We start from the raw sequence: 56,112 nt of genomic DNA on the forward strand, positions 1-56,112 counted from the left end.
CTGCAACGCGCGGATTCGCTCGGCGTGTTCCAGGTCGAAAGCCGCGCGCAGATGACCATGCTGCCGCGGCTGAAGCCGAAGACGTTCTACGATCTCGTCATCGAAGTGGCGATCGTCCGTCCCGGCCCGATCCAGGGCGACATGGTGCATCCTTATCTGCGGCGGCGGCAGGGCCTCGAAACCGTCACCTATCCGTCGAAGGAACTGGAAGCGGTGCTGGCGAAAACGCTCGGCGTGCCGCTGTTCCAGGAGCAGGCGATGAAGATCGCCATCGTCGCCGGCGGCTTCACGCCGGGCGAAGCCGACAAGCTGCGCCGCGCCATGGCCACCTTCAAGCGCACCGGCACCATCGGCACCTTCCGCGACAAGATGGTGAAGGGTATGCTCGAGCGCGGCTATCCGCGCGAATTTGCCGAGCGCTGCTTCGGCCAGATCGAGGGCTTCGGCGAATACGGCTTTCCGGAAAGTCACGCCGCGAGCTTCGCGCTGTTGGTTTATGCTTCGGCCTGGTTCAAGTGCCATTATCCCGACGTGTTCGCCGCGGCGCTGCTCAACGCCCAGCCGATGGGTTTCTATGCGCCGGCGCAGATCGTGCGCGACGCCCGCGAGCACGGCGTCGAGGTGCGCGCGCCGGACATCAATCATTCCGACTGGGATTCGACATTGGAGCCGGGCGCCGGCGCCGCCCGGCATCTGCACGCCTTGCATCAGGACATGCGCGGCGACATCCGCACCACGCATGCCATCCGTCTCGGCCTGCGCGAGATCAAGGGCCTGAGCGAGGAAGATGCGCGGCTGATCGTGGCGCGCCGCGCCGTGAATTACGACTCGGTGCGCGATCTGTGGCTGCGCACCGGCCTGTCGCCGCGCGTGCTGGAGCGGCTGGCCGATGCCGACGCTTTTGCCTCGCTCGGCCTGCCGCGCCGCGATGCCTTATGGGCCACCAAGGCGCTCGGCCGCGTCGGCGATGCGAACGACGATCTGCCGCTGTTTGCGTCTTCACCGTCCCCATTGTGGGGAGAAGCGGCGGCCGAAGGCAGCCCGGGTGGGGATTCTATCATCACGACTTCCCTCCCCGGGCACACTGTAGCGCATGAACCCGAAATCGCGCTGCCGCCGATGCCGCTGGGCGAAGAGGTCGTCAACGACTACCGCTTCTTGCGGATGTCGCTGCGCGCGCATCCGGCGCAGTTCCTGCGCGCCGATCTCGCCGCGCGCAAAATCGTCCGCAACGACACGCTGCGCACGATCGCCAGCGGCACGCGCGTCACCATCTCCGGCCTCGTCACCTGCCGGCAGCGGCCGGGCTCGGCCAACGGCGTCGTGTTCATGACGCTGGAGGACGAAGGCAGCGTCGCCAATGTCATCGTCTGGCCCAAAGTGTTCGAACGCGTGCGGCCGATCGTGCTCGGCGCGCGCTATGTGTCGGTGAGCGGCCGCGTGCAATCGGAGTCGGGCGTCATCCATGTCGTCGCCGAGAAGCTCGACGACCTCACGTTCCTGCTCGGCCGGCTGGCCGACCAGGGCGCCGACATCGACGCGCTGGCGCGCGCCGACGAAGTCCGCCGTCCGGTCGAGGAGATGCGCGAGGCGAGGCTCGATGGCGGCCGCGAAAGCCGCCTCGCCCGCCTGCTTCGCGACATGCCGGAGCTCGCCGACGACCTCGGCGTGCATGCGCCCGGCTCGGCGCATATCCCGCTGCGCAAGGCGCGGGCGCATTGACGGTCAGCGCGGTATCACGCCATCGCGGCCGACATTGATGCGGTCGGCGCCGAGCGAGCCGTCGAGCTTGCGCTTCACCACCGGCACCATGACATGCGCGCCGGTTTTCAGTTCGCTCCGGTCGCCCGACACGTAATCGAGGATGACGACATCCGGCGGCACCACGATCTTCTGCTCGCCGCCTTTATACTTCACCGTCAGCGTCCGTCCGTCGACGCCGGCCACCGTGGTGTCGATGGTGGCGTTGGTCATGGTGGTGCCCGGCGCCCGGTCCCACGGCCGGAAACCCTCGCCTAGCCCGCGCTGGCTTTCCGCGAACACGGTGATCTGCATGGCGCGCTGGCTGCCATCCGCCTGCGGCATGGCTCCGACGCCAATGAAAGCGCCCTGCTTGAGATCGGCCAGTTTCCCCGGAGCGACGCCATAGACGGCAAGCTTCTTGTCCAGCGCGATCTCGAACAGGCCGCCGCCCTCATAGGGCCGCACCCAGATGGTGTCGCCTTCGACCTTTTCGATGGTGCCGGGAAGCCGCAGCGGCGGCTCGACCTGCGCCAGAGCGGCGCCGCAGCTCAAAGCGACACCGACGATTGCGGCTAAAACCGCCCGAGCCGCGCCAAATCCACGTTCCATATCGTCGTTCTCCAGAGGCGCCCCTCTCAAAGAACACCGCCGCGGCTCAAATCATCCCGGCATTTTCGGCGGGCGGGGCGCTTTCGGAACCTTGATCTTTGGCTTGTCTTTCGCCTTGTCCTTCGCCGCCTTGGCTGCCTTTGCCTTGGCCTCGGCCGTCGCCTCCAGGCCTTCGGCGATGAGATCGTCCTCAATCAGCTTGCGCAGTTCCGGCGTCACCTCCGGCTTGACGCCGAACCATAGCTCGAAGCCGCGCACCGCCTGGTGCAGCAGCATGCCGAGGCCATCGGCCGTGCGCAGGCCCTTGTCGCGCGCGGCGGCGAGCAGATCGGTTTGCAACGGCACATAGACGAGATCGGCCACCACCATCGACGGCTGACAGCGCAGGTTGATCTCCATCTTCGGCAAGCCGACCATGCCCAGCGAGGTGGTGTTGACGAGCAATCCGGCGCCGCCGAGCAGACCGGTCATCTCGCCCCACTGCGCGACGCGCACGCGCGCTCCGAACTGCTCGCGCAGGGCTTCGGCCCGCTCCGGCGAACGGTTGACGACATGAATGTGCTGCACATCGCGCTGAAGCAGCGCGAACACCACGGCGCGGGCGCCGCCGCCGGCACCCAGCACCACCGCGCTTTCAAGGCCGCGATCCCAGCCCGGCGTCATCTGATCGAGATTGGCGAGAAAACCCTCGACATCGGTATTGGTCGAACGCAGCTTATCGCCGTCGAACCACAACGTGTTGGCGGCGCCGACCGCGCGCGCCCGGTCGTCGGCCATCGTCAATTCCATCGCCGCCTGCTTGTGCGGCACGGTGACGTTGCAACCGACATAGCCGCGCTCGCGCAGATGACCGATGAAGTCGGCGAACTGATCGGGCGGAATCGCCTCTTTGCGATACTCCGCATCGATATTGTACTTGTGCATCCAGTATTGGTGAATGAGCGGCGAGCGCGAGTGACTCGCCGGCCAGCCGACCACGCAGGCAGCCTTGCGACTGTCACTCATGCTTAATGCCGCCACGCCAAACGAGGAACATACCAAAATCCTCAACTAAACAGTCGAAAATCATGTCCGCCCGCCCCCGGTCGGCATGTTTCGCTTGCGTCCGGCGCTATGCTATAGGCGTCCGCGCCGCCGCATTTATTCTTTGCTTGGGCGGCCGTCAACGCCGTATCCTCGCCGTCACCCCCCACCGTGGTTCACCCGATGAAATCGATATTCTTCGACTGCAACGATCAGCTTGGCCCGGTCTGGGAACAGGTCCTGCGCCCGGACGATCCGCCGATCGACGTCAACATGACGCCGTTCAAGCGCGAGGAATTGCCGCTCGTCATCGCCGGCTACGATATCGTCATCGACGACCATTCCTACATGCCGACCGACCTGGTCGAGCGATGCAAACAGCTCAAACATGTCGTCTTCCTCGGCACCGGCGCGGCAAGTTACATGAACGTCGCCGAACTGAACGAGCGCGGCATCAAGGTGCATACCATCAAGGGCTATGGCGACACCGCGGTTGCCGAGCACACGATGGCGCTGCTGTTTGCCTGCGCCCGCGATATCGCGTGCATGGACCGCGAAGTGCGCGGCGGAATCTGGAAGCCGAAGGAAGGCATGCAACTCCTCGGCAAGACCATCGGCCTCATCGGGCTCGGCGGCATCGGCAGCGAAATGGCGCGGATGTGCAAGGGCATCGGCATGAACGTCATCGCCTACAGCCGCACCCCGAAGCCGGAGCTGGGCATCAAGCAGGTCGATATCGAGACCCTTCTCAAGCAGTCCGACGTCGTGTCGATGCATCTGACGCTCGGCGACGAAACGCGCGGCTTCCTGTCAGCCGAACGCATCGCCATGATGAAGCACGGCGCCCTGCTGGTGAACACGGCCCGCGGCGCATTGGTCGATGAGCAGGCGCTGATCGATGCTCTCAAGAGCGGCATTATCCGTCACGCCGGCCTCGACGTGTTTCATTCCGAGCCGCTCGATGCAAAATCGCCGCTGGCGCAATTGCCGAATGTGACGCTGACATCGCACGCCGCCTTCCGCACCATCGAGGCATCGCAGACGCTGCTGCGCCGCGCCATCGACATCGTCAAATCGATCACCGGCTGACGTCGTCCGAGGCGCGTGCCGCGATCTAGCCGATCGCGGCATTAACCTTCGGCAACACCTTCTCCGCCAGGAGGATCATCGAGCGGCGGCCGAGGTCGCGGTCCGCCCAGTCCTTGCCGGCATAGAGCAGCGTGCCGAAGTCGCCGACACTGTCGCGAAACTTCAGCAGTTCGTCGGCCACCTTGTCCGGCGTGCCATAGGTGATCAGCGTATTGCAGACGTTTTCGAACGTCACTTCGTCATCCGGCTGGTCGCGCCGGGTCTTGAACAGTTCGAGCCGCCCACCGCGCTTCACCTTCGCGAAGAGCTGTTTGTAGTAATAGATGTATGGCCCGTCCGGATCCATGGCGTAGTCCCGCGCCGTCTTCTCGTCGTCGGCAACGAAGATCGAGCGTGCGACGCGCCAGTTCGCCGCCTCGACCGGCCGGCCGACGCGCTCGCAGCCTTCGACATATTTCGGCCAGTGGCTCTTGACCCATTGCGGCATCAGAAAGTTGGCCGAGACCGGGTCCCAGCCGCGCGCCGCGGCTTCGGTGATGCCTTTGGAAAACGGCGCCGTCGCCATGACGACGATCGGCGGGTGCGGCCGCTGCAACGGCTTGGCGATGAAGCCCTGGCCGATCTCCGGCACGAACTGCCGCTCGACACTGATATTCCAGTACTTGCCGGTCAGATTATAAGGCGGCTCGCCGGCCCAGATGGCGAGCACCTGGTTGATCGCTTCGAGAAACATGGCGTTGCGGTCTGCATCGAGATTGCCGAACACCTCGGCGTCGGACAGAAGCCCGCCAGGGCTGATGCCGAACAGCAGCCGGCCATCGAGCATGTGATCGAGCATGGCGAGTTGCGCCGCCACCATGGCCGGATGCGCATTCGGCATGTTGATCGTGCCGGTGCCAAGCTTCATGCGCTTGACGCTGTCGGCCAGGCTGGCGAGGAAGACGACGCAGGAGGTGATATTCTCGGCGCGGTCGGTGACGTGCTCGCCACAATAGGCCTCGGCGAAGCCCAGTTCGTCGGCGAGGATGAAAGCCTCGCGATCCTCGCGCAGCGATTGCCGCCAGTCCTTGTCGAGCGGGTGGATCGGCATCGTGAAAAAGCCGAGCTGCATATTTCCCCCGGGTCCGTTCTTGTTGGGCGCCGGCGACGATAGGCGATCGGGCGGTTGCGCGGAAGTCGTTTGCCGCGATGGCGCGACGCCTGCCGAGATGACAAGATGAAGCGAAATCGGAGCGGAGCAGGCATGGCACGGAAGACAAAGGCGGCACCGGCAAAGCGGCGCGGCCGGCCGGCGAAAGCGGCAAAGGGTTCCAAGGGCACCGTCGGTGTCGTGGGTCTCGGCATCATGGGCGGCGCCTTCGCCCGCCTCCTCAAGAAGGCGGGATGGCGCGTCGTCGGCTACGACATCAGCGCCGCGCGGCGGCTCGCTGCCAAGGACCGCGGCATCACCATCCTCCGTAACGCCACGGAGGTGGCGAAGCAGGCCGCCGTCCTGCTCACCAGTCTGCCCTCGCCCAAGGCGCTCGAATCCGTGGTGCACGAACTCGTCACCGCGAAACTGCCGCCGATCACCCTCGTCGAATTGAGCACGTTCGCGATCGCCGACAAGCAAAAGGCCGAACGCCGGCTGCGCAAGGCCAAGCACACCATGCTGGACGTGCCGGTGAGCGGCACCGGTGCCCAGGCGGCTCGCGGCGACGCCGTGTTTTACGCCAGCGGCGACAGCAAGACGATCAAACGGCTCAAGCCCATGTTCGCCGACTGCGGCCGCGCCGTATTCGACGTCGGCGCCTTCGGCAACGGCAGCAAGATGAAGTACGTCGCCAACCTGATGGTCGCCATTCACAACGTCGCCAGCGCCGAGGCCATGGTGCTCGGCATGAAAGCCGGCCTGCCTCCGCAGGCGATTCTCGACCTGGTGTCGGCGGGCGCCGGACAATCGCGCATCTTCGACCTGCGCGGACCGATGATGGTGAAGAACGACTACGATGCGGTGACGGCGACGATCGATATGTTCGACAAGGATATCAAGCTGATCGGCGACTTCATCCGCGCCAACCGCGTGCCCACGCCATTATTCGATGCGTCCCTGCCGGTCTACGACAAGGCGATCAAATCCGGCCTCGGCGCCAAGGATGCCGCCGCGGTTTGCAGCGTGCTGGAGAAGATGGCGCGTCTCAAGCGCGACAAGACCGTCGCGGCCAAGGCGCGCGGCGCTCAGGCGTAGAGGAAATCGAGCGTCGCGGTTTCCTTGATCACCGCGGCGTCGGTGGCGTGGCGATCCGCCCGCTCCTTCTCGGCTTGCGTCTGCGTCGCCTGCAGATAGGCGCCGAGATGGCGCGCCCATTCGATGATGCGGCGGTTCTCGCCGAGCCGCGCGGCCTCGAATGTGTTGAGCGCCGTGCCCACATCGTCATGCGCTGACAGCGCCTTGGCCAAGGCCGCCGCGTCGTCCGCAGCTTTCGACACACCGGCACCGACATGCGGCCGCGCCACGAAAGCTGCATCGCCGATCACCGCCACCCGGCCGAACGCCATGCGCGGCGACGCCAGATCGTAGATCGGCTGCAGCAGCGGCTCGTCGATGCGACGAACCAGCGCACGGAACGGCGGCGCCAGCAGCCGCTCGGCCGCATCGCGCATCTCGGCAATCGCCTCGGCGCGGATCAGGCCCGGCGGAATGGAAATATCGTGCACGCGCCCCTGCGCGTCGGTCAGCAGCCATTTGAGTTTGTCGCCTGCATCGGCCGGACGGTACCAGATGACATTGGTGCGGCGGTGCCCTTCGCGCAGGTCGTTATCCGGCCCGGCTACCGGATAGCTGAGAAACTGCTCGGCCGGCGGCAGGCCGAACGACATGATGTCGAAGATCGCCGCATGCGTGTCTCGCGGAATGCGCTCTTCGGCGATCAAGGCGCGCCAGGCGACATAGCCGGCATAGAGCGGCGTGACCTCCGGCGCGAGGTGCTGACGCACCGTGGAGCGGATACCGTCGGCGCCGACCAGCAGGTCGGCGGTCACGATCTCACCGTCGATGAAATGCGCGGTGACGCTGCCGGCCTCCTGCGAGAAGCCTTTGAGCACCTTGCCGCGATGATATTGCGCATCGGGAAACGCCGCCCGCAGCAGCCGGAAGACACGCTCCCACGCCGTCGCCACCTGGGCACAGGCGAGTTCATCGGTGATCTCGCCGCCGGCATTCAGGATCTGCCGCCGCGCGATACGCACGCCGAGATCGTCGGTCCGCAAACCCAGGCCATTGAGGCGGGCGATCAACTCCGGCTGCGCGACAATACCGGCGCCGCGGCCCGACAATTCCTCGCCGACGCGCTCATAGACATCGACGCGCCAGCCGCTGCGCTGCAGCAACAGCGCGCTCAGCAGCCCGCTCATCGAGCCGCCGATGATGACGGCGCGCCGTTCCTTGCCCACCACGGCCTCCTCCCAGCGTCTTCTTGTTCCAAGACGTTTGCCCTATACTACGCACAAACCGATAGCGGAGGAATGTCATGGCCCTCAGCAGCGCAGCGCTGACGATGCTCGACAAGGCACCCGAGACCAAGACCACCTTGCAATGGACTCCGGACATCGCCGCCGAGTTCGAAGAAGAAGCCGCAACGCCCAATCCCTGCGTCGGTTCGACGCTGCTGTCGGAAAATGCGCGCACGCGCGTCTGGATCATCCGGCTCGCGCCGGGCGAGCGCTTCGGTTTTCACCGCCACGTGCTCGATTATTTCTGGACCTCTATCAGCGGGGGGCGCGGTCGTCAGCACGTGAGCGACGGCACGACGGTGGAGTACACCTATGAGCCGGGCGAGACGCGGCACGAGAGCTACGCCAAGGGCGCCTACAAGGTGCACGACCTGCAGAATATCGGCGACGAGGATATGATCTTCATGACCGTCGAATTCAAAGACTCGGCCAATGCGCCGCTGCCGTTGCCGGAGGGCCTTCGCCCACAGGCCGCGGCCTGACGCAGCGACCGCTACGGTGGGCGGGGCGGCGCGACATTGCATCGCGACGCGGGGAAAGCATTGCCCTGCCCGATCAATAGGCTAGCCAAGCCGCCGGGGTTCCTGCACACTGCCTCTCAAGGACGGACGTCAGGCCTCAGGACCTCGCGCACCGCCCGAAAAAAAGACCGCGAGGTAACGACCTTCGCGACGCAAGAAACCTGGGGAGGTTAAATGCCGGCTCATCGCAGCCCTTCGTTGCAGGAACGGAGCCCGCGCGCCGAAAACGGCGCGGCGCATGGCCGCATCTAGCGCCGCCGCGATGAACGACCGCTCCCGTCCGTTGGCGTTTCCATGCAATTCGATCTCCTGATCAATGCCATCATCGCCGGCTTGATGCTCGGCGCTTTCTATGCCGCGGTGACGGCCGGCATTTCGATCTCGTTCGGCATGCTCGATATCGTCAATATCGCGCATCCGGGCTTCATCGTCCTCGGCTCCTACATCGCCTATATCGTCAACGCGCAGTTCGGCATCGACCCGATCGTGATCGCCATCCTGGCTTTGCCGGTGTTCTACGCCTTCGGCGCGCTCATATACGGCATCTACTTCCAGTCGTTCGAAAAACGCGGCCAGGACTCGATGCGCGGCCTCGCCTTCTTCTTCGGGCTCCTGTTCGTCACCGAAGTGGGCCTGATCGTCGCCTTCGGCGTCGACTACCGCTCGGTCACCACGTCCTATGTCGGCGGCAGCGTCAATATCGGGCCGATGGAATTCCCGCTGCGCATGCTGGTGCCGGCCATCGTGTCGCTGGCGATGTTCGCGGCGCTGCAATTGTTCATGACGCGGACCTTCATCGGCCGCGCCGTCATGGCCGTGTCGCAGGATCCGCAGGCGCTCGAACTGATGGCGGTCGATCCGACACGCATCAAGCGCATCGCTTTCTCCCTGTCGATGGCGACCTGCGCCATGGCCGGCGCTTTCCTGATCGTCATCCAGCCGGTGTTGCCGTCGTCGGGCCGCGAATATATCGGCCGCGTCTTCGCCGTCTGCGTCCTCGGCGGACTGGGCAGCCTTCCGGGCACGCTCATCGCGGCTCTGCTCATCGGCGTCATCGAAAGCATCGTTACGACCTTCTACGGTCCGTCCTGGGCGCCGGCGGTGTCCTTCGGGCTGCTGTTGCTCACCCTGGCCGTACGGCCCTCCGGATTGCTGGGTCGCTGAATGCGCACGCCCCTGTTCACCCTCGTCATGCTGGCGGTCGCGGCGGCGCTTTACCTGTCATTCCGCTTCGTCGGCAACGACTACCTGTTCTTCCTCGGCTACGTCGTGCTGCAATATGTCGTCATCGCCACCGCCTGGAACATCCTCGGCGGCTATTGCGGCTATGTGAATTTCGGCAGCGCCGGCTTCTTCGCCATCGGCGTCTATTCGACCATCTTCTTTTACAATATCGGCCAGGCGCCGGAGGAGGTGTTTCCGGAATTCCTGCTGACGCCGATGAAGTGGATCTTCCCCCTGCCGTTGCCGGTGCTGATCGTGCTCGGCGGGGTTTTCGCCGGCCTGATTGGGCTCGGTATGGGCTATCTCACTTTGCGGCTGCGCGGCGTGTTCTTCGCCATCGCCACGCTGGCGCTCGCCGTCGTGCTGGAGACCTTCATCGTCAACTGGTCCTTCGTCGGCGGCTCGCGCGGCGCCTATGTCATTCCGCCGGAGAACATTCCGGTGTTCGGTCCCTTCATCCAGTACTTGTTCGTGCTGATGCTGCTCCTGGCCGTCGCCTCGGTGGTCGCCGCCCGCCTGATCGAGCGCTCGCGCCTCGGCATCGGTTTCGCCACCATTCGCGACGATGAGCTGGCGGCGGAGACCTCCGGCGTGCCGACCTTGCGGCTCAAGCTGATTGCCACCGTGCTGTCCGGCGCCCTGTTCGGCATGGCCGGCGCGCCGTTCCCGTTCTACATCGGCTATGTCGAGCCGAATTCGGCCTTCAACCTGTCTTATGCGGTGAATGCGATCGCGATGCCGATGATCGGCGGCACGACCTCTTGGGTCGGACCGATGATCGGCGCGCTGATCCTGTCGACGCTGCAACAGGTCGTCACCGTCACCATCTCGTCGGCAGTCAATCTGCTGATCACCGGCCTGCTGCTGATCGGTTTCGTCATTCTGGCGCCGAACGGCCTGATCGGCTTGTGGCACGACTGGACCGGGCGAAGGAGCAAGTCATGAGCCAGATCATGGGCCAGCCGGTGACCGAAGTCGTTGACGACGATATCGCCGCGCCGCTGCTCGGCATCGATCAGCTCGGCAAGCGCTTCGGCGGCTTCGTCGCTCTCGACACCGTCGATCTTTCGGTGCCGACGGGCCAGCGCCTCGGCCTCATCGGACCCAACGGCTCGGGCAAGAGCACGCTGGTCAATTGCATCAGCGGCACGCTGCAGAATGAAACCGGCAGCGTCCGCTTCAACGGCCAGCGTGTCGATGGCATGCCGCCGCATCAGCGCGCACGGCTCGGCCTCGCCCGCAGCTTCCAGTTGCCGCGGCCGTTCCGCAGCATGACGGTTGCCGAAAACATCCGCGTGCCCCTGCTCTACACCGTCGGCGCCCGCCACGGCGTCCATCTGACGCAAAGCGAACTGGAAGACCGCTGCCTCGAAGTCTTGAGCCTGGTCGCCCTGCAGGACAAGGCGCGCAAAAGCCCGCTCGACCTCACCCAGGTCGAGATGCGAAAGCTCGAACTCGCCCGCGCCATGGCCGCCGAGCCCAAGCTGCTGATCGCCGATGAATCGATGGCCGGCCTGTCGCACTCCGAAGTGGAGGACATCGTGGCGCTGCTGATCCGGCTCAATCAACGGGGCATCACCATCATCATGATCGAGCACATCATGCGCGCCGTGATGGCCTTCTCGCAGCGCCTGGTCGTGCTGGTCTCCGGCCGCAAGGTCGCCGACGGCGCGCCCGAGGACGTGATCAAGGACAAGGATGTCGTGGGAGCCTACCTTGGCACCTGATCTGGCACCGGCTCTGGCCCACGACGCCAACAGCATCGCGATCGAAGGCATCGATGCCGGCTACGGCCTCGTGCGGGTGCTGGAGGATGTCTCGCTTAAGGTGCGCTCCGGCGAAACCGTGGCGCTGCTCGGCACCAACGGCAACGGCAAGAGCACCCTGATGAAATGCATCATGGGCTGGGTGCGGCCGACTAAGGGCCGCATCGTCGCAGAAATCGATGGCGAGCGGCATGACCTCACCCAACTGACGACGACGCAGATCGTCGATCTCGGCATTGCGCTGGTGCCGGAGGGCCGCCGCCTGTTCCCGCGCCAGACCGTCGAGGAAAACCTGTTGCTCGGTGCCAGCCGCCCCAAGGCGCGCGCGCACATCAAGACCAATCTCGATTTCTGTTTCGAGACCTTCCCGCGGCTGGCCGAGCGCCGCCACCAACTGGCGGGCTCGATGTCCGGCGGCGAGCAGCAGATGCTGGCGCTGGCGCGCGCCCTGATGATCAATCCGCGCATTCTTCTGGTCGACGAGCCGTCGGTCGGGCTGTCGCCGCTGCTGGTCGGCCGCACCATCGACGCCATCAAGACGCTGAAGGAGCACTTCAAGCTGACGGTGCTGATGGCCGAACAGAATTTCACGCAGGCCTTGCGCATTGCCGACCGCGGCTATGTCATCGTCCACGGCCGCATCGAGTTCGAGGGCAATTCGGCGGACGAACTCAACAACAACGACCTGATCCGGCAGTTTTATCTCGGGGTGTGAGAACGCTCCGAGGCGATGAATGAAAAAACGCCGCGGATTTCTCCGCGGCGTTTTCATCGGCAACCGGACGAACCGGCGATTACTTCGTCATCGCCTTGTCGTACGGGTAGATCAGCTTGCCGGTGGCCAGATTCGGCGGATCGATCACGGTCTGGTAGCTCATGCCGCGCCAGGTATCGAGGTTCGCCGCGTCGGTGATGCCGTGATACTGTACGGTCATCATGCGATCCTCGGCCCATTCGCCCTTGTTGCCGAACTTAATCGGACCCATCACGGTCTTGATCGTCGACTTCTTCAGGAAGTCGGCGATCTTGTTATCGTCGAGGCTCTTGGAACCCTTGACGCCGGCTTCGAGCACCTGCATCTGGGCAAAGCCCCAGCCGCCGAGATAGTAGCCGAGAGGATCGACGCCAGCGGCGCCGGCCTTGGCCTGATAGTCCTTGAAGAAGGCTTCGGTGCCGTCATACATCTGCTTCTTATCCGGCACCCACGTCTCGTAGTTGACGATGCCGTTGAGCTTGCCTTTCAGCTTGTCCTTGAACACCGTCGCCTGCAGGCCGACCATCGCGCCGCCCATCATCTTCGGCGTCAAACCGACCTCGTGCGCGGCCAGCACCATGCCGATCGAGTCGAGCGGATAGGAGCAGATCATCACCAGGTCCGGACTCTCCGCCTTCACGGCGCGGACGATCGGCGCGAAGTCGGTGGTCTTCGGCGGCGGCGGATAAGCCTTGTCGTAAACGATCTTGAGGCCGAGCTTCTTGGCCGTGTTGCGCGCGCCGTCGCAGGCGTTCTGCGAGAATTCCGCGTCGGCATAGGTCAGCGCGATCGTTTGCGGCTTCGGCGACTGCTTCATCGCCGCGTTGAAGTAGCCCTGGGTGAAGGAGCCCTTGGTGTCCTGCCCCGTCGGGATGATCGCGAAATATTTTCCGTACTTGAACTTGTCGTTGATATCGAGACCGAACAGGCTGACGAAGGTCTTGCCTTTGCGGATCACGACCGGCATGGCCGGCGCGATCTGGTTCGAGGCGTAGCCCGACACCACGAGATCGACCTTATCGACGTCGAGCAGCTTGGTGTAGATGCCCGGCACTTCGGAGGCCTGGCTCTTGTCGTCGTAGTATTTCAGCTCGACTTTCTTGCCGAGCAGGCCGCCGGCTTTGTTGACCTGATCGGCCCAGATTTCCATGCCCAGCAACGCCTGTTTGCCGTTCGGCGCCAGGAAGCCGGTGAGCGATTGTGAGAACCCGATCTTGATGGTGTCTTGCGCGTTCGCTGGCGACGCGCTGAGCGTAGCCGCCGCGGCGAGCGTGAGGCTCACACCCGCGATCAAGGCAAGCTTCCGCGATTTGAGGCTTTGCAGCATCCATATCCCTCCCGATTGATATTGGTTTTATTAGGTCGCCCGATAATGCCAGCGACCGGCGTTACGGTCCACTGTGGTTTGCAAGACCATGTATGCGCGCCTGGTGGGCAGATGCCCGCATTCCGATGTTGCACCGCACGCTGCGTGCGGCGAGAGTTGCGCCCGGCGGCCCCGTCTTCAATGATGGCCGCCCTCGCAAGAAGGATGGAGTGCGCTCGGTATGCCGCGTCAGGTCATCGATATTTCAGTGCCGCTGGAAAACGACGTGGCCGCCGATCCGCCGGGCTACGGGCCGAAGATCGAATACCTCGATCATCAGGCGACCGCCGCCGACATTCTCAAGTTCTTCCCCGGCCTCAAGAAGGAAGACCTGCCAGACGGCGAAGGCTGGGGCTTCGAGTGGGTTCGGTTGTCCACCCACTGCACGACACATCTCGACGCGCCCTATCATTTTGCTTCGACCATGAGCCACGGCCAGCGGGCCCTGACCATCGACGAGGTGCCGCTCGACTGGTGCTTCCAGCAAGGCGTCAAGCTCGACTTCCGCCATTTTGCCGATGGCTACGTGGCGACGGCCGCCGACGTTGAAGCCGAACTCGAACGCATCGGCCACAAATTGTCCCCGCTCGACATCGTCGTGGTGAACACCTCCGCCGGCGCGGCCTACGGTCAGCCGGACTACGTCATGAAGGGCTGCGGCATGGGCCGCGAGGCCACGATGTATCTGCTGGAGCGCGGCGTTCGCGTCACCGGAACGGACGGCTGGAGCTGGGACGCGCCTTTCTTCTTCACGATGAAAAAATATGCCGAGACCCGCGACGCCTCCCTGATCTGGGAAGGCCATCGAGCCGGCCGCGAGATCGGCTATTGCCACATCGAGAAGCTGCACAATCTCGAAGGCCTGCCGGCGACCGGCTTCATGGTGAGCTGTTTCCCGGTCAAGGTGCGCGGTGGTTCGGCCGGCTGGACCCGGGCTGTGGCGATCATTGACGGCTAAGCAGCGCGACAAAGATTGTTCGCACCTTTACGATAGCCCCCGCCATGCCAAGCCCTTCGTTGCCCAACCTCCGCATCGATCCTGAGCGCCTCTGGGGCGACCTGATGGAGACCGCCAAAATCGGCGGCACTCCGAAAGGCGGCATTTGCCGGCTCACCCTCACTGAGCTCGATCGCCAGGTCCGCGACTGGTTCAAGGCGGCTGCCGAAAGTCTCGGCTGTACCGTCACCATCGACGACATGGGCACGATGTTTGCCCGTCGCCCCGGCCAGCGTAACGACGTCGCAGCGATCGCAATGGGCAGTCATCTCGACACGCAACCGACCGGGGGGAAGTTCGATGGTGCTCTCGGCGTGCTGGCCGCGCTCGAGGCGCTCCGCGCGCTGCACCGGGCCCGGTTACGAGACCTTTGCGCCGATCGAGGTGGTGAACTGGACCAACGAGGAAGGCTCGCGTTTCACCCCGGCCATGATCGCCTCCGGCGTGTTCGGCGGCGCCTTCACCCGCGACTGGGCGGCAGCGCGGGCCGACCGCGCCGGGGTTACCTTCGGCGATGCGCTGGACCAGATCGGCTACCGCGGCACCGAGCGCTGCGGCGAGCATCCGCTGTCGGCATTCTTCGAAGTCCATATCGAGCAGGGCCCGTATCTCGAAGCCGAGAACAAGGACATCGGTGTCGTCACCGGCGTGCAGGCGATCCGTTGGTACGAAGCCACCTTCGTCGGCCAGGACAGCCACGCCGGCACCACGCCGATGCATCGCCGACGCGATGCACTGCGCGGCGCCGCCCGCCTCGTCGAGGACATCAACCGCATCGCGCTCGCTCACCCGGGCTCGGTCGGCACAGTCGGCCTGCTCGAAGTGAAACCCGGTTCGCCGAACGTCATACCCGGCGAAGTCTTTCTGACCATCGATGTGCGCGATCCGAGTTCGGACACGCTGGACCGTATCGAAGCCGACGTCATGCGTGCGGCGGAGGCGATCGGCGCCGCGCTCGGTCTCGAGGTCGCCGTGAAGACTATCATCAACCAGCCGGCCGTGCATTTCGATGCGCAATGCATCGCCTCTGTGCGCGCCGCCGCGGCGGCGGCCGGCTTGTCGACCAAGGATCTGATGTCCGGCGCCGGGCATGACGCCGCCTATGTCGCGCGCGTCGCGCCGACCACGATGATCTTCGTGCCGTGCAAGGACGGCATCAGCCACAACGAAGCCGAATATTCGAGCAAGGAACAATGCGCCGCCGGCGCGCAGGTTTTGCTGCAAGCCGTGCTCGACTACGACCGCAAGCTGGCGGAGAAGTTGGGCTAACCCCTATACCGCTTCCTTGCGGGCATGCAGCGCCATGGCGATCAGCGCGATGCCGCCGAACAGCATATTGATGCCGACCAGCAGGCCAAGCGCCCACACCGCGGTGCTCGGCAGACCCATGAGCAACATTCCCGACAGCACGAGATCCACGATGCCGCTCGCCAGCATCCAGCCCCACTGGCCGGACAACTCGCGGCGATGATCGAGCGCAAAGAAGATCGAGGCGATGCCCTCGATCAGGAAGAACGCGATCAAAATGAGGGTCAGCGACAGCGCACCGGCAATGGGCTGCGCCAGGAGCCAACCGCCGGCCAGGATGGCCAAGGCTGCCGAGACCAGCGCCCACCAGAAGCCCGGCGCGTTACGCATCCAGAAGGTCGTGACCAGGCCGATCACGCCGCTCACCAGGAACAGCCAACCGAACAAGATGGTCACCGCCAAAGTCGCCAGCGGCGGGATCAGGATGGCGATGGCGCCGAGGATGAGGAGCGCGATGCCCTCGCCCAGGTAAAGCTTCCAATGCTCATGGAGGGCTTTGACCACCGCACGCTGCATGGCGGCGACATCGGTGTTCGCGGACGGCGGCGGCAGATCGGTCGGCATGACAGGCTCCGTTGACCAGTTGGGGGCGCTTCCCCGCCAGTAAAATAGCCCAATACCGGCGCCGAATACACCCGTGGTTATTTCTCGACCCAATCCCCGCACTTGGCCACGTCACCCTGTCCGCCCCAGGGCATGATAGGCACGCTGGAGGTCGAATTCTTGGGCGAGCCTTCGATGATCCGGTCGCTATAGACCATATACACCAGTACGTTGCGCTTGATGTCGCAGCCGCGGACGATCTGCATCTTCTTGAAGAACAGCGAGCGGCGCTGGCGGAAGACATCCTCGCCCTGCTCGAACTTGGCCTTGAATTTGATCGGGCCGATCTGCCGGCAGGCGAGCGAAATGTCCGAGACTTCCTCGGCGACGCCGATCCAGCCTTTGAACCCGCCGCGTTCCGGCACGGTGAAATGGCAGGCTACGCCCTCGACCTCGGGATCATCGAGCCCATAGGTCGCAAGTTTGTCGTTCGGCGTGAGCCATTTGAATACCGTGGACTTCTTGAAGATCAGGTCCGGCTGGTCGGCGGCCACGGCCGCACCTTGCCCGAACACAAAAACTACCGCGAGAGCAGCCATGAAAAAACGAACCACGGAATCCTCCACCGCCAGATACCCTGAAGCTAGATAGGAACTGCGAGCGCCGCCGGGAAGGAGCCGGTAACGGGGTCTCTGGCCTATTTTTATATACTGGTTTGCCATCGGCCCACGTCATTCGAATTAACGCGCTCATAAATTGCAGGCCGTATTTATTGCCGACCAGCAGCACCGATTCGTATTTCCAGCGGCCAGAGTTTGTCATGCGCCTGAACACACCGATCCTCGACGTCGAATACCTCGTCGCTGAAGGAAAAACGATCGTCTCGACGACGGATCTGCAGGGGAACATTACCTACGCCAATACTTACTTCGTTGAGGCGAGCGGCTATCCCGAAGAAGAACTGATCGGCGCGCCGCAGAACATCCTGCGCCATCCCGACATGCCGGCGAGCGCCTTCAAGGATCTGTGGCTCACGATCCGGGCCGGACTGCCCTGGCGCGGCTTGGTCAAGAACCGGCGCAAGAACGGCGAATATTACTGGGTCATGGCGAACGTCACGCCGGTGATCGAGAACGGCAAGGCGATCGGCTACATGTCGGTTCGCACCAAACCGACACGCCAGCAGGTCGATCTCGCCACCAAGCTCTATGCGCAGGAGCGCGCGAGGCCCGGCAGCGTCAAGCTGTGCCAGGGGCAGCCCACGACCTCGACATGGTACGACGGTTCATTCGTGCAGCGGTTTTCCATGGCCACGCGCACGCGCGTGATTATGGTCATGCTGCTGGCGTCGGTCGCCGCCGCCGGTGCGGCCTCCATTGTCGCGGAAGGACCGTGGTGGAGCGGCGCCCTCGCCGGCTTCGGCCTCTTCCTTGCCGCGTCGGTGTGGATCTATCTCGAGCACAATATCCTGAAGCCCATTAAGGAAGCGCTGCACGTCGCCCAGTGCATCGCGGGCGGCGACCTCACCAGCCGGCTGGAGACCCGGCGCACCGATGAAATCGGTCAGTTGATGCGCGCCATGGCGCAACTCAACACCAATCTGCATTCGATCGTCGGCGACGTCCGCAACAACTTCAACGACATTCTCAACGCCACGGCGCAACTCGCCGGCGGCACGCGCGACCTGTCGGCGCGCACCGACTCGCAGGCGGCGGCCCTCGAGGAGACGGCCGCCAGCATGGAGGAACTGACGTCGGCGGTGAAGCAAAACGCCGACAATTCGCAGAACGGCGACCGGTTCGCGACACAGGCCTTGCAAACCGCGGAGAAAGGTAACGCCATTGTCGGCAACGTCGTTTCGACGATTGCCGAGATCAGCGATTCCTCGAACAGGATCTCCGACATCGTCGGCATCATCAACGGCATCGCCTACCAGACCAATCTCCTCGCTCTCAACGCCGCGGTCGAAGCGGCGCGCGCCGGCGAAGCCGGGCGCGGTTTCGCCGTGGTGGCGACCGAAGTACGCAGCCTGGCGCAGCGCTCGGCGACCGCCGCCAACGATATTCGTCAGCTCATCGAGGCGTCGGTGTCGAAAGTCAGCGCCGGCACGGTATTGGCGAACGAAGCCGGCAAGGCGATGAAGGAAGTTCTCGGCGCGGTCAGCCAGATGACCGGCCTGATGACCGACATTGCCAACGCTTCGAAAGAACAGAGCACCGGCATCAGCCAGGTCAACGACGCCGTGATGCAGATGGACGAGGTGACGCAACAGAACGCCGCGCAGGTCGAAGAATCGACGGCCGCGACCGTGGACCTCGAGCACCGCAGCAACAAGCTGATGCAAGCGCTCGAGGTGTTCAAGCTTGGCCGCTCCGGTCTCGTGACCGACGGCACCGCCGCGCAGGCCGCGCGGCAACACCCTGCAAGCGCATCCCGCGCCGTTCGCAAGGCGGCCTGAGCGGCCGGAGATTTTCCGCGGATTCAGCCCGCGCCCGTTTCGAACGGGCGCGGGCTTTTGATCAATGCATGCCGAGCGCGTGCGGCAGCCACAGCGACATGGCCGGCCAATAGGTCACGATGCCGAGGAACACCATCATGGTGGCGAGCCACGGCCAGACCGCGATCGTCAGTTCAGTGATGCCCATTTTGGCGATGCCCGAGGCGACATAAAGATTGAGGCCCACAGGCGGGTGGCAGAGGCCGACCTCCATATTCACCGTCATCAGGATGCCGAAGTGGATCGGATCGATGCCGAGCTTGATCGCCACGGGAAACAGGATCGGCGCCATGATCAGGGTGATCGATGACGGCTCCATCACGTTACCGGCGAGCAGCAAGAGGACGTTGACCACGAGCAGGAACGCGACCCAGCCGAGCCCCTGCGACGTCATCCAGTTCGCCAGCGCCTGCGGAATGTTCTCGTAGGTCATCAGGAACGAGAACAGGATCGCGTTCGTGATGATGTAGAGCAACATCGCGCTCAGGTTCGCCGAATCGAGCAGCACGCGCGGCACGTCGGAAAGCCTGAGATCCTTGTACACGAACACGGCGATGACGAAGGCGTAGACCGCGCTCATCGCCGCCGCTTCGGTCGGCGTGAAGATGCCGCTATAGATGCCGCCGATCACGATCACGATCAGCAGCAGGCCCCAGGCGGACTCCCGGAACGCGTGCAAACGCTCGCCGAAACTCGCCCTCGGCATGCGCGGGTAGCCGTTCTTCCAGGCCCGATACCAGGTGGTGCCGGCCAGCATGCAAGCGAGCACGAAACCGGGCACGATGCCGGCGATGAACAGCTTGCCGACCGACGTATTGGTTGCGACCGCGTAGAGCACCATCACGATTGACGGCGGGATCAGAATGCCCAGCGCGCCGGAGGTCGCGACGACACCGGCGCCGAAACGCTTCGGGAAACCCTGCGCCACCATGGCCGGAAGGATGACCGAGCCGATGGCCACCACCGTCGCCGGCGACGACCCGGACACCGCGGCGAACAGCGCGCAGGCCACCACGGCGCTGAGGCCGAGGCCGCCGTACCAGTGGCCGACCATCGAGGTGGCGAAATTGATCATGCGCCGCGCCACACCGCCATGGGTGAGGAAGTTGCCGGCCAGGATGAAGAACGGGATCGCCATGATCTCGAAGCTTTCCAGGCCGGTGAACAGCTTGAGCGCCACCGATTGGATCGGCACGTCCGTCATCGCGAACAAGAAAGTCAGCACGGTGAGGCCGAGTGCGATCGATACCGGCATGCCGGTCAGCATCATCGCAATCAGAAGGATGAACACCGTCGCGGCGCGGAGGCCCGGCGGCATGTGGAACACGCCGGCTTTCTGCGCGAAACAGGCCGCGACAATCAGAATCGGCGCCATGATCAGGATGAGACCGAGCGGACCACCCGCCCCAGACCATCCCGGCTTATGCGCCTCATCGGCCGGATGCAGCGGATCGAACGCCGGGCCTTCGATACCCTCGACACGCGCCACGTCATGGTGCGGCAGTTCGCCGGTCCAGTAGAACCACCAAGCGACCTGCAGGAAGCGGAAGCACATCAGGCCGGACCCGAGCGGAATCGCCAGATAGACGATCCACATCGGCGCCTCGAGATCACTCGAATGCTGGCCGGTTTCGAACATCTGCATCACGAACACGGCGCCGAAGATGGCAACGATCGCGGTGAAGACAGCGCCGGCGAACAAGCCGAACAGGATCACGCGGTTGCGGTAGGTCGGGTTGAGCAAATTGACCAGAACATCGACGCCGACATGGGCGCCGGTGCGCACGCCATAAGCGGCGCCGAACTTGGCCATCCAGACAAACATGTAGATGCAGAGTTCCTGCGCCCAGGAGACGTCCTGCGCGGCGAGGAACATGAAGATGGAGCGGAACGGCGCCGCCAACCCCGGCATGCCGTGCGCCGTCAGCCATTTGGCGAAATCGATCGAGGCGCCCGAGCCGTAACGGTGGAGCACCGCGAAGAAGATGACGACGGTCGCCACCGCGATCAGCGTGGCGATAATCCACTCTTCGAGCCTATCGATGAATCGCGACAGCACGGTATTCCCCCCAGAGTTCTTTCACGTCCATTGAAGCAAATTCGGCCGGGAACATCGATTCCCGGCCGCTCTGCATTGTTCTTAAGCGGACGCTCAGTTCATCTTGACGCCGAGTTCCTTCGACAACACGTCGAGCACTTCCTGACCGACGCGGCCTTTGGCCCAGGTATAAGTCGGCGCCATGGCTTCGCGCCACGCCTTCTTCTGGTCGTCGCTGAGGTAGTGCAACTCGGCCTTGCCCTTGGCTTTGATCTGCTTGAGGGCGTCGACGTTCTCTTCATGCGCGATCGAGTTGGTGTATTCGGTCGCGTCGTCCATCGCCTTCTCGAGCTGGGTGCGGATGTCGGCCGGCAGGCCACCCCAGAACTTGGCGTTGACGATGACCGCGTATTGCAGATGTGCGTGGTTCGACACGGTGATGTGCTTCTGAACCTCGTCGAACTTCTGCGTCAGGTAGTTCGACGGCGTGTTTTCGCAGCCATCGACGACGCCGGTCTGCAGCGCCTGATAGACTTCCGAGAACGCCATGATCTGCGGGATCGAGCCCATGAGGCGGAAGTACTGGTCGGCGATCTTCGAACCGGAGATGCGGAACTTCTTGCCCTGGAAATCCGCCGGCTTCAGCAGCGGCTCGTTGGACGAGACCATGTGGAAGCCATTGTCCCAGTAAGCCAGGCCCTTGATGCCTTTCGACTCGAGCTTCGAGAACAGATACTTGCCGACCGGACCCTTCATGGTCTTGGCGTATTCGGCGTCGTCCTTGAACAGCCAGGGCAGATCGAGCGCCTCGAATTCCTTGGCGCCGAGCGGCGCGAATTTGGCGGTCGACGGCGCCAGCATCTGCACCGAGCCGAGCTGGAGCGCTTCGATTTCTTCCTTGTCCTTATAGAGCTGGGAGTTCGGATAGACTTCGACCTTGACCTTGCCGTTGGTGTACTTCTCGGCAAGTTCCTTGAATTTCAGCGCGCCTTTCCCTTTTGGCGTGTCATTGGCGACGACGTGGCTGAATTTGATGATGATCGGCGACTGGGCGGCAGCCACATTCGCGGTCAGGGCCAGTGCGGCAACCGCACCGATAAGCGCGACAAACTTTTTCATGAATAATCCCAAGCGTTTCCTGAGGGCTCTTTTGGTCCGCCAAGACGGCGGACACTTCGGCCCATGAGTTGACGGCCGGGACATATTGACACGCGTCACCCGGCCTTATTGATTTTGTATAACGGTTTCGCCCTCGCGAAAAGCCCAGATTTCGGGCTCAGGCCCAAAGGCGCTCGCCGTCCAGCCCTTTATAGAGGTCGGCGACAAACTCGCCGTAGCCGTTGAACAGCAAAGTCGGCCGCCGCTCGCCGGTGCCGATCACCTCCTCGGTCGCCTGGCTCCAGCGCGGATGCGGCACCTTGGGATTGACGTTGGCCCAGAAGCCGTATTCGGAGGCCTGCAATTTTTCCCACATGCCCTTCGGCCGCTCCTCGACGAAGGAGAAACGCACGATCGATTTGATCGACTTGAAGCCGTATTTCCACGGAACCGCCAGCCGCAGCGGCGCGCCGTGCTGCTTCGCCATCGGATGGCCGTAAGCGCCGGTGGCGATGAAAGCGAGATCGTTGGTCGCCTCCGCCATCGTTAGACCTTCGACGTAGGGCCAGGGATACCAGGGCTGGCGCTGGCCGGGTGCGACTTTCGGATTAAGGAAGGTTTCCATTTTAATGTACTTCGCCGACCCCTGCGGATTGGCGAGCGACACCAGCTTGGCGAGCGGGAAGCCGGTCCATGCTATCGCCATGCCCCAGGCTTCGACGCAACGGTGGCGATAGGCGCGCTCCTCGAGACCGATCTTCTTGATGAGATCGTCGGCGTCGAGCTCGATCGGCTTTTCGACCAGACCGTCGATCTTCACCGTCCACGGCCTGACCGGTAGCGCCTGGGCCTGTTCGGCGACGTCCTTCGACGAGTTGAACTCATAGAAATTATTGTAGTTCGCGTTGACCTTCTCCGCGGTGATCGGACGATCGAGCGCGTACTTGTCGTTGTGCTTGGCCGGATAGAGACCTGCATTGGGGTCGGGCAGATTGGCCGCATCGGTGGTGCGTTGCGCCTGCGCCAGACCGGCGCCGAGCACGGGAGCCAGCGCCAGCGCACCGGCGCCGCCGATCAGGAGCTTGCGGCGGCTGAAGACCAGATGCTCGGGCGTGATCTCGCTCTCGGGAATCTCCCAGCCGCGGCGGCGGATAATGTTCATCGCTTGGATCCCTGTGTCGGCCTGTGTCGCTTAGTATACGAGGTAAGGTCCGGAAGGGATCAAACGCAAATCACGGATGCGGGAGACAGGCCCCCGCCCGCGGAAACTAGCGCTTCGGCTCCGATCTGAAGGCCTCGAAAATCAAGCCACGCAGCCACCGATGCACCGGGTCGGCGTCCATGCGCGGATGCCAGGTCTGGGCGATGACAAAGGCGGGCGTCGCCACCGGCAATTCGAACATTCGCGTCAGGCCCGGGACATCCGCCGGGTGATACGACCGCGGCACCAGCCCGACGAGATCCGATGCTGCCGCGACCGCCGCCACCGCCGGATAATTCGGCACCACGAGAGAAATCTTGCGCGTCAAGCCGAGCGCGGCGAGCGCGTCGTCAACCGGACCGGTGAAGGCCCCGCGCCGCGACGCTACGACATGCGCGCAGGCGGCATAGCGCTCTGCTGTGATGGGTTCCTCGTCGAACAGCGGATGACCGAACCTGGCAACGCCGATGAAGGTGTCATCGAACAGCTTCTGCCCGCGCAACTCGGCGCCATCGCCCGGGACGACGCCGATGTCGAGGTCAATCGCCGCATCCCGCAGGGGCTGGATTTCCTTGTTCGGCCTCGACGCGAAACGCAGCCGCATGCCCGGCGCCGCATCCGTAACCAGGGCGCTGAGCCGCGCCGCGTAAAGAAGGACAAAGGCGTCATTGGCGCGAATCGTGAAGTCGCGCCGCACCTCGCGGATATCGACGGAAGGCGGCGGGCTCAGCACGGACCGAACGGCCTCGGTTAGCGCGCGAACCTCATCGGCGATCGCCTCGGCATGCGCCGTCGCCACCATGGTCCGACCCGCGGGAACCAGCACCGGATCGCCCAATGCAGTACGCAGCCGCGACAAGGTCCGGCTCATGGCGGAGGTACTCAGGCCGAGTTGGCGCGCCGCGGCCGACACGCTGCGCTCGCGCAGCAGGGCGTCGAGCGCCACCAGAAGATTGAGGTCGAGGTTGCCCACGGCGATTTTTAGCACGTGAGGCGTTTGTCGCAACGAATTGTTGAATCTGTTGCATATGGCGCAAGTTCGGTCTCGGGCTTATCCATTGTGACATTCGTTTTGAATTGAAAGCCGCCATGCCCGAGCCTCTGTCCACCCCTGCCCCCGACGGCCTGCCCGTTCCCCGCCGCTACCTCGCCATCAGCGTGCTCCTGCTCACCCTGGTGCTGGTGGTGCTTGACGGCGCCATTGCCAATGTGGCGCTGCCGTCGATCGCCGCCTCGTTCGGCGCCGATCCGAGCAGCACGGTCTGGGTGGTGTCGAGCTACCAGATCGCGGTGCTCATCGCCCTGCTGCCCTGCGGCGCGCTGGGCGAGATGTTCGGCCCGCGGCGCGTCTACCTGATCGGCATCTTCATCTTCACGGCAGCTTCTGTCGTATGTGCGTTCGCGCCCAACCTTCCGGCCCTCGTGATGGGACGCTTCGCTCAGGGCCTTGGCGGCGGCGCGCTGATGGCGCTCAGCAGCATGAACTTGCGTTTCGCCGTGCCGCACCGGCGGCTGGGCACCATCATCGGCATCAATGCCATGACCGTTGCCATCTCCGCCGCCGCCGGCCCGGCCGTCGCCGGCGCGATCCTGTCGGTGGCGACGTGGCACTGGCTGTTTGCCATCAATATCCCACTCGGCCTGTACGCGTTGATCTCCGGCGGCGCGCTCGCTCACACGCCCGGCGTCAAGCGCCCCCTGCATCCGGCCGTGCTCATCGCCAACACTGCCATGTTCATCCTGTTCTTTTCCGGCGCGGATCGCGTCGCTACGGACCCGGCGACCGGCGCGCTCATGATCGCCGGATCGGTCGTCGGTCTCGTCACCTCGCTCCGGCTCGAGCGCAACAATCCAACGCCGCTCATCCCGACCGACTTGCTGGCGGCGCCCGCTTTCCGAGTCGCCCTCACCGCATCGACGACGTGCTTCGTGGCGCAGATGCTCAGTTACATCGCGCTGCCGTTTTATCTGCACTACGAGCTCAGCATGCCGCCGGCGCAGATCGGCCTCTACATGATGCCATGGCCGGTCGCGACCACCATCGTCGCGCCGATCGCCGGCCGACTCGCCGAACGCGTCCGGACGGCATGGCTTTGCGCCTTCGGCGGCATGCTGCTCTCGATCGGCGTTCTCATTGCCGGCTTGTCACCGCCCGATCCCAAAGGCACCGCCTTCCTGATCGGCGCGGTCATCGCCGGAAGCGGCTTTGGTCTTTTCCAGACACCGAACAACCGCACGCTCCTGCTATCCGCGCCGAAAGCGCGCGCCGGCGCGGCCGGCGCCACACAAGGCACGGCGCGCCTGCTCGGACAGTCCCTGGGCGCCATCGTCATGGCGATCATCTTCCAGACAGTACCGGTCGAGCGCGCGCCGACCATCGCGCTCGTTATCGCCGGCGCTCTGGCAGCGACATCCGCCATGATCAGCTTCGCGCGCGTCCGCCTCGAGAAAGTGGAGTGAGCGAACGGCGCTACTCCGCGGCCCGCCGCGCGGCGACGATCTGATCGGCCTGGCGGCCGGTCAGTTCGGCCATGTGATCGAACTTGAAGCTGAAGGAGCCGACGCCCGCGGTTGCCGAGCGCACCTCGACGATCAGATCGCCGATCTCGGCCTCGGCCATCAGCGCCCGCACCGTATCCCAACCGTCCCAGCCCTCGCGCGTGTCGAAGCCGAGGATATGACCACGCCGGCCGGACAGGATGGCGTTGATGCGCGCCGTCGCATCGTTGGGGCAGACGATCTCGACCATATCGATCGGCTCGAGCAGCACAGGCTGGCACTGCGGCAAACCTTCGACCACCGCGATGCGGCCGGCGGTGCGGAACGCCATGTCGGAGGAATCGACGGTGTGATACGAACCGTCGATCAGCGACACTTCGACATCGACCACCGGGAAGCCGAGCGGCCCGTGATTGAGCGCGTCCTTCACGCCCTCCTCGACTGCCGGAATGTAATTGCGCGGCACCACGCCGCCGGTGATCATGTCGTTGAACTTGAAGCCGCCCTCGCGCGGCAACGGCTTGATCTCCAGCACGACGTCGCCGAACTGGCCATGGCCGCCAGACTGCTTCTTGTGCCGGCCGCGCAACGTGATCGATTTGCGGATGGTCTCGCGATAGCCGACCTTCGGCCGATGCGTCAGCACCGGCACGCCGTAGCGGTCGGCCAACCGCTCGGTGGCGACGCGCAGATGCATCTCGCCCTGGCCCCACATCACCACTTCATGATTCTCGGTGTTGTGAATGACCGTCAGCGACGGATCTTCTTCCGTCAGCTTGCTGAAGGCGACGCCGAGCTTGACGTCGTCCTTGCGTTCCTTGGCCTGGACGGCCATCGAGAGCACGGGCGGATAAGGCCGCGCGGTGGCGATCGCGCGGCGCGCCTGCCGCCCCGAGGATAAAGTATCGCCGGTCTTGGCCAGTTCGAGTTTGCCGAAAGCGACCGTGTCGCCCGCCTTTGCGGGACCGCGCTTGCCGAACGTCTGCCCCATCGCCGTGAAGACGCCGGACACCCGGCCGACTTCGCCATCCGCGGTCATGAAAGTCGTGCCGTCGCCCGCCTCGCCAGTCAGCAGGCGGACCATCGACATCTTGCCGCCGTGGCCGGTGTGGAAAGTCTTGAGCACCAGGGCGACTGCGTCATACCCCGGCTGAATGCCCAATCGTTCGGCGGTCTCCTTCACGCCCGGCGCCTCGTGCCGCAACGCTTTCAGGAGACGCAGCACGCCGTTCGACCGCGTCGCCACGCCGAACAGGACCGGACACACCACGCGCTCGCGCAATTCCTTCGCCAGATCGTCGAACACCCGGTCGCGCGGCGGCTCCATGTCGCCGAGCAGTTGCTCGAGCAGTTCGTCGTCATGGTCGGCGAGCGTCTCCAGCATCGTGAAGCGCGCTTCCTTCTCGCGATCCTTGTTCTCGCCGGTCAGTTCGATGACCTCGGAGGCGGCGTACTCGCGATAGACATGCGCGCGCTCGAGCGCGAGGTCGACGAACCCGGAGACGATGTCGCCGTTCCAGATCGGGATCTGTCGCAGCAACAGCGGAACGCGCGAGGCCGGTTGCAGCAGTTTGATGGTTTCGCGGACGCGCTTGTCGGCCTTGTCGATTTTGTTGAGAAACAGGAAGTGCGGGATGTTCTGGTCTTCGAGCTCGCGCAGGATGAGTTGAAGCTGCGGCACCTTCTTCTCGTCCGCCTCGCAGACGACGACGGCGGCATCGACCGCGGGCAGCACCGAGCGCATGTCATGAATGAATTCGATCGAGCCGGGACAGTCGATGAACGTGTAGCTGTCGCCCATGAACTCGGTGGTGGCGAAGGTCGCCTCGACGCTCATCTTGTGATGGCGCGCTTCCTTGGAGGCGTCGCCGACCGTGGTGCCGGCATCGACGGAGCCTTGCCGCGCGATAACGCCTGTGCGCGCCAGAATCGCCTCAAGCAGCGTGGTCTTGCCGCTCTGGAATGGGCCCACCAGCGCGATGGTGCGGGGGCCCCTGGAACTTATCAGCGGAGAACTCGTGCCTTTCTGTTGCGTAGCCTGCTGCATGGCAACCTCCCTGGCCGGGAGCTGGACCAACGTTACCCGGCCCGTACCCTGATCGTCTCAGGCGAAGGCGGCACTGGCAAGTCACGATTGCCGGTTTGCATTGCAAAATCGCGGAGCAGATGTCCGGAAATTATTTGAAGTTCAGATCGACGACGCCCTGGGCGGTGACGTTTCTGTCGATCAGTTCCTGCGCCTGATACCACGCGATGCGCTGGCCCAATTCGGCGGTATCGAGGCGTGCCTGTCGGTCCATGTAATAGACCTCGCTCTCGAGGACGGCCGCCGCCTCTTCAAGGGCGGCATGCGGATGAATGTAATGAGCAAGGATCTTGGCGGCCTGTCGCGACTGCAGGTTGGAAACGCGCTTGGCATATTTGTCCAGACGCAAGAAGGCATCGTGGAAATCAGCCACGCCGCGGCGATAGGCTCGCAGAAATTTTTCGGCGAACCCGCGCCGCGCGCCGAGCATCTTCGCCGACGCGAATACCGCGCCCAGCTCCGGCTCCGCCATTTGCGAGCACCACGCCATCAGCCTGGCCTGGCTGACCGAGAGCAGATTGCGCGCTTGGGTCATCGGCAGCACGGCGATATCGGCTTGACCTTCGGCGACGGCTCGCGCGGCGGCCGCCGGCGAACCGGCAAACCGCACGGCGAAATCCCTGTCATTGCCACCCTTGGCCTTCGCCGCCTGCATGAACTGGTAATGCAGCGACGTACCGACCTGATCGACGAAGACGACGCCGTTGCGGACCTGTTCGAGCTTGCGGATGCCCCGGTCATAAGCCGCCGTCGAGATGACGATCTCGTTGCCTTCAAAGCCGTTCTTCTCGCGGATCTGGCCGGCCACGGCCTTGAACGCACCCTGGCTCGCCAGCTTTACGGTCTCGACGCTCCAAGCGGCGAAGCCGATCTCGGCCGCGCCGGACGTCATCGCCTTCGCGACCTCGGCATCCGAGGCATAGGCGGTCATGTCGAGGTCGATGCCTTCGGCTTTGAAATAGCCGCGTGCGGCCGCAACAAACAAGGCGCCGTTGGCGACGCTGCGCATGGTCGCAACCGTCACCCGCTCCTGCGCGGAGGCCGGAACGGCTGTGGTGGAATAAATAAGGAGGAAAAGGGCAGCAGTGCGGAAGAACATGCCGCACCTTAGCCAAGACGCATCTGATTCGCGTCAGCGGCGTCGACGGCCCTAGCGCCGCCGACCGACCAGCATGCCGATGACGACAGTCGCGGCGAGCGTCGCCAGCACGGCCTCACGCGAACCATCGCGGACGATGCCGGTGGCCGTATCCACCGCCTGCTTGCCGAGCGCGAGCGTATCCGCCTGCGTCCGACCGGCCGTAGAGCCGGCAGCGCTCTGTGTGCGCCGCCAGTCGTCTTTAGCGGCGCGACCGAGCTTGGCTCCGAGGCTGGGCTGCGTGGTGCGGTTGGCGCGAACGGCCAGCGCCGTGAATATAACAAGTGAGATGACCAGCGCCGCGCCGCCCGCCGCTGCAAATCCGGCGAAGGGGCCGTGGGTGAGCGCCACCGCGTAGTACAACGCCACGAGCCCAATCCCGACCGCCACCGCCGCAAACAGCAGACCGAACAGCACCAGCGCCACAGTGACGCCGGCGCTCACGGCATGGCCGCGGGCATCCTCAAGGGTGCGATCCTTGAAGGCTTCGGCCTTCAGCATCAGCCGCGACGTTTGATCCTGAATTAGACGCGAGGCTTGACCCTGAAGACCCATATCAATGGCCGATCGCACCGCGCTCCACATCAGCCGCGCCCTCGGGACAACATGCCGATCACGATACCGACGAACAACGTGCCGCCGATAGTTCCGAGCGGATTGCGACGCGCCATGCCTTCGAGCTCCGAGGCGAACGTCTTGGCCTGGGCCTGTGCCGATGTGGCGGCCTGGCTCGCCAGATCCGAAACCTGATCCGCGACGGTCGAACCGATGCTCTGAGCGGTCCGGACGGCTTCGTTGCCGGCGTTTGACGCCAGTTTCGCCAGCGTTTGCTGGATCGAAGCCATGTCGTCCTTCAGCTTGGCCATGTCCTTGGACAGATCGCCGGTCGCTTCATTCGCGCTGCTCGCGATCCGAGCCGCGCCTTTATTGAATTCGTTGCCGACGTCGTCCTTGATATTCGAGGTCTTGGTGGCGAGATCGGTCATCGCTTGTATCTCCTGCGGACTCATTCGTTGTCCCCGGCAACGGGGCGCCACCCGCATAGTTCCCATGATCGCCAAAATTAAAAAGCCGGCACGCTCGGAAGCGTGCCGGCTTATCATTTGACGCAGGGCGGCCCGCGCTGCGGCGGGCCCGTTACTTCAGATTACCGCAGAACCGCTGGATGCGCTGGCAGGCATCCTCGAGGTCCGAGGTCTTTGTGGCGTAGGAGATGCGGAACGCCGGGCCGAGGCCGAAGGCCGAACCCTGTACCACCGCGACGCCCTCGGCTTCGAGAAGCTCGGTGACGAAGTCCTCGTCGGTCGCGAGTTTCTTGCCCGACGCCGTCGTCTTGCCGATGGTGCCGGCGCAGGACGGATAGACGTAGAACGCGCCTTCCGGCGTCGGGCACTTGATGCCGTTCGCCTGGTTGAGCATCGACACCACGAGATCGCGGCGCTCCTTGAAGATGACGTTGTGCTTGGCGATGAAGTCCTGCGGACCGTTCAGCGCCTCGACCGCCGCCCACTGCGACACCGCCGCCGGGTTCGACGTCGACTGCGACTGCAACATCGCCATCGCCTTGATCAGCGGCTCGGGACCGCCGGCGTAGCCGATGCGCCAGCCGGTCATGCAGTAGGCCTTCGACGTGCCGTTGATGGTCAGCGTCCGCTCGTAGAGCTTCGGCTCGACCTGCGCCGGCGTGGTGAACTTGAAGTCGTCGTAGACGAGATGTTCGTACATGTCGTCGGTCATCACGTAGACATGCGGATGACGAACGAGCACGTCGGTCAGCGCCTTGAGTTCGGCCTGCGTGTACGCGCCGCCGGTCGGGTTCGACGGCGAGTTGAGCAGAAACCACTTGGTCTTTGGCGTGATCGCTTTCTCGAGCTGCGCCGCCGTGATCTTGAAGCCCGACTCCATCGAGCACACAACCTCGACCGGCGTGCCGCCGGCCAACATCACCATGTCAGGATAACTGACCCAGTACGGCGCCGGGATGATGACTTCATCGCCCGGATTCAGCGTCGCCATGAATGCGTTGTACAGCACCTGCTTGCCGCCGGTGCCGACCGTGATCTGCGACGGCTTGTAGTCGAGTCCGTTCTCGCGCTTGAACTTGGCGGCGACCGCCGCCTTCAGCTCCGGGATGCCGTCGACATTGGTGTACTTCGAGGCGCGGCCCTCGCGGATCGCCTTGATCGCCGCTTCCTTGATGTTGTCCGGCGTGTCGAAATCCGGCTCGCCCGCGCCCAGGCCGATGACGTTACGGCCCGCCGCTTTCAGCGCGCGCGCTTTGTCGGTCACCGCGATGGTGGGCGACGGCTTGATGCGCTTGAGGCTGTCGGCGAGGAAGGCCATCGAATTTCTCCGGAAAATCGCCCCGGCGCGGCGCCGGGGCCCTGTTTGGCGGCCCTGTGGTAGTGCGCGGCGCGCAGGGGAGCAAGGGGTTCTGACCGCCTGAACGGTGAAGAAAATCGATGGCTCGGATCGATCCCCTGCATCGGTCCGCTCGACCGGCGCGCAGGCACGATCCCATCGATTGCGCGGGTGCGATTAACGGCCGGGCAACCGCAAGCTGATAACCGCTCAGGGGAGCCGTCGGACGTTTTCGCACGGGGATCGACATGAAGGCAGATGCGGCGGGATTGCGCCGGATCGACCGCATCATCTGGAGCCTGATCGCCGGGGTCGCCGCGCTCGACCTTGCCGGGGCGCCGTTGGCCGGCTTCGCGGTGGCATGGCACTCTTTCCTGGCGCCGCTCTGCGGGGCCTTGGGCCTGCTGACCGGACAGCACTACTACAGCCGGTACCGCGAAGACGTGCGACTGGCGGGCGCGCTCGGCACCACCGCGCAAGTCATAGCTTTTGCCGCGGTTGCGGCGCCACTGTCCTATCTGGCGGCGAGCTGCGCGCAATTTCCGAATATCGATCGCTGGCTCGAATTCGCCGACAAGGCACTCGGTTTCGACTGGTTCGCCGTGCTCGACTGGCTCAAGGCGCACCCAGAGACAGCCTTCGGCCTGCGCATCATTTATTCGACCCTGATGCTGCAGGTCCTGATGGTCGTGCTGGTCCTGGCGCTGACCGGGCGTATCGCCGAACTGCGTGCCTTCGTCATCTCCTTCATGGTGATGACGCTGGCGGTGATCGCGCTGTCGACGCCGTGGCCGGCGCAGGGCCCGTGGGTGGTTCACCATCTGGTCGGCAAAGATGGCCTGGTACCGCCGGCCAGCGCCGGGGCCTGGCCGCTGATGGCAGGCCTGCGCGATGGCACCGTGCGCACGCTGATGGCCGCGGGCGCGGACGGCGTCATTACCTTCCCGAGCCTGCACACGGCGCTGGCCATCACCGTTACCGCCGCACTGTGGCCGATCCGGACGTTGCGGTGGTTCATGATCCCGCTCAACGCGCTGATGATGGCATCGATCCCGATCGAGGGCTCGCATTACCTCGTCGACATGCTGTCCGGCGGCGCGGTGGCTCTCGCCGCGCACGGCTTCGCGCGCTGGCTGACGGCGCGCCACGCGGCGCCCTTCGCCGCCACCGACGAGCCTCGCCAGGCGACGCCGGCCACGGTGCCCTTTCGCTAGCGTTTGCGCCGCCGGCGATTACAATCGTTCGAGACTGTAACTCGACGGGCAGCGATCCGGGGCGTTCGGAATATTTTTTCCGTAACGAAAGCCCGAACAGCGGATAAAGTTCGTGAAGCGCCGCGAATAGAAAACGTACTCGGAAATCTGTCGCCCGCCGGCCTTCGATTTGCCGGACTTTCCCGGCATATCGCCGACGCACGCGACGGGGACATTTTGGCGAGGAATCTGACGGGACGTTTCGATATGTACACGCTCTACTCGATGCAGCGCTCAGGCAACAGCTACAAGGTCCGCCTGGCGCTCGCGGTGCTCAAGGCGCCCTACACGCTGGTTGAAGTCGACATTCTCCAGGGCGAAAGCCGCACTCCCGAATTCCTCGCCAAGAATCCGAACGGCCGCGTGCCGCTGCTCGAAGTCGCGCCCGATCGCTATCTCGCCGAATCGAACGCCATCCTCTGGTATGTCGCACGCGGCACCGAACTGGCGCCGGAAGATCCGATCGCGCGCGCCGAAGCGCTGCAATGGATGTTCTTCGAGCAGAACAGCCTCGAGCCGAATATCGGCACCGCTTATTTCTGGCTATCGCTGGTCAAGGGCGGCCGCGATCTTCAGGAGCATTCGCTCGACGACTGGATGGAGAACGGCAGCCGGGCGCTGCGCGTGATGGACACGCATCTGTCGAAGCACGACTTCTTCGTCACCGGCCGGTTCACCATCGCCGACATCGCGCTCTATGCCTATACGCATGTCGCCCAGCTCGGCGATTTCGATCTGACGCCCTATACCGCCGTGCGCCAGTGGCTCAGCCGCGTCGAATCGCAGCCCGACTACGTGGCGATGGATTGGCAGCCGCAGACGATCGCCGCCGAATGACACGGCGGCAGCGCAATCGCGCCACGCTGCACTGACTGATTTTCTGAAAAGTAACGGGGGTGCAGAAAAGGCACCGGCCGCCCGAAAGCCTGAGGGGGATGGCTTCCGGGCAGCCGATGGTTACGCGCTATCGCTTACTGCGAGAGCGCGGCGGCAGTGGCGCGATCGAACTCGCGCTGCTCGTCAGCCGAGACGTTCACACGAGCGGCGGGCGCGAAGGCGTAGGCTTCGGAGCCGGTCACGCCACGCACCGTCTGCTGCTGGACGACGGGCGCGGAGACTTCCTGATGAAGGACTTCGGACGCATCGCTGGCAAAAGCCGAGGTGGTGAAGCCGGCTGCAAGCAACGCGGCGGCGAGAGCAATCTTGGTGTTGGTCTTGATCATGTTGGTAACTCCTCTTGGCAAGACATGACGTCATGTAGACGTCACGTTGCGTTCGACAAGAGGTCGGCGATGAACGATCCATGCGATGACAATCACAGTCACGTGCGAGCTGCGTGAGGGAATAAGCCGACGAAGACCGAACTGCATTCGCACACTTCAACAAAAGCGTCGAATTACCTTGGGTTTTTGAACGGCGAATCATTGTGCGCGCGATGCGCATCGATCAACCGTTCGCGCTTGTCGAGCACGAAGCGTACCTGCGCACGACGACATGAATGTCAGCCATGCAATGATCGACAGGATCAACGGTGTAACCGGCGAAGCGTGATGTGAGTGCTCAAGCGCGCCACGTATCACGCAATGTCATGGCAATGATCGCATCTTCAAATCAATCGCAAGCAATGCACTCATTCTAAAATCTCGATCGCACGCGATGCGCTCATTCTAAAATCGTGCGCGACGCGCTCATTCTAAAGTCGAATGCCGCATGCTGCGGCCAGCGCCACGGGCTCAACGTGCGCGCTGTTCGACGGACACCGCGCGCGATGGCGCCAAGGAAGTCCGGCAACCCGGGTGAGCGAGCCGGGTGAAGACGCTTGCGGCCGACCCCCCGGTAACCATCCGTTAACCATATTCGCCACGAAAGCGCCCCGGTTCCCGAACCGCTTCGCCACATTCGGGCCGAACCGACGCCGGGTTCCAACGTTAGAGAATCGAGGCTACCGAAATCTCGGCCAACGGCATCAGTGGTTTCGTCATGAGCAAGATTGAACATTCCGCAGGTTTCCGCGGCCCGGTCAGCCCCCACGGGTCCGGCGTCGAATCGCGGCGTATTGTCGTGGCCGAACTGGCCGCGATCATTGGCCTTTCGGTCGCCACCCTGATCGCGGCCACCGTCGTATCGGTGGGCATGGCCCGCGCCAGCGTCGTGGATGGCGTGATCGATAATGACGGCGGGCTGTTCGCCATCGCGCTGGTGCTGGGTCTTGCCTTCATCGCCATCGGCGGCTTCGCCGCCCTGATGCCCGGCCCGCGCCGCCATCGCCACTAGTCCCGTCACGATCATGTGCGGTGCATCGGCGCGCCGCGACGCTCATGCTGCGCGCATGAACCCACGCACCGCTCTCCTCTTCCTGGTCCCCGCCCTGCTGGGTGCGCCGCTGTCGGCGCAGGCCCAGACGTTTCCCTCGTCCGCCGGCCCGCTCAAGGTCGAGACCGTAGCGCGGGGCCTCAGCCATCCCTGGGCGCTGGCGTTTCTGCCCGACGGCCGCATGCTGGTGACCGAACGGCCCGGCCGCATCCGCATCGTGACGCGCGACGGCCAGCTCTCGAAGCCGCTCGGCAATGTGCCTGGCGTACACAGTGGCGGTCAGGCGGGCCTGCTCGACATCGCGCTCGACAAGGACTTTGCGCAGAACAACACCATCTATTTTTGCTTCAACGCCGCCGCCGACAACAATGTCGCGGTGACGCGCGCGCGTCTCGACGTCGAAGCGCTCAAACTCGAGGACGTTCGGACGATCTTTCGTCAGCAGGGTCCGGCCGGCCGCGCCAATGTCGCTTGCCGGATCGCGCAGGCGCCCGACGGCAATCTCTTCGTCACGCTCGGCGATCATTTCGGCGCCAAGGAGCTGGTGCAGAAACTCGACAACACCATTGGCAAGATCGTGCGCATCAAGCCGGACGGCGGCGCCGCGCCCGGCAATCCGTTTGCCGGCCGCAACGGCGCACTGCCCGAGATCTGGGCCTATGGCCTGCGCAATGCAGAAGGCCTCGCCTTCAACCCCGCCGACGGCAAATTGTGGGAGCAGGAGCACGGCCCAATGGGCGGCGACGAGGTCAACATCATCGAGCCGGGCAAGAACTACGGCTGGCCGGTGGTGAGTTCCGGCGTCAACTACGACGGCAGCATCGTCGGCACCGGCAAACAGAAAGCCGAAGGCATCGTCGATCCGTTGTGGCATTGGACGCCCTCGATCGCGCCCTCCGGCATGGCCTTCTACACCGCCGATCTGTTCCCGCAGTGGAAAGGCAGCCTGTTCAACGGCGCGCTCAAATTCGAATTGCTGTCGCGCCTCGAGATGAAGGACGGCATGCCGGTGAAGGAAGAGCGTTTGCTGCAGGATCTCGGCGAGCGCATCCGCGACGTCCGTCAGGGCCCTGACGGCGCGCTCTATCTGCTCACCGATAACGACGCCGGCCGGATCCTGCGGGTGAGCCCGGGAAAGTAGCCGCTGGTCGACGTCGGCCGCTCTAAAACTTGTGAAACACGAAGAACGCGCCGAGAGCGATGAAGGCAAAACCGATGCCCTGGCTCCAGGTGAACGCCTCTTTCAAATAGAGCGTCGAGAACGCCGCGAAGATCACCAGCGTGATCACTTCCTGGATGGTCTTGAGCTGCGCCGGATTATAGACAGCGCTGCCGATGCGGTTGGCTGGCACGGCGAGGCAGTACTCGATCAGCGCCAGCCCCCAACTGATGGCGATGACCTGCAGGATCGGCACTTCCTTGAAGCGCAGATGCCAATACCAGGCGGTGGTCATGAAGATGTTGGAGCCGATCAGAAGCCCGATCGGCATCAGATACGATGAAAGGGGCGGCATGGATGTCTCTTTTGCGGGGGAGTCGCCGCCGCAGGATTGGCATGACCGGACGGCCAGACGCAACGCCCGGATCGGTTCCCGGTTGCATCCCGCCGCATATATTCGCCGTAATCATGGCTCTCGTCAGCGCCCGGGCTTTGCGGCCCCTCGAGCGGCCACAGCCATGTTAGTCTGCACACACCGGTCCATTTCGGGAATCGCCATGTCGCTCCGCCGCATCCTGCTCGCCGCCAGTCTCGCTATGAGCGTCGCGTCTGCCGGGGCGGCTCACGCGCAGCAGCAACCGTCGCTCGCCCCGGCCAAGCCGTACAAACCGGTGCTTGTCTCGCCGCCGGCCGAGATGAAAGACGCCGATCTGGAGGCGCTGCGCGGCAAGATCGGCGAGGCGGTTAAGGGCCGCGATCGCGCCGCGCTGGCGCCGCTGACGGTGGCGCAGGGCTTTTTCTGGGATCGCGAAAGCGGCGATGCCGGCAAGGGCAAACCGGGTCTCGACGTCCTGGCGGCCGCACTGGGACTCACCAGCAAGGACGCCGTCGGCTGGGACATCCTCGCCGCCTTTGCCGACGACCCGAGCGCCGCGCCGTCGCAAACCCGCACCAACGCGGTCTGCGCGCCGGCCGCCCCTCGCTTCGATGCCAAGGCCTTCGATGCATTGCTCAAGGACACGCAGACCGACGTCTCGGAGTGGGGCTATCCGGTGTCGCCCGGCATCGAGGTTCACGCCACGGCGCAAGCGAGCGCGCCGGTCGTCGGCAAGCTCGGTCTCACTTTCGTGCGCGTGATGCCCGAAGAAAGCGCCGGCAATCCTGCCTATCTCCGCGTGCTGATGCCGAACGGCAAGCCCGGCTACGTCACCGTCGATTCTCTGGCGCCGTTCGGCAACGATCAGCTCTGCTACGTGAAGCAGGGCGGCACCTGGAAGATCGGCGGCTATATCGGCACCGGCGAGCCGCAGTGATGGCAACGCCCGCGCCGCGCTCCCTGACCTGCGCGCAGTGCGGCGCTGCTTTCACCTGCAGCGGCGACGCCGCGTGCTGGTGCGCGGCCGAACCCTATCGCCTGCCGATGCCCGACGGCGAAGCGGCGGGCGACTGTTTGTGCCCGGCCTGCCTGCGCGACAAGGCCGGCCAATCGGCGCGACAAACCGCCGCGGGCTGTCATCGCACTGTCACATGAGCCGCGTGAGGATGGCCGCGATCCGGACGTGAGTGATCCGGCCCTCGCGGAATCCGTCAATGCCCGCCTCCGCTCGAACCCATGCCATCGACCTCGCCAACGGACATCCGGCAACCGGCATCGTCTGGGCGTTTCGCTTCGCCGCCGACGGCACGGCCGAGCGCATCGCCAATGACAAGGTCGATGAGTCGTTGCGCGCGCCGGGCGACACCTGGATCTGGGTGCATCTGGCGCTGGCCGACAATCGCTGTCGCGGCTGGATCGCGCAGCACGCACCGATCTCGGAATTGGCGCGCGAAGTATTGGCCTCGCCGGAAAAGCATCTGCGCCTCGACGTACTCGGCGATGAGATCGTCGGCGTCGTGCCGGACCTGCAGCAGGACTTTGTCGAGACCGGCGAAGATCTGGTCCGGCTGCGTTTCGTCATGACCGACCGCATGATGATCACGGCGCGCCAGCACCCGGTCCATTCGGTCGAACACGTCCGTCGCGCCATCGAAAGCGGCAAGCGCTTTCCCAGCGTTGTGTCGTTCCTCGACGCCATCATCGATCATTTCGCCGACGCCATCGCGCAGATGGGCGAGGCGCTTGGCGGCGAACTCGACGTCATCGAGGAAAACGTCATGCGGGACGAGCCGGCCGACGAGCAGCGCCGCGTCGGCAAGGTGCGCCTGCAGGCCGCCCGGGTCCACCGGCAACTGGCCCAGCTCAAGGCCATGTTCGCCCGGCTCGAGCCGCGGCTCGCCGCGCACAATAAACAGGCTGCCGAGGCTGTCGGCGCGCTGGCGCACAAGCTCGAGGCCATCGACCACGAGATCGGCTCGATCTACGAGCGCTCCCGCCTGCTGCTCGACGAAGCCGCAGCCAAGGTCAGCGCCATCACCAACAAGCGGCTGTTCACGCTGTCGATCCTGACCGCCTGCCTGCTGCCGCCGACGCTGGTCACCGGCTTCTTCGGCATGAACACCAAGGACATGCCGTTTCAGAACACCGATGGCGGCACATGGATGGCCCTGCTCGTCGCATTTGCTGCAGGTGCGATAAGCTTTTGGGCGCTGCGGAAAATGCGCGCTTTGTAAGCGCACCAACGTCGCCTTGTCGCGGCGTACTTCTCCCCATTCGGTTTGACAAGCCGCGGCCAGCGCCACTACGCTGCCTGCAATAACAAGTCGTCATACGTCATACAGGGAGGAGAATATGAACAGGCTTTGCATCCTGGCAGCAGCGGCTGTGTTCGCGACCACGGCCGCGCACGCGCAACAAATCGTCACCAAATACTCCGGCATCCAGCCGAACGATCACCCCGCCAGCTACACCGAAGAATATTTCGCGCAGGAAGTCGGCCTTCTCACCAAAGGCGCGATCAAGATCGAAGTCTATCACAACACCCAGCTCGGCGACGCCGTCGCCAACGTGCAGAGCATCCGCAACGGCACCATCGGCTTCACCACGGTTTCGGCGTCGAACCTGAACCAGGTCGTGCCGGCGATGGACATGTATTCGTTGCCGTTCCTGTTCAAGAATGCCGACCATTTCTGGTGGTTCCTGGCGCAGCCGGAAGCCGCCGAACTGGCCAAGCCTCTGGAAGCCAAAGGCATCAAGCTGCTCGGCTATCTCGACTCCGGCGCGCGCAACTTCTTCACCGACAAGGAAGTGAAGACGCCCGACGACCTCAAGGGCGCCAAGATCCGCGTCATGGCCTCGCCCGTGATGGTCAACACCATGAAGGCGCTGGGCGCGACCGGCGTGCCGGTGGCGTGGTCCGAACTCTACACCGCGCTGCAGACCGGCGTGGTCGACGGCGCCGAGAACAACCACCCGTCCGTCGTCGCCAAGAAATTCTACGAAGTGTCGAAATACTACACGCTCGACGAACACATGCGCATTCCGGACGTCATGGTCATGTCGATGAAGTTGTGGAGCCAGCTCAACCCCGACCAGCAGAAGGCCGTGGTCGAGGCCGGCGCGCGCGCCCAGGCCTATATGCGCGGCGCCTGGCACGTCTCGGAAGTCAAGGACCTCGCCGAGCTCAAGGGCAAATTCAAGGGCATCAACACCGTGGACAAGGCGCCCTTCGTCAAGGCGGTCGGCCCGATGGTGCAGGAAGAAGCCAAGCGCCTCGGCGTCGAGAAGACCGTCGCCTTCATCATCGACAGTCAGAAGAAATTCTGAAGGTCGCCTGACGGCCATCATCGCAAGGGGCGGCGGACACCCGCCGCCCCTTCTTGTTCGGGGGGATCCGTGGATACTTTCTATCACCTGTTCGATCGCTTCATCGTGCTCGTCGCCGCGCTGGTGCGAATGGTCTGCATCGTGCTGGCCATGGCTTTGTTCCTGATCATCATCGCCGCGGTCGTGTTCCGCTACGGCTTCGGCCAGGCGGTGTCGTGGACCGAGGAAGTGCCGCGCTATCTCCTGATCTGGATCTCGTTCCTTGCAGCGGCCAGTTGCGTGCTGCGCCGCGAGCATGTCGGCTTCGACGTGCTGTTCTACGCGCTGCCGAAGGGCCCGCGCAAAGCGCTTGGCATTTTCCTCAGCCTTCTCATCTTCGGTTTCGGTTGGGTGATCTTCCGCTACGGCATCGTCTTCGTGCAGGATTTCGGCTCCGACCTGATGGAGACGATCCCCTATACGAACTATTGGTATTACCCGGCGATGCCGATCTCGGGTTTCCTGATCATGCTGTTCACGGTCAAGATCATGATCGATGAATGGCGCAGCGAGGATGCGGGCGCGCTCGCCGGCTCCTCGGTCGAAACCGTGGGCATGGAGCAGGAGCGATGACCCTCATCATCCTCGGCCTCGCCTTCCTGATGCTGACTCTCATCGGCCTGCCGATCTCGTTCGCGGTCGGTGTCTCGTCGGTGATCGGGACTTTCCTGCTGCCCGGTGTCGACAACGCCACCATCGTTCAGCGGATGCTCACTGCGATTAATACCTTCCCGCTGCTGGCGGTGATCTTCTTCGTGTTCGCCGGTGTGCTGATGGCGAAGGGCGGCATCGCCCGTCGCCTCGTCATGATGGCCGAAGTGCTGGTCGGCTGGCTGCCCGGCAGCCTGGCCCAGATCGTTGTCGTAGCGTCGATGTTCTTCGGCGGCGTTACCGGCTCTGCGGTCGCCGAAGTGTCCTCGATCGGCGCCATGATGATCCCGGCGATGGAGAAGGACGGCTATTCCCGCCGCTTTGCCACCGCCATCGTGCTGATGGCCGCAACCATGGGCCCGATCATCCCGCCGTCGATCGGCATGATCGTGTTCGCCCATGTCGCCGGCAACGTCTCGATCGCCGCATTGTTTCTGGCCGGCGTTGTCCCCGGCGTGCTGATCGGCGTGTCGCTGATGGCCGCGTCCTTCGTCCACGGCAAGCTGTATCACCGCAAGGAATTGCCGGTCATTCCGCTGCGCCAGAAGATCATCCGCGTCATCGACGGCGCCGCCGGCGTGTTCACAATGGTGATCATCCTCGGCGGCATCATCTCCGGCGTGTTCACGGCGACCGAAGCCGGTGCCGCCGCTTCGGTCTATGCGCTGATCCTGACGGTGTTCGTTTACAAGGAAATCAAGATTTCGGAACTGCCCGAGATCATGTGGGAATGCTGCCTGACCAACGCCGTGGTGATGCTGCTGATCGCCACCTGCTCGGTGTTCTCGTGGATTCTCACCTACGAGAATCTGCCGACCCTGCTGGCGGACAATTTCTTCAACCTGATCCAGACCAAGTGGGCGTTCCTGCTGCTGCTCAACCTGTTCCTGCTGGTTGTCGGCATGTTCATCGACATGACGCCGGCGCTGATCATGCTGGTGCCGATGCTGATGCCGCTGGCCGCCAAATTCGGCATCGACCTCATCCATCTCGGCCTGATCATGGTCATCAACCTGTCCTTCGGACTGACCACACCGCCGGTCGGCACGGCATTGTTCGTGGCGCTGAAAGTCGGCAGGATATCCATGGAGAAGCTGCTGCCCCCGCTGCTGCCTCTCCTCGCCTGCATGCTGGTGGTGCTGTTCTTCGTCACCTATGTGCCGGAATCCTATGCCTGGCTGCCGCGCACCTTCGGGCTCATGAAGTAAGAATCACGAACGAGGACATGGAATGTCAGTCACTGAAATCGCCCAGATCGAGATCAAGCCCGGCATGGAGGCCGAGTTCGAGGCCGGCGTCGGCAAGGCCGCGCCGGTGTTCAAGCGCGCCAAAGGCTGCGAAGCGATGCGGCTCGAGCGCTCGGTCGAGAAGCCGTCGCGCTATCGCCTCTTCGTGAAATGGGCGACGTTGGAGAACCACACCGTCGATTTCCGCGGCTCGCCCGATTTCCAGGAGTGGCGCAAGCTGGTCGGCCATTGCTTCGCCGCGCCGCCGGAGGTGGAGCACACCCAGGAAGCGGTGAAGGGGTTCTAGGCCGCCTGTCCGCAACCCTGCGGCTTGAACACCCGCTCCTGCTGCGGCGGATATTTCGCGAGCTTGCCGGCCGGACGCACCGGACGGCGCTCGAGATTGCCGCCGCAGTTCGGGCAGACGCCGTGCAGCCGCGTCTCGACGCAATCGTGGCAGAACGTGCACTCGAAGGTGCAGATCATGGCGTCCGTCGCTTCCGGCGGCAGATCCTTGTCGCAGCATTCGCAGTTCGGGCGCAGAGCCAGCATGGCGGCCTCCTCCGTTCGACGGACACGAGTGTGGCCGCGCATGCGGCGCCGTTCAAGCGCGGCTAGGCTGTGAGGCGATGCGGCTCGAGCGCTCGGTCAAAAAGCCGCAGCGCTACCGACGGTTCGTGCAATGGGACACGGTCGAGAACCACAAGGTCGACTTCCGCGGCTCCGCCGACTTCCAGAATGGCGCAGTTGCTCGGCCACCGCTTCGCTTCGCCGCCGGACGTCGAGCACGTGGCTGAGGTGCTGCAGGGGTTTCAGGCACAAGCCTCCCCTAAAATTCGAGCAAATCCGCTAAGGCTTTTCTCACCGCAACCCCGCGACCCCGCCGGTTGTTAAGGCTTCCGGCAATGCCGCCGCGGCTAAATGGGCCTCTGCATCGGGGGCGGCTCCATGGGCTTCTTGTCGCGCGGCATGTTCGTGGTTGCCGGGGTCATCGTCGGCTCCACCTGTATTAATTATCTGGTCGCCGGCGAAACCGTCAGTCTGCACTGGCCGAACGGTCGGCTGGGAAGCTGGCGCGAGGCCAAAGTGCGCCCGGCCTGCTACGCCGCGCTCAATTTTCCGAAACGCGATCGCGATAATCCGACGCTGCCTTATGGGCAGCACCGCATCGCCTGGCGCGACTTCGACCGCATGGTCGACATGACCGCGGCGCTGCATTGCTATGTCGTGACCCAGCAGAACGCCGTCTGCGAGCCCGACAACCGCGCCTATGTGGTCGATTATATCGGCAAGTATTTCGCCAAACGCGACGCAATGCTCGAGATCGCCAAGCGCTACGGCGGCGGCGAGGAAAAAATCGTTCGGGATTTGTGGGATGCCGCCAATAACCGCGCCATCATGAGCGCGCTCGAGATGCACATCAAATATGGCCGTCTGCGTAAATCCGACTTCGGCTGGAGCGCGCCGGAATTGCTTAAAGGCGCCCTCGACAAATATTCCGACGCGCCCGATCAGTGCGACAAATCGCGGCCTTGGGTCGCCGTCAAAATTCCGGTGGAGCGCTCATAATGACGCCTACCGGCGAATTCGGCAAACGGGGCTTTCATCCGCAAGGCTCGCGCCGGCCGGCTAAGCCGGCGGAGACCGGCAAGATGCGTCCTCTCGTCATTGGCATTGTCATCGGCGTTGTCGCCACTCCGCTTACGTTGTCGTCAGTCTCGTCCGCTCGCCCGTGATGCCGCTGCTGATGGCCGAACTCAAACTCGCGCATAACAGCATCGATTTCTCCGGCACGCGCATCGGACGTTCGTCCACCGCACCGGCGTTGCCGCTATGCGTGACCAAGAACATGGTCGGTGTCGATGAGAGCATCGAAGTAACGCCTGACATCCTGCTGACCGCGCTGAAAGGCGACCCACGCGACCGCGTCACGCGAGAGCCCGGCACGCCACGCGAACACGCGGTCATCGAGCTGGCGCAGATGTGGGGCGACGTCGCCGACTGCGTCTATCATCAGAACACATTCCGCCTGTGCGACATCGACAACCGCGCCCTCGCGGTCGAAGCCGGCAGCATCTTCATCCGCCAGTCAGACACGATCGCCGCTCAGCCGCCGGCGACTTATGCCGCCCAGCCCGGCGAAATCCAGGCCCTGCAATCGGTTCGCGGCCGCGTGCTGGCGGCCATGCAAAACCAGGTGCAGAACGGCGTGCTGATCGCGGCCGATTTTCCCTCGTCGTTCGCGCCGCCGGCGGTGCGCAAAATGCTGAACGAAACCGAGACGCTGCACAACGCATGCGCGACGAACAAATAGGCGCATCATGGACGTCATCAAGACCTACATTATTCCGGGCTTCGTCATCCTCGGCCTGCTGCTGATCTGGAATATGAGTCAGCCCGGCATACCCGGTGTTCGGCCACTTGAACCCTCCGACAGCATCCCGACCTTCCATGCGGTGCAGGCTGACTTGGCGCGCGGCTCGAAGAACCTGCCGCAAGAAGCTTTGGGCGACGGCGTGCCGCCGAACAATGCAAACGAAAACATTCACCAACGAAGCCGCGAAAGCACCCGCAAGTCGACCATGAAGAACCTCGAAATGGCATGGAGCACCTTCTGCACCGACGCGGGACGCCAGCAGCTTGCACGAGCGCTTGACTATTATTTCGGACAGAGCGGCAATCAGATCGAGAGCTATTCCAAGCGTTGGGGCAAGGAAGGCCGCGACTACATCACGGCGCAATGGTCGACCACAGACGACCGCCGCATCGCGCGGCTGGTGTCCGAAACCTATGAGCGCGGCTATCTCGACCTGTCGACCCTCAGCCGCACCACTGCTGCACGCATCGCGCCACTTGTGAAGGACGTGCGCGTGCAAGGCCAGCCGTGTAAGGGCTGATCTGAAGATTGATCGTCGCTAAGCAACCAACCCATCCATCGGCTTGACCACTTCGCTGCCGGGGAACACGTCGCGCGCCAGCGCTTTCTCGTCGGCGCGCAGATGGTCGCGCAGCAGGCCCTTGAGCACGGCGCGTAAATCCGTGGTCGGCTTCAAATCGCGCGCCTGATACAGCGCCTGCTCGCTCAACCCCGGCCAGTCGGCGATGACGCGGCCGCCTTTCAGCGCGCCGCCGGCGAGCAGCGCCACCGTCGCGGTGCCATGGTCGGTGCCGTCGGTGCCGTTGATCCGCGCGGTGCGGCCGAATTCGGTGGCCACCACCACGACGGTCTCCTTCCAGGCGCCGCCCATGTTGCTCTCCATCGCGCCGAACGCGCCGTCGAGCGCACCGAGCAGCGCCGACAGCCGGCCGTGATCGGCGCCTTCGTTGGCGTGCGTATCCCAGCCGTCGAAGGCCAGCGCACCGACGCGCGGGCCTTCCGGCCGCGCCATGAATTTCGCCGCGGCGCCGGCCGCTTCGGCAAAATAGGCTCGCACCGCCGCACCCGGCACGCCGGGCGTCGCCGCGATCTTCTTCGGTGACATGCCGTTCATGTCGCCCTGCGCGATCGCGGCCAGTGCGCCGCGCTCTTCCAGCGCCTTGGCCAGCGCCGGATCGGTGTGGCGATAAAGATCGATCAGCCGGCTCATGGTGTCGTTGCTCGCCGGCGGCAATTTCGATGGCGTCCATGACATCACCGGCGCCTTGCCGCGCGCCACCAGGGGCGTGATCGGCCCGACGGCAAAAGCCTGCCGCGCCGCGACGCGGTCGGCCGGCTGCAGCACCGACCAGGCGCGGTTGAGCCAGCCACTGTCGCTGCCGCCCGGCGTGACGATGCCGCTCTCCAGCACGTCCTGGCCGTCGAAATGCGATCGTTCGCGATACGGCGTCGCGACGGCGTGCACGACCGCCGCCTGCTTGGCCTGATAAAGCCGGTGGAAATTCGGCATCGCCGGATTGAGCGCGAAGAAATTATCGAGCGGCAGCGCCGCGAATTCGCCGTCGGCGCGCAGACCCTTGTCGCCGCGCAGCCGCACCCAGTCAGGATCGCCGACCGGCGCCACCGCGGCGAGGCCATCGAGCGCGCCGCGCAGGATGACGACCAGCAGCCGCGGATCGCGGCCTTCGGCCTGGGCCAGTTTCGGCATATAGGCCCAGGCGAATAGCGCGCCGGCGCCGAGCATCAATTCGCGGCGTGTCGCCAGATGCGGTGAGAAGCGATTGTCGGTGCTCATGCCATTCACCTGCGTTGGAATTCCGGCGCCATCAGCAGCAGCGCCACCGCCTGTGCCCGGCTTTCGGCGCGCGCCAGCGTCTCTTGCGTATCGCGCGACAGCAGCGGGCCGAAGCTCTGCTCGGCCACGGTCTCCGGATCGATCATCTCGCCGATCTGCCGGGCAAAGCGGTTGGCGATGTCGAGGCGCGAGGCCAGCCCGTCGGTCCAGGCATCGTTCATGTCGGAGAAGCCGTTCGGCGCCGGCGGCCGCCACAACGGCTCACCGAGCAGCGTGTTGGCGTTGACCAGCGGCCGCACGTCGGACGGGAAAATGCCGGTCGCGCGCATCGACGACACCATCCACTCGTTCGGCTTGCGCAGCTTGGTCCGCGGTGCATCCCAGGCTTCGGGCGCGGTCACCAGCGCGACCGATACTTCCTTCAGGTCGCCGCCGGTGTCGGCGAAACGCTTGCGCAGCCGCTCGACCAGCGAGGGCGGCGGCTCGTCCGCCACGAAATGCCGCGCCAGCTTCAGCGCGATATGCTGCGCCGTCGCTGGATGCGCGGCCAGCCGCCGCAGCACCGCTTCGCCCTGCGCTACGCCGGCCTGATCGTAGTTGCGATCAATGACATGCTGCGGGCCGGGCTCGTGCATGCGCTCGTTGAAGATGAACTGGCCGCTCTTCGCATTGTCGAGCCGCGGCGGCCCGTAGGTCCAGCCGGTGATCACCTTGGCGAAACTGGTGACGTCGGCCTGCGAATAGCCGGTGCGCACGCCGAGCGTATGCAGTTCCATGATCTCGCGGGCGAGATTTTCGTTAAGGCCCTTGCCGCGGCGCTGACCGGCAAACGAGTTCGGCCCGATCGAGGCGGCGTTGTCGAGATACATCAGCATCGCCGGATGCTGTTCGACCGCGAGCAGCATGTCGACGAACTTGCCGGCGATGTGCGGGCGGATCGCCTCGCGCTCGAACGATCCGCACACCGGCCGCGTCACGCCCTTGTCGGCGGAGATGCAGAAATGGTTGGACCAGAACCAGACCAGCCGCTCGGCAAAGCCGACATCGGCGTTCAGCGCGGCGTCGAGGCGGACCCGCGCTTCGTCAAGGAATATCTGTTGCGGCACGCCGGGCTGCTGCTTCGGCTTGTCGTTGTTCGGCGGCGCAGCCGGCGCGGCGTTTTGCGCCTGCATGTCGGGCTTGCTGTCGGCTGCCTTCGCGGACGCTTTGGCCATCTCGTTGCGCGCGGCGCGATCCTGCTCTTCCTCGGCGCGGCGGGCGAGCCGCGCCGCCTTCTTCTCCTGACGGAAATCGTAGGCGGCGCGCAGCGCTTCCGCCGATGTCATCAGGTCGTCGTTGCGGATCTGTCCCGCATCGGGCCGGCTCAGGTCGGCGATCAGCGCGCCGCGCGGGTCGCTGCCGAAAGCGTCGAGCCCGCCGGGCTTCGGCGCCAGGCCGAAGCGATGCAGCGCCGTTGCTGCCTGCGATTTGGGGTCGAGCGCCATGGTGCCGTTCACCGTCTTGCCGCTGCGTCATCGTCATCCGATGAAACTCCGGCGAGTTTGCGGCGCCGATGATGAACGGCCGCTGACCGGCGATATTAAAATGCCGTAACAAACAGCTCGGGAACCCCGCGCTAGTCTCGTGCAGACGCCTCTGCCATCGCCCGCATCGCCTGAGCGGTGGCATCGTCGGCCGGAAAGAACGACTCGATCGCCAGCTCCGACAGCGTCACATCGACCGGCGTGCCGAGCACGGTGGTGGTCGAGAAGAACGACAGCAACCCGCCCGGCGTCCGCAATTGCAGCGGCACGACGAAGCCGCCGTAGCGGTCCGGCACCGGCTGGGTCCGGCTGACGCCGGCCGGATAGGCTTTCAGCTCCGCCAGCAGCGCCGCAAGCTGCTCATCGCCGGTGACGCCGATCTGATGGCGCAGCCGCTCGAAAATGTGGGTGCGCCATTCCGGCAGATTGGCAATGCGCGGCGCGAGGCCTTGCGGATGCAGGCTGAGCCGCAACACATTGACCGGCGGCGCGAGAAGATGCGGAGCAACGCCGTCAAGCAGCGGCGCCAGCGCGCGGTTGGCGCTGACCATGGTCCAATGCCGGTCAATGGCCAGCGCCGGATAAGGCTCGTGGCCCTTGAGCACCAGTTCGATCGCCGCGCGCGCATGCTTCACCGCCGGATCGCTCAGCGGCCGCTGCGGGAACACCGGCGCAAAGCCCGCCGCCAGCAGCAGCGTGTTGCGCTCCCGCAAGGGCACGTCGAGCCGGTCGCACAGATTGAGCACCATGTCGCGCGACGGCTGCGCCTTGCCGGTCTCGACAAAACTCAGGTGCCGCGCCGAAATCTCGGCTTCGAGCGCGAGATCGAGCTGGGTCATACGGCGGCGCTGCCGCCATTCGCGGATATGCGTGCCGACGTCGCGCTGCGGTGTGTCGATGTTTGTCATGGCGAAATTCTAGCCAGCGCGCTGCGGCGGTTCCATGACCTCCGAGGTAATCGACCGGCGCCATCCTCTCCCGCACAAAGATCGCACACCCGGCGCGAGGCCGGGCCGCAACCGAGGAGTTCACACCATGACCACCAGCCCCGACACCGCCGCCCTCACCGCCCTCGTCGATCGCTACATTGCGCTGTGGAACGAGACCGACGCCAACCGGCGCCAGGCTTTGATCGCGCTCACCTTCGCCGCCGACGCACGCTATCTCGACCCGGTGCTGGCCGGCGACGGCCACGACGGCATCGACGCCATGGTCGGCGCCGTGCACGCCAAATATCCGGGCTACAGGTTCACGCGCACCAGCGAGGTGAACGCGCACCACGACCGCGCGCTGTTCAATTGGCAGCTCGGACCGCAGGACGGCCCGGTCTTCGTCAAGGGCATCGACGTCGCCGTGGTGACCGCCGATGGCCGGTTGAAGCAGATCGACGGCTTCTTCACCGAACTGAACACGCCGCCGCAGTAAGTCGCGCCCGCCGTGCCGGCCCGGCCTGCTGTGGCTGGGCCGGCGCAGGCGCATTTGCCGGTCGCGACGGTGGACACGAAGCGGGCCCGCCGGACCCCGGCAAGGCTTTGACACTTCGCGGCACCAGATAGTAGTATGCACATATCATTAGCGCATACCGATAGGTGCTTATTGAGCGACCCCATCAAGAAAATCACCGCCTACAAGGTGAACGTGCCCATCAAGGATGGCACCTACACGATGTCGGGCGGCCGCAGCCTCGACGCGTTCGACACCACGATCATCTGCGTCGAAACACGGGACGGTCTTCAAGGCTGGGGCGAAATTACCCCGCTCGGCGCCAATTACCTGCCCTCCTACCCGGAAGGCGCCCGAACCGGGATCAAGGAACTCGCGCCGGCGCTCATCGGCTGCGATCCGACGGAGATTGATTGCATCAATCACGTCATGGACGACTCGCTCAAAGGTCATCCTTACGTCAAGACGGCGCTCGATATCGCGTGCTGGGACCTGTTTGGAAAAACCGCAGGTCTCCCGGTCGTCAAATTGCTCGGCGGACGCTTCGGCACCAGGATCAAGGCCTATCGTTCAATCACGCATGACACACCCGAGGTCATGGTTGGCTGGATCCGCAAATTCAGCAGCCAGGGCTATCGCCATTTTCAGCTGAAGATCGGCGCGGATGCGGAAACCGACATCATTCGCATCCAGAACGCCGTCGACGAGGTCGGCGGCAAGGCCACGATCGTTGCCGACGCCAATGGCGGCTGGACACTGAGCGAAGCGGCGCGCGTCATGCGGGCGATCGAACATCTCGATGTGTATATCGAGCAACCCTGCCGCACCTACGAGGAATGCCTCAGTCTCAGGCGCCGGTTCAAGACGCCCTTCGTTCTCGACGAGTCGATCGATTCCATGCAGGCCTTGCAGCGCGCGATAGCCGACGGGGCCATGGACTGCATCAACATCAAGCTCTCGAAATTCGGAGGGCTCACCCGGTCACGCGCGATCCGCGATCTCTGCGTCCAGAACGGCGTGCGGACTTGCATCGAAGATACCGCGTGCACCGATATCACCGCGGCTGCTGTCGCCCAGCTCGCTCACTCGACGCCGCAAAACATTCTGCTCTGTACGACATTCGCAACCGTCAAAACGGCGTTTGCAACGGCGATTGGCGGGCCGGAAATCGTCGACGGCCACTATCTCGGCAACGTGGCCGGTGCCGGTCTCGGCGTGCAGCCTATCCTTGACGTCCTCGGCGAGCCGATATTCACCATCCACTAGTCGGCCACAGCACGACGCGATGTTCATCTTTAGCCGGACATCGCCGCCGCCGCACGGGTCACCAGGGCCGAAAACCTGACGGTGTCCGCGTCCTTCAACGTGGCATAGGGCGCAGCGATATTCACCGCACCCTGCGGCATGCCTTCGGCATCGACGATGGCGGCGGCGATCGAGGCATCGTTCTGCATGAACTCTTCGAACGCCGTGGCGTAACCGTCGCGCGCCGCCTTCCTGATCTTGGCCATGATCTGGCGTCGATCGGTGACCGTTCGCTTGGTGTAGGCACGCAAATCGGAGCGGTCCAGGATCTTGGCCGCGTCCGCCTCCGGAAGTTTCGACAAAATGGCAATCCCCGGGGCGGTACAAAACGCCGGCATCCGTGTGCCAATCACCGCGCTCGTATTCAGGATGTGGCGGCTCAGGACGCGCGCAACGATGACCACGTCCACGTCATCCAGCATCGTCAGATTGATGGTCTCGTCGGTCTCCTGGCTGAGATGAACGAGATAGGGATTGGCCTTGTCGATGAGAGAATTGGTGCTCAGGAAATGAAGGCCGATGCTCAGGCATTTGACCGTGACCGAGTACTGCTTCGTATCCTTGTTCTTGTCCAGATATCCGAGCTGGGTCAGCGTGTGAACGATCCGCTGGGCCGAACTGACATCGATGTTGGCGGCCGCCGCGATCTTGAGCAGTCCGAGGTTCGGCTGATGCTTGTCGAACGCGCTCAGGACGCGCAAGGACTTCTCCAGCGTGCCCAACATGAGGCGGCCTTGCGTGCCGCGCTCGTCGGCCGCCCCTTCGGCTTTTGCCTTCGCGTTCGAGCCGGGCTGGACTTTCTTCATAGTGGCCTTGTTCGGTGTCGATTTCGCCACCACCATTGCCCCCGGTTCAGCCGGTGACAAGGCTGGACCGGTCCCTTCCACCATGCCTTAATAACTGGCGCATTGCGCTAGGTTAAGCTGTGGATCACCGCCACGGTGCGGTCACGAAGCGCTCCTAAAGACCTCGGATTCCCATCGCTAGCGGGGTCCGCGTGCCGTTCCGGCACGACGGTCCTTTGCGCACTGAGCTCGGCCGATGTTCGCCCGTTTTGAAAAGATCCTGACCCCGACAGCCCCGACTGGCGAGCAGGAGCCGCCGCCCGGGCTGATCGCGTTCTATTGGTACTTCGTCCGCCAGGCCAAGGCGCTGTTCATCGCGCTGTTCGCCATCGGCTTCGCCGTGGCGCTGCTTGACATCCTGATCCCGGTGTTCATCGGCCGGGTCGTCACGCTGGTGTCGAAGTCCGATCCGGCGACCGTGTTCGCCGAGCACTGGATGATGCTCGCCGGCATGGCCGCGGTGCTGGTCCTCGTGCGGCCGCTGGTGTTCACGACGCAGCACCTCGTCATGAACCAGGCGATCGCCGCCAACGTCTCGAACCGCATCCGCTGGCAGAACCACTGGCACGTGGCCCGGCAATCCTGGGCCTTCTTCCAGAACGATTTTGCCGGCCGCATCGCCACGCGCGTCATGCAGACCGGCCCGGCGATCCGCGAGAGCCTGGTGTCGCTGCTCACCGCGGTGTGGTTCATCCTGATCTACGGCACCAGTGCCATCCTGCTGCTGGCCTCGGCCAATCTGTGGCTGGCGGTGCCAGTGCTGCTGTGGTTCGCCGGCTACATCGCCATGCTGCGTTACTTCGTGCCGCGCATGCGCGACGGCTCCAAGGTGATGTCGGAGACGCGCTCGCTGCTCACCGGGCGCATCGTCGACACCTACACCAACATCGTCACCGTCAAGCTGTTCGCGCGCGCCCGCGACGAGGACGCCTATGTGCGCGAGGCGGTGGACATGCACACCGGCCGCTTCCACACGCAACTGCGGCTCAACACCAAGTTCGCGATGACGTTGTCGACGTTGAACGCGCTGCTGATCACGCTGACCGGCGGGTTCGCCGTCGTGCTGTGGCAGCAGGGTCACGTCACCGTCGGCGTCGTCGCCATGGCGCTGCCGATGACGATGCAGATCGTCTCGGCCTCCGGCTGGGTGGCGTGGCAGATCACCGGCATCTTCGAGAACATCGGCGTCGTGCAGGAAGGTATGATGACCATCGCCCAGCCGATCGCGCTGGCCGACGACGAGAATGCGCGCGAGATCGAGATCTCGCGCGGCGACATCGCTTTCGACAACATCCGCTTCGGTTACGGCCGCGAAGCCGGCCTGATCGAGGGCCTCAATCTGCACGTCAAGGCCGGCGAGAAGATCGGTCTGGTCGGCCGCTCCGGCGCCGGCAAATCGACTTTGGTCAACCTGCTGCTGCGCTTCTTCGATCTCGAGGGCGGTCGCATCCTGATCGACGGCCAGGACATCGCCACGGTGACGCAGGAGAGCCTGCGCACCCAGATTTCGGTGGTGACGCAGGACACCTCGCTGCTGCACCGCTCCATCCGCGACAACATCCGCTACGGCCGGCCGGACGCCACTGAAGAGGAGATCCGCGCCGCGGCGCAGATGGCCCATGCCGACGAGTTCATCGAGACGCTGGAGGACTGGAAGGGCCGCCGCGGCTACGACGCGCATGTCGGCGAGCGCGGCGTCAAGCTGTCCGGCGGCCAGCGCCAGCGCATCGCCATTGCTCGCGTCATCCTCAAGGACGCGCCGGTACTGATCCTCGACGAAGCGACTTCGGCACTCGACAGCGAAGTCGAGAGCGCGATCCAGTCCAGCCTCGGCGTGCTGATGCGCGGCAAGACCGTGATTGCGATTGCCCACCGGCTTTCGACCATCGCGCAGATGGACCGGCTGATCGTGCTCGATCACGGCTGCATCGTCGAAGAAGGCACGCACGACGAACTGCTGCGCACGGGCGGCCATTACGCCGGCCTGTGGCGGCACCAGTCCGGCGGCTTCCTCGACGCCAGCGGCCAGGAGGCGGCGGAGTAAAGGCGGCGGGCGAACCTAGAGCCTGCGCCCGAGCACGATGCCGGCAACGATCGCCGTGGTCACCGCCTGCACCATGTGTTCATGCGAGCCTTCACTCAGGGCAGCCGCGGCTTCTTTGATCGCGCCTTCGGTGGACGCAATGGTCGCGCGCACCTCGTCGGCTTCGGTTTCCGCCACTTTTTGCGGCCGGGGCGCCTGCCGGTGCGAGGCGCGGAAGGCAACGGCCAGCAGGATCGCAGCCAGCAGCGCATTGCCGCCGGTGATGACGGCCAGCGTGGTCATGGTGCCGAACGCGGTCTCAAGATAAACGAACAGCAGCGCGAGCCCGCTCACGAAGGCGGCGAGCAGCAGCGCGAAGGCGATCAGTGTCAGAAGGGCGCGCAGCGTCAGGCGGCGCAGGACGCGGCCAAACTCGGCTGCGACCGCATCGACGATGACCGCGATCATCAATGCCTCCGCAGCAACAACCCGAGCAATACGCCGACGCCGACCGCGCCGGCAATCACGGCGTTCGGATTGGCGCGGACATAGGCCTCGGCGTTCGACATCGCGGATTTCGCATCATGCATGGCCGAGTGCGCCTCGCGCTTGCCGGCCTGCTTCAACGTTTCCTTGATGGCATCGAGATCGGCCTGCAGCCGTCGTAGCTGCGCGGCAAGATCGTCGGTCTGAGCTTGGTCGGTCATGGGTGCACCTCGAGCGGTATCTCCTGCAAAAGCAGGATGTCATGCCGCCCCGGTGCCGACTTTGCGGTGGATCAATCCGCCGCCCTTACCCCACCGCTTGCGTGCGGCGCCGCTCGTATTCCGCCTGCGCGTAGTGTTCGCGCTTGGCTTCCAGCATCGCGAGGTCGGCGCGCTTGACCACGGACTCCAGGCGCTCGCCCGGTTCGCTGGTGGCAATACCCATCGACAGCGACAGCGGCAGGTCGGTGTAGAACTCGTTGTTGATGACGATGAGATCGTTGATCACCTTCATCATCGCCTTGCCTTCGGCGATTTCGACGCCCGGCAGGATCACGGCGAACTCGTCGCCGCCGATGCGCGCGGCGCGCGCCGGCTGATCGACGATAGAATTGAGCACCTCGCCGGCGCGGCGCAGCAGCTGATCGCCGGCGGCGTGGCCGAGCTCGTCATTGGCCGACTTGAGGCCGTTGAGATCGGCCATGATGATGGTGACCGGCAGCGGTCCCTTGCGCTCGAGACGGTTGAGCTCGTCGGCGAAGAACGAGCGGTTGCACAGCTTGGTGAGCGCGTCGTGGCTGCCGAGATATTCGAGATAGGCCTCGGCCTTCTTGCGCGCGGTGATGTCGGTGAGCGCGATCTGCACCAGCGACCAGTCGTGCTCGCGGCCGGGGAAGATCGAGAACTGCAGCAGCAGGTTCAGCTTGGTGCCGTCGAGCGTGTAATTCACCACCTCGCGCTGCTGGAACAGCTTGCCGTTCCACAGGTCGATGAGCTGCTCGCGGAAACACGGCCCCATCTCGTCGCGCATGACGACCGGCAGGCTGCGCAGCAGCGTCGCCTTGTCGGGCGCGCCGAACAGGCCGAGCGTGTGCTGGTTGACGTCGATGATGCGGATTTCGCTGATGCAGCGATGCACGAATTCCTCGTGCACGTCGGTGAAGACGCGCAGATCGGTGATGCCTTGGTGGCGGACTTCGTCGATCAGCCGCTTGACGCCGGAAAAGTCCTCGACCCACAGCGACACCGGCGAATGCGCGAACAGGCCGCGGGCATAGTTCTCGCTGCCGGCCAGCAGGCGGCGGGCGTCCTCGCGATCGGTGACGTCCTCGGTCGAGATCAGCACGCGCGACCAGGTGTCTTCATGGCCGGGCAGGATCGTCGCCTTGAGCTGGATATCGAGCCGTTCGCCGCCGAGCGTGTAGTTCACGGCGTTGCTGGCGAAGCTGCACTGGCCTTCCCAGAGCTGGACCAGTTCCTCGATGTGCGTCGTCAGCATGTCGCCGCGGAACACCTGATCGAGATTGGCGGTGAGATGTTCCAGATCGCGCGCACCGAACAGGTCGAGCGTGCGGCGGTTGACCTGCAGCAGCCGGATGCGGCTGGCGCATTCCTTGACCCGGTCCGGATGGCCGGCGAGATGCTCGCGCAGCGACACGACCCCGGCGCGGCGCCAGCCCTCGAGCAGCGCCTTGACCCCGCTGTAGTCTTCCAGCCACAGCGGCACCGGCGCCAGTTCGAAGATTCCGGCATCGGCGGCGATCGCGGCGGCGGAAGAGGCGAGCACGTCAGTCATGGCTATCCACAAGCGAGTATAATTGATTCTCAACCAAGAGGCGGCGCGGAAGATCATTTCTGGCACGGAGTCGTGAGCAATTTCCTTACGACCACTGACAATTCCTGACCGTTATCCGCGATATCGGGGCGCATTAGTCCGCCGCCGCGCCCTTTCCTCCTCCACCGACTCCACCCATATTCGACTCATGGCGAAATCACCCCCTAAAAAACCCGGCAAAGATCCGGCGAAACCGACGCGATCGAAGGCCAATCGTCCGGACTCGCCGCGAGTTCCCGAGGCGCTCGCCGACATCCTCAATCCGGCGCTCAACAAGGGCACCGCCGGCATGGGGTCCGGCACCGGGCAGAACTCCGGGTTGCAGCCGCCGCCGGACAATTCCTGGGACCGCCGCGCCGGTAATGCCGCCGAGTATCGTGCGCGGAAATCGACGCAGGGTTTCGAGGAAGCGCGGCAGGCGGACTACAGCGCGTCGCCGATCACCGGGCTCGATCCGCAGTTGGCGGCCGAGCTCGGATTAGTCGCGGACGATGCCGGCGCCTCGTCGCCGGAAGGCGCGCCGACCTCGCCGTCCCCTGGAGTGGAAGGCAAGAAGCCGGCGGGCGGCGAACTGAGCAAATATCGCCTGCCCAAGGCCGACCTGCCGACCGGACCGGGCGGCCTGTCGTCGATGGGCGTCGCCGCCACCGCCGACTCGCTGGAGCGCCTGCTGCGTGAAGGCCGGCCGGAATTCGCGACGGCCGGCGAAGTGTGGACGCCGCACCGGCCGCCGCGCCCGGAGAAGTCCGAAGGCGGCGTACCTTTCGTCATCAAGTCGCCGTTCG

54 protein-coding genes and 2 pseudogenes (2 of these 56 running past the window's edge) are annotated in these 56,112 nt (G+C 64.4%); 29 read left to right on the top strand and 27 right to left on the bottom strand.

The features are described from left to right. Nucleotides 1–1,722, top strand: the 3' portion of a protein-coding gene (locus ASD45_RS15215) for an error-prone DNA polymerase (RefSeq protein WP_200949679.1). The gene continues 1,788 nt to the left of window position 1, outside the view; 1,722 of the gene's 3,510 nt are visible here — the last part of the coding sequence; its start codon lies off the left edge, out of view; the stop codon is at nucleotides 1,720–1,722. 3 nt (nucleotides 1,723–1,725) lie between these two features. On the opposite strand, the gene ASD45_RS15220 is transcribed toward ASD45_RS15215, so the two are convergent. Beyond that, entirely contained in the window at nucleotides 1,726–2,352 is a 627-nt protein-coding gene (locus ASD45_RS15220) for a hypothetical protein (protein WP_156380878.1), read from the bottom strand. A gap of 171 nt (nucleotides 2,353–2,523) precedes the next feature. Next, nucleotides 2,524–3,357 (bottom strand): annotated as a pseudogene (locus tag ASD45_RS15225) (shikimate dehydrogenase); the annotation flags it as partial. Nucleotides 3,358–3,558: 201 nt separating this feature from the next. Between ASD45_RS15225 and ASD45_RS15230 the strand changes: the two are divergent. Next, nucleotides 3,559–4,464: an NAD(P)-dependent oxidoreductase gene (locus ASD45_RS15230; RefSeq protein ID WP_056912258.1), complete on the top strand. Its 906-nt coding sequence runs from the start codon at nucleotides 3,559–3,561 to the stop codon at nucleotides 4,462–4,464. Between the two features lie 25 nt (nucleotides 4,465–4,489). Here ASD45_RS15230 and ASD45_RS15235 read toward each other — a convergent pair whose 3' ends face one another. Then, entirely contained in the window at nucleotides 4,490–5,575 is a 1,086-nt protein-coding gene (locus ASD45_RS15235) for an LLM class flavin-dependent oxidoreductase (RefSeq protein WP_056912259.1), read from the bottom strand. 132 nt (nucleotides 5,576–5,707) lie between these two features. Between ASD45_RS15235 and ASD45_RS15240 the strand changes: the two genes are divergently transcribed. Continuing rightward, nucleotides 5,708–6,691: an NAD(P)-dependent oxidoreductase gene (locus ASD45_RS15240; RefSeq protein ID WP_056912260.1), complete on the top strand. Its 984-nt coding sequence runs from the start codon at nucleotides 5,708–5,710 to the stop codon at nucleotides 6,689–6,691. On the opposite strand, the gene ASD45_RS15245 is transcribed toward ASD45_RS15240, so the two are convergent. Further along, nucleotides 6,682–7,899, bottom strand: coding sequence for an FAD-dependent monooxygenase (locus tag ASD45_RS15245; protein WP_244485390.1), 1,218 nt, complete (start codon nucleotides 7,897–7,899; stop codon nucleotides 6,682–6,684). The two genes, ASD45_RS15240 and ASD45_RS15245, sit on opposite strands and share 10 nt — an antisense overlap. Nucleotides 7,900–7,973: 74 nt before the next feature. Between ASD45_RS15245 and ASD45_RS15250 the strand changes: the two genes are divergently transcribed. The 5 genes from ASD45_RS15250 to ASD45_RS15270 all read left to right on the top strand — a co-directional run bounded on the left by ASD45_RS15250 (nucleotide 7,974) and on the right by ASD45_RS15270 (nucleotide 12,182). Continuing rightward, nucleotides 7,974–8,438, top strand: coding sequence for a hypothetical protein (locus ASD45_RS15250; RefSeq protein ID WP_244485391.1), 465 nt, complete (start codon nucleotides 7,974–7,976; stop codon nucleotides 8,436–8,438). Between the two features lie 333 nt (nucleotides 8,439–8,771). Further along, complete coding sequence (locus tag ASD45_RS15255) at nucleotides 8,772–9,641, top strand: branched-chain amino acid ABC transporter permease (protein WP_056912261.1); 870 nt, start codon at nucleotides 8,772–8,774, stop codon at nucleotides 9,639–9,641. Next, nucleotides 9,642–10,646 carry a branched-chain amino acid ABC transporter permease gene (locus ASD45_RS15260; RefSeq protein WP_056912262.1) on the top strand — a complete coding sequence of 335 codons (1,005 nt, stop codon included), beginning with the start codon at nucleotides 9,642–9,644 and terminating at the stop codon, nucleotides 10,644–10,646. It abuts the gene before it with no gap. Further along, a complete protein-coding gene (locus ASD45_RS15265) occupies nucleotides 10,643–11,428 on the top strand; it encodes an ABC transporter ATP-binding protein (protein WP_244485393.1) in 786 nt (261 codons plus the stop codon). The genes ASD45_RS15260 and ASD45_RS15265 overlap by 4 nt, the downstream gene beginning before the upstream one ends. Beyond that, the gene (locus tag ASD45_RS15270) at nucleotides 11,418–12,182 is read left to right on the top strand and encodes an ABC transporter ATP-binding protein (RefSeq protein WP_244485396.1); all 765 of its coding nucleotides are present in this window, start codon (nucleotides 11,418–11,420) and stop codon (nucleotides 12,180–12,182) included. Before ASD45_RS15265 ends, ASD45_RS15270 begins: the two co-directional genes overlap by 11 nt. A gap of 79 nt (nucleotides 12,183–12,261) precedes the next feature. Here ASD45_RS15270 and ASD45_RS15275 read toward each other — a convergent pair whose 3' ends face one another. Further along, on the bottom strand, nucleotides 12,262–13,548 hold the full coding sequence (locus ASD45_RS15275; protein WP_056912263.1) for an amino acid ABC transporter substrate-binding protein: 1,287 nt from the start codon (nucleotides 13,546–13,548) through the stop codon (nucleotides 12,262–12,264). 220 nt (nucleotides 13,549–13,768) lie between these two features. Between ASD45_RS15275 and ASD45_RS15280 the strand changes: the two genes are divergently transcribed. Together ASD45_RS15280 and ASD45_RS15285 are read left to right on the top strand one after the other, a co-directional pair. Further along, nucleotides 13,769–14,545, top strand: a complete 777-nt coding sequence (locus ASD45_RS15280) for a cyclase family protein (protein WP_056912264.1) — start codon at nucleotides 13,769–13,771, stop codon at nucleotides 14,543–14,545. 339 nt (nucleotides 14,546–14,884) lie between these two features. Next, on the top strand, nucleotides 14,885–15,853 hold the full coding sequence (locus ASD45_RS15285; RefSeq protein ID WP_348271230.1) for a M20 family metallo-hydrolase: 969 nt from the start codon (nucleotides 14,885–14,887) through the stop codon (nucleotides 15,851–15,853). A 3-nt stretch (nucleotides 15,854–15,856) separates the two neighbouring features. On the opposite strand, the gene ASD45_RS15290 is transcribed toward ASD45_RS15285, so the two are convergent. Further along, complete coding sequence (locus tag ASD45_RS15290; protein ID WP_056912265.1) at nucleotides 15,857–16,456, bottom strand: HdeD family acid-resistance protein; 600 nt, start codon at nucleotides 16,454–16,456, stop codon at nucleotides 15,857–15,859. Between the two features lie 77 nt (nucleotides 16,457–16,533). Next, complete coding sequence (locus ASD45_RS15295) at nucleotides 16,534–17,034, bottom strand: CreA family protein (protein WP_056912266.1); 501 nt, start codon at nucleotides 17,032–17,034, stop codon at nucleotides 16,534–16,536. Between the two features lie 221 nt (nucleotides 17,035–17,255). Here ASD45_RS15295 and ASD45_RS15300 point away from each other — a divergent pair, with 221 nt between their 5' ends. Further along, a complete protein-coding gene (locus ASD45_RS15300) occupies nucleotides 17,256–18,893 on the top strand; it encodes a PAS domain-containing methyl-accepting chemotaxis protein (RefSeq protein WP_056912267.1) in 1,638 nt (545 codons plus the stop codon). A 61-nt stretch (nucleotides 18,894–18,954) separates the two neighbouring features. On the opposite strand, the gene ASD45_RS24215 is transcribed toward ASD45_RS15300, so the two are convergent. From ASD45_RS24215 to ASD45_RS15320, 5 genes and pseudogenes are all read right to left on the bottom strand, one after another. Then, entirely contained in the window at nucleotides 18,955–20,250 is a 1,296-nt protein-coding gene (locus ASD45_RS24215) for a TRAP transporter large permease subunit (protein ID WP_056912811.1), read from the bottom strand. A 222-nt stretch (nucleotides 20,251–20,472) separates the two neighbouring features. Continuing rightward, a pseudogene (locus ASD45_RS24220) lies at nucleotides 20,473–20,844 on the bottom strand (TRAP transporter small permease subunit); the annotation flags it as partial. Nucleotides 20,845–21,084: 240 nt separating this feature from the next. Further along, on the bottom strand, nucleotides 21,085–22,089 hold the full coding sequence (locus tag ASD45_RS15310; RefSeq protein WP_056912268.1) for a DctP family TRAP transporter solute-binding subunit: 1,005 nt from the start codon (nucleotides 22,087–22,089) through the stop codon (nucleotides 21,085–21,087). 157 nt (nucleotides 22,090–22,246) lie between these two features. Next, on the bottom strand, nucleotides 22,247–23,230 hold the full coding sequence (gene msrP / locus ASD45_RS15315; RefSeq protein WP_056912269.1) for a protein-methionine-sulfoxide reductase catalytic subunit MsrP: 984 nt from the start codon (nucleotides 23,228–23,230) through the stop codon (nucleotides 22,247–22,249). 106 nt (nucleotides 23,231–23,336) lie between these two features. After that, nucleotides 23,337–24,242, bottom strand: a complete 906-nt coding sequence (locus ASD45_RS15320) for a LysR family transcriptional regulator (protein WP_056912270.1) — start codon at nucleotides 24,240–24,242, stop codon at nucleotides 23,337–23,339. Between the two features lie 185 nt (nucleotides 24,243–24,427). Here ASD45_RS15320 and ASD45_RS15325 point away from each other — a divergent pair, with 185 nt between their 5' ends. Further along, the gene (locus ASD45_RS15325; RefSeq protein ID WP_056912812.1) at nucleotides 24,428–25,729 is read left to right on the top strand and encodes an MFS transporter; all 1,302 of its coding nucleotides are present in this window, start codon (nucleotides 24,428–24,430) and stop codon (nucleotides 25,727–25,729) included. Between the two features lie 10 nt (nucleotides 25,730–25,739). Here ASD45_RS15325 and ASD45_RS15330 read toward each other — a convergent pair whose 3' ends face one another. From ASD45_RS15330 to ASD45_RS15350, 5 genes are all read right to left on the bottom strand, one after another. Further along, nucleotides 25,740–27,815, bottom strand: a complete 2,076-nt coding sequence (locus tag ASD45_RS15330) for an elongation factor G (RefSeq protein ID WP_056912271.1) — start codon at nucleotides 27,813–27,815, stop codon at nucleotides 25,740–25,742. Between the two features lie 130 nt (nucleotides 27,816–27,945). Further along, nucleotides 27,946–28,878 carry an ABC transporter substrate-binding protein gene (locus ASD45_RS15335; RefSeq protein WP_210168895.1) on the bottom strand — a complete coding sequence of 311 codons (933 nt, stop codon included), beginning with the start codon at nucleotides 28,876–28,878 and terminating at the stop codon, nucleotides 27,946–27,948. 126 nt (nucleotides 28,879–29,004) lie between these two features. After that, nucleotides 29,005–29,493, bottom strand: a complete 489-nt coding sequence (locus ASD45_RS15340) for a hypothetical protein (protein ID WP_156380879.1) — start codon at nucleotides 29,491–29,493, stop codon at nucleotides 29,005–29,007. A gap of 83 nt (nucleotides 29,494–29,576) precedes the next feature. After that, nucleotides 29,577–29,978, bottom strand: coding sequence for a DUF883 family protein (locus ASD45_RS15345; RefSeq protein WP_056912274.1), 402 nt, complete (start codon nucleotides 29,976–29,978; stop codon nucleotides 29,577–29,579). A gap of 151 nt (nucleotides 29,979–30,129) precedes the next feature. Then, on the bottom strand, nucleotides 30,130–31,335 hold the full coding sequence (locus ASD45_RS15350; RefSeq protein ID WP_056912275.1) for a pyridoxal phosphate-dependent aminotransferase: 1,206 nt from the start codon (nucleotides 31,333–31,335) through the stop codon (nucleotides 30,130–30,132). A gap of 266 nt (nucleotides 31,336–31,601) precedes the next feature. Between ASD45_RS15350 and ASD45_RS15355 the strand changes: the two genes are divergently transcribed. Then, the gene (locus ASD45_RS15355; protein WP_056912276.1) at nucleotides 31,602–32,567 is read left to right on the top strand and encodes a phosphatase PAP2 family protein; all 966 of its coding nucleotides are present in this window, start codon (nucleotides 31,602–31,604) and stop codon (nucleotides 32,565–32,567) included. Nucleotides 32,568–32,813: 246 nt separating this feature from the next. Continuing rightward, a complete protein-coding gene (locus ASD45_RS15360; RefSeq protein ID WP_056912277.1) occupies nucleotides 32,814–33,443 on the top strand; it encodes a glutathione S-transferase family protein in 630 nt (209 codons plus the stop codon). A gap of 134 nt (nucleotides 33,444–33,577) precedes the next feature. Here the strand turns inward: ASD45_RS15360 and ASD45_RS15365 are convergent, their stop codons facing one another. Further along, entirely contained in the window at nucleotides 33,578–33,829 is a 252-nt protein-coding gene (locus ASD45_RS15365) for a hypothetical protein (protein ID WP_056912278.1), read from the bottom strand. A gap of 757 nt (nucleotides 33,830–34,586) precedes the next feature. On the opposite strand from ASD45_RS15365, the gene ASD45_RS15370 reads away from it, so the two are divergent. Together ASD45_RS15370 and ASD45_RS15375 are read left to right on the top strand one after the other, a co-directional pair. Next, complete coding sequence (locus ASD45_RS15370; RefSeq protein ID WP_056912279.1) at nucleotides 34,587–34,880, top strand: hypothetical protein; 294 nt, start codon at nucleotides 34,587–34,589, stop codon at nucleotides 34,878–34,880. Between the two features lie 55 nt (nucleotides 34,881–34,935). Continuing rightward, nucleotides 34,936–36,060 (top strand): PQQ-dependent sugar dehydrogenase, encoded by a 1,125-nt coding sequence (locus ASD45_RS15375; RefSeq protein WP_082540984.1) that lies wholly within the window; start codon nucleotides 34,936–34,938, stop codon nucleotides 36,058–36,060. Nucleotides 36,061–36,082: 22 nt separating this feature from the next. Here ASD45_RS15375 and ASD45_RS15380 read toward each other — a convergent pair whose 3' ends face one another. Continuing rightward, the gene (locus ASD45_RS15380) at nucleotides 36,083–36,433 is read right to left on the bottom strand and encodes a DMT family protein (protein WP_056912281.1); all 351 of its coding nucleotides are present in this window, start codon (nucleotides 36,431–36,433) and stop codon (nucleotides 36,083–36,085) included. A 202-nt stretch (nucleotides 36,434–36,635) separates the two neighbouring features. Between ASD45_RS15380 and ASD45_RS15385 the strand changes: the two genes are divergently transcribed. The 6 genes from ASD45_RS15385 (at nucleotide 36,636) to ASD45_RS15415 (ending at nucleotide 42,004) form a co-directional block, all read left to right on the top strand. Beyond that, nucleotides 36,636–37,391 (top strand): hypothetical protein, encoded by a 756-nt coding sequence (locus ASD45_RS15385; RefSeq protein WP_056912282.1) that lies wholly within the window; start codon nucleotides 36,636–36,638, stop codon nucleotides 37,389–37,391. Nucleotides 37,392–37,668: 277 nt separating this feature from the next. Further along, nucleotides 37,669–38,688, top strand: coding sequence for a CorA family divalent cation transporter (locus ASD45_RS15395; RefSeq protein ID WP_056912284.1), 1,020 nt, complete (start codon nucleotides 37,669–37,671; stop codon nucleotides 38,686–38,688). A gap of 118 nt (nucleotides 38,689–38,806) precedes the next feature. Continuing rightward, nucleotides 38,807–39,781 carry a TRAP transporter substrate-binding protein gene (locus ASD45_RS15400; RefSeq protein WP_082540868.1) on the top strand — a complete coding sequence of 325 codons (975 nt, stop codon included), beginning with the start codon at nucleotides 38,807–38,809 and terminating at the stop codon, nucleotides 39,779–39,781. A gap of 69 nt (nucleotides 39,782–39,850) precedes the next feature. After that, complete coding sequence (locus tag ASD45_RS15405) at nucleotides 39,851–40,393, top strand: TRAP transporter small permease (protein ID WP_056912286.1); 543 nt, start codon at nucleotides 39,851–39,853, stop codon at nucleotides 40,391–40,393. After that, the gene (locus ASD45_RS15410; protein WP_056912287.1) at nucleotides 40,390–41,679 is read left to right on the top strand and encodes a TRAP transporter large permease; all 1,290 of its coding nucleotides are present in this window, start codon (nucleotides 40,390–40,392) and stop codon (nucleotides 41,677–41,679) included. The genes ASD45_RS15405 and ASD45_RS15410 overlap by 4 nt, the downstream gene beginning before the upstream one ends. A 22-nt stretch (nucleotides 41,680–41,701) precedes the next feature. Then, nucleotides 41,702–42,004, top strand: coding sequence for an antibiotic biosynthesis monooxygenase family protein (locus ASD45_RS15415; protein WP_056912288.1), 303 nt, complete (start codon nucleotides 41,702–41,704; stop codon nucleotides 42,002–42,004). On the opposite strand, the gene ASD45_RS15420 is transcribed toward ASD45_RS15415, so the two are convergent. Continuing rightward, nucleotides 42,001–42,249 carry a DUF1272 domain-containing protein gene (locus ASD45_RS15420; protein ID WP_056912289.1) on the bottom strand — a complete coding sequence of 83 codons (249 nt, stop codon included), beginning with the start codon at nucleotides 42,247–42,249 and terminating at the stop codon, nucleotides 42,001–42,003. The two genes, ASD45_RS15415 and ASD45_RS15420, sit on opposite strands and share 4 nt — an antisense overlap. Nucleotides 42,250–42,645: 396 nt before the next feature. Between ASD45_RS15420 and ASD45_RS15425 the strand changes: the two genes are divergently transcribed. The 3 genes from ASD45_RS15425 to ASD45_RS15435 all read left to right on the top strand — a co-directional run bounded on the left by ASD45_RS15425 (nucleotide 42,646) and on the right by ASD45_RS15435 (nucleotide 44,594). Further along, a complete protein-coding gene (locus tag ASD45_RS15425; RefSeq protein ID WP_156380881.1) occupies nucleotides 42,646–43,266 on the top strand; it encodes a hypothetical protein in 621 nt (206 codons plus the stop codon). Between the two features lie 178 nt (nucleotides 43,267–43,444). Next, nucleotides 43,445–44,011: a hypothetical protein gene (locus ASD45_RS15430; RefSeq protein ID WP_156380882.1), complete on the top strand. Its 567-nt coding sequence runs from the start codon at nucleotides 43,445–43,447 to the stop codon at nucleotides 44,009–44,011. A 7-nt stretch (nucleotides 44,012–44,018) separates the two neighbouring features. Beyond that, nucleotides 44,019–44,594 carry a hypothetical protein gene (locus ASD45_RS15435; RefSeq protein ID WP_056912292.1) on the top strand — a complete coding sequence of 192 codons (576 nt, stop codon included), beginning with the start codon at nucleotides 44,019–44,021 and terminating at the stop codon, nucleotides 44,592–44,594. An 18-nt stretch (nucleotides 44,595–44,612) separates the two neighbouring features. Here ASD45_RS15435 and ASD45_RS15440 read toward each other — a convergent pair whose 3' ends face one another. From ASD45_RS15440 to ASD45_RS15450, 3 genes are all read right to left on the bottom strand, one after another. Next, nucleotides 44,613–45,869 (bottom strand): DUF1501 domain-containing protein, encoded by a 1,257-nt coding sequence (locus ASD45_RS15440; RefSeq protein WP_056912293.1) that lies wholly within the window; start codon nucleotides 45,867–45,869, stop codon nucleotides 44,613–44,615. 5 nt (nucleotides 45,870–45,874) lie between these two features. Next, the gene (locus tag ASD45_RS15445) at nucleotides 45,875–47,353 is read right to left on the bottom strand and encodes a DUF1800 family protein (RefSeq protein ID WP_056912294.1); all 1,479 of its coding nucleotides are present in this window, start codon (nucleotides 47,351–47,353) and stop codon (nucleotides 45,875–45,877) included. A 131-nt stretch (nucleotides 47,354–47,484) separates the two neighbouring features. After that, nucleotides 47,485–48,300 (bottom strand): helix-turn-helix transcriptional regulator, encoded by an 816-nt coding sequence (locus tag ASD45_RS15450; RefSeq protein WP_056912295.1) that lies wholly within the window; start codon nucleotides 48,298–48,300, stop codon nucleotides 47,485–47,487. Nucleotides 48,301–48,427: 127 nt separating this feature from the next. Here ASD45_RS15450 and ASD45_RS15455 point away from each other — a divergent pair, with 127 nt between their 5' ends. Next, nucleotides 48,428–48,817, top strand: a complete 390-nt coding sequence (locus tag ASD45_RS15455) for a nuclear transport factor 2 family protein (protein ID WP_056912296.1) — start codon at nucleotides 48,428–48,430, stop codon at nucleotides 48,815–48,817. 171 nt (nucleotides 48,818–48,988) lie between these two features. Beyond that, a complete protein-coding gene (locus ASD45_RS15460; RefSeq protein ID WP_162249438.1) occupies nucleotides 48,989–50,101 on the top strand; it encodes a mandelate racemase/muconate lactonizing enzyme family protein in 1,113 nt (370 codons plus the stop codon). A gap of 29 nt (nucleotides 50,102–50,130) precedes the next feature. Here the strand turns inward: ASD45_RS15460 and ASD45_RS15465 are convergent, their stop codons facing one another. Beyond that, complete coding sequence (locus ASD45_RS15465; protein WP_162249439.1) at nucleotides 50,131–50,976, bottom strand: IclR family transcriptional regulator; 846 nt, start codon at nucleotides 50,974–50,976, stop codon at nucleotides 50,131–50,133. 205 nt (nucleotides 50,977–51,181) lie between these two features. On the opposite strand from ASD45_RS15465, the gene ASD45_RS15470 reads away from it, so the two are divergent. Further along, nucleotides 51,182–53,029, top strand: a complete 1,848-nt coding sequence (locus tag ASD45_RS15470) for an ABC transporter ATP-binding protein (protein WP_056912299.1) — start codon at nucleotides 51,182–51,184, stop codon at nucleotides 53,027–53,029. A gap of 15 nt (nucleotides 53,030–53,044) precedes the next feature. On the opposite strand, the gene ASD45_RS15475 is transcribed toward ASD45_RS15470, so the two are convergent. The 3 genes from ASD45_RS15475 to ASD45_RS15485 form a co-directional block, all read right to left on the bottom strand. Next, entirely contained in the window at nucleotides 53,045–53,476 is a 432-nt protein-coding gene (locus ASD45_RS15475; RefSeq protein ID WP_056912300.1) for a hypothetical protein, read from the bottom strand. Beyond that, nucleotides 53,476–53,715 carry a DUF883 family protein gene (locus tag ASD45_RS15480; protein WP_056912301.1) on the bottom strand — a complete coding sequence of 80 codons (240 nt, stop codon included), beginning with the start codon at nucleotides 53,713–53,715 and terminating at the stop codon, nucleotides 53,476–53,478. The genes ASD45_RS15475 and ASD45_RS15480 overlap by 1 nt, the downstream gene beginning before the upstream one ends. 85 nt (nucleotides 53,716–53,800) lie before the next feature. Next, nucleotides 53,801–55,288 carry a sensor domain-containing diguanylate cyclase gene (locus ASD45_RS15485; RefSeq protein ID WP_056912302.1) on the bottom strand — a complete coding sequence of 496 codons (1,488 nt, stop codon included), beginning with the start codon at nucleotides 55,286–55,288 and terminating at the stop codon, nucleotides 53,801–53,803. 187 nt (nucleotides 55,289–55,475) lie between these two features. On the opposite strand from ASD45_RS15485, the gene ASD45_RS24050 reads away from it, so the two are divergent. Further along, nucleotides 55,476–56,112, top strand: part of the annotated coding region (locus ASD45_RS24050) for a DEAD/DEAH box helicase family protein (RefSeq protein ID WP_244485398.1) (this coding region is incomplete at its 3' end). Its footprint extends 383 nt past the window's final position; 637 of its 1,020 annotated nt are in view.

The organism is Pseudolabrys sp. Root1462, from assembly GCF_001426945.1.
Taxonomy (GTDB): domain Bacteria; phylum Pseudomonadota; class Alphaproteobacteria; order Rhizobiales; family Xanthobacteraceae; genus Pseudolabrys.

Coding starts and splice junctions, on each gene's coding strand:
- ASD45_RS15220 (WP_156380878.1), bottom strand. CDS start 2,352: ATGGAACGTGGATTTGGCGCGGCTCGGGCGGTTTTAGCCGCAATCGTC.
- ASD45_RS15230 (WP_056912258.1), top strand. CDS start 3,559: ATGAAATCGATATTCTTCGACTGCAACGATCAGCTTGGCCCGGTCTGG.
- ASD45_RS15235 (WP_056912259.1), bottom strand. CDS start 5,575: ATGCAGCTCGGCTTTTTCACGATGCCGATCCACCCGCTCGACAAGGAC.
- ASD45_RS15240 (WP_056912260.1), top strand. CDS start 5,708: ATGGCACGGAAGACAAAGGCGGCACCGGCAAAGCGGCGCGGCCGGCCG.
- ASD45_RS15250 (WP_244485391.1), top strand. CDS start 7,974: ATGGCCCTCAGCAGCGCAGCGCTGACGATGCTCGACAAGGCACCCGAG.
- ASD45_RS15255 (WP_056912261.1), top strand. CDS start 8,772: ATGCAATTCGATCTCCTGATCAATGCCATCATCGCCGGCTTGATGCTC.
- ASD45_RS15260 (WP_056912262.1), top strand. CDS start 9,642: ATGCGCACGCCCCTGTTCACCCTCGTCATGCTGGCGGTCGCGGCGGCG.
- ASD45_RS15265 (WP_244485393.1), top strand. CDS start 10,643: ATGAGCCAGATCATGGGCCAGCCGGTGACCGAAGTCGTTGACGACGAT.
- ASD45_RS15275 (WP_056912263.1), bottom strand. CDS start 13,548: ATGCTGCAAAGCCTCAAATCGCGGAAGCTTGCCTTGATCGCGGGTGTG.
- ASD45_RS15280 (WP_056912264.1), top strand. CDS start 13,769: ATGCCGCGTCAGGTCATCGATATTTCAGTGCCGCTGGAAAACGACGTG.
- ASD45_RS15285 (WP_348271230.1), top strand. CDS start 14,885: ATGGTGCTCTCGGCGTGCTGGCCGCGCTCGAGGCGCTCCGCGCGCTGC.
- ASD45_RS15290 (WP_056912265.1), bottom strand. CDS start 16,456: ATGCCGACCGATCTGCCGCCGCCGTCCGCGAACACCGATGTCGCCGCC.
- ASD45_RS15295 (WP_056912266.1), bottom strand. CDS start 17,034: ATGGCTGCTCTCGCGGTAGTTTTTGTGTTCGGGCAAGGTGCGGCCGTG.
- ASD45_RS15300 (WP_056912267.1), top strand. CDS start 17,256: ATGCGCCTGAACACACCGATCCTCGACGTCGAATACCTCGTCGCTGAA.
- ASD45_RS24215 (WP_056912811.1), bottom strand. CDS start 20,250: ATGCCGCCGGGCCTCCGCGCCGCGACGGTGTTCATCCTTCTGATTGCG.
- ASD45_RS15310 (WP_056912268.1), bottom strand. CDS start 22,089: ATGAAAAAGTTTGTCGCGCTTATCGGTGCGGTTGCCGCACTGGCCCTG.
- msrP (WP_056912269.1), bottom strand. CDS start 23,230: ATGAACATTATCCGCCGCCGCGGCTGGGAGATTCCCGAGAGCGAGATC.
- ASD45_RS15330 (WP_056912271.1), bottom strand. CDS start 27,815: ATGCAGCAGGCTACGCAACAGAAAGGCACGAGTTCTCCGCTGATAAGT.
- ASD45_RS15340 (WP_156380879.1), bottom strand. CDS start 29,493: ATGCTGAAGGCCGAAGCCTTCAAGGATCGCACCCTTGAGGATGCCCGC.
- ASD45_RS15345 (WP_056912274.1), bottom strand. CDS start 29,978: ATGACCGATCTCGCCACCAAGACCTCGAATATCAAGGACGACGTCGGC.
- ASD45_RS15350 (WP_056912275.1), bottom strand. CDS start 31,335: ATGGCCTTCCTCGCCGACAGCCTCAAGCGCATCAAGCCGTCGCCCACC.
- ASD45_RS15355 (WP_056912276.1), top strand. CDS start 31,602: ATGAAGGCAGATGCGGCGGGATTGCGCCGGATCGACCGCATCATCTGG.
- ASD45_RS15360 (WP_056912277.1), top strand. CDS start 32,814: ATGTACACGCTCTACTCGATGCAGCGCTCAGGCAACAGCTACAAGGTC.
- ASD45_RS15365 (WP_056912278.1), bottom strand. CDS start 33,829: ATGATCAAGACCAACACCAAGATTGCTCTCGCCGCCGCGTTGCTTGCA.
- ASD45_RS15370 (WP_056912279.1), top strand. CDS start 34,587: ATGAGCAAGATTGAACATTCCGCAGGTTTCCGCGGCCCGGTCAGCCCC.
- ASD45_RS15375 (WP_082540984.1), top strand. CDS start 34,936: ATGAACCCACGCACCGCTCTCCTCTTCCTGGTCCCCGCCCTGCTGGGT.
- ASD45_RS15380 (WP_056912281.1), bottom strand. CDS start 36,433: ATGCCGCCCCTTTCATCGTATCTGATGCCGATCGGGCTTCTGATCGGC.
- ASD45_RS15385 (WP_056912282.1), top strand. CDS start 36,636: ATGTCGCTCCGCCGCATCCTGCTCGCCGCCAGTCTCGCTATGAGCGTC.
- ASD45_RS15395 (WP_056912284.1), top strand. CDS start 37,669: ATGCCCGCCTCCGCTCGAACCCATGCCATCGACCTCGCCAACGGACAT.
- ASD45_RS15400 (WP_082540868.1), top strand. CDS start 38,807: ATGAACAGGCTTTGCATCCTGGCAGCAGCGGCTGTGTTCGCGACCACG.
- ASD45_RS15410 (WP_056912287.1), top strand. CDS start 40,390: ATGACCCTCATCATCCTCGGCCTCGCCTTCCTGATGCTGACTCTCATC.
- ASD45_RS15415 (WP_056912288.1), top strand. CDS start 41,702: ATGTCAGTCACTGAAATCGCCCAGATCGAGATCAAGCCCGGCATGGAG.
- ASD45_RS15420 (WP_056912289.1), bottom strand. CDS start 42,249: ATGCTGGCTCTGCGCCCGAACTGCGAATGCTGCGACAAGGATCTGCCG.
- ASD45_RS15425 (WP_156380881.1), top strand. CDS start 42,646: ATGGGCTTCTTGTCGCGCGGCATGTTCGTGGTTGCCGGGGTCATCGTC.
- ASD45_RS15430 (WP_156380882.1), top strand. CDS start 43,445: ATGGCCGAACTCAAACTCGCGCATAACAGCATCGATTTCTCCGGCACG.
- ASD45_RS15435 (WP_056912292.1), top strand. CDS start 44,019: ATGGACGTCATCAAGACCTACATTATTCCGGGCTTCGTCATCCTCGGC.
- ASD45_RS15440 (WP_056912293.1), bottom strand. CDS start 45,869: ATGAGCACCGACAATCGCTTCTCACCGCATCTGGCGACACGCCGCGAA.
- ASD45_RS15445 (WP_056912294.1), bottom strand. CDS start 47,353: ATGGCGCTCGACCCCAAATCGCAGGCAGCAACGGCGCTGCATCGCTTC.
- ASD45_RS15450 (WP_056912295.1), bottom strand. CDS start 48,300: ATGACAAACATCGACACACCGCAGCGCGACGTCGGCACGCATATCCGC.
- ASD45_RS15455 (WP_056912296.1), top strand. CDS start 48,428: ATGACCACCAGCCCCGACACCGCCGCCCTCACCGCCCTCGTCGATCGC.
- ASD45_RS15470 (WP_056912299.1), top strand. CDS start 51,182: ATGTTCGCCCGTTTTGAAAAGATCCTGACCCCGACAGCCCCGACTGGC.
- ASD45_RS15475 (WP_056912300.1), bottom strand. CDS start 53,476: ATGATCGCGGTCATCGTCGATGCGGTCGCAGCCGAGTTTGGCCGCGTC.
- ASD45_RS15480 (WP_056912301.1), bottom strand. CDS start 53,715: ATGACCGACCAAGCTCAGACCGACGATCTTGCCGCGCAGCTACGACGG.
- ASD45_RS15485 (WP_056912302.1), bottom strand. CDS start 55,288: ATGACTGACGTGCTCGCCTCTTCCGCCGCCGCGATCGCCGCCGATGCC.